This window comes from Thiomonas sp. (assembly GCF_034007205.1).
Taxonomy (GTDB): Bacteria; Pseudomonadota; Gammaproteobacteria; order Burkholderiales; family Burkholderiaceae_C; genus Thiomonas.
In genome coordinates, this window is the sequence record NZ_JAVERI010000008.1 from 115,344 (window position 1) to 164,824 (window position 49,481).

50 protein-coding genes, 1 tRNA gene and 3 pseudogenes (1 of these 54 only partly in view) are annotated in these 49,481 nt (G+C 64.2%); 29 read left to right on the plus strand and 25 right to left on the minus strand.

Annotation, left to right across the window (positions count from 1 at the left end; translation table 11 throughout):
• Window positions 1-351: the 3' end of a UDP-3-O-acyl-N-acetylglucosamine deacetylase gene (gene lpxC, locus RBR52_RS08465; RefSeq protein ID WP_320376765.1), read on the plus strand. 576 nt of this gene lie to the left of the window's left edge; 351 of the gene's 927 nt are visible here — the last part of the coding sequence; its start codon lies off the left edge, out of view; its stop codon occupies window positions 349-351.
• A gap of 6 nt (window positions 352-357) precedes the next feature.
• Here the strand turns inward: lpxC and RBR52_RS08470 are convergent, their stop codons facing one another.
• Window positions 358-789 carry a DciA family protein gene (locus RBR52_RS08470; RefSeq protein ID WP_320376766.1) on the minus strand — a complete coding sequence of 144 codons (432 nt, stop codon included), beginning with the start codon at window positions 787-789 and terminating at the stop codon, window positions 358-360.
• Window positions 790-963: 174 nt separating this feature from the next.
• Between RBR52_RS08470 and secA the strand changes: the two are divergent.
• The 5 genes and pseudogenes from secA to RBR52_RS08490 all read left to right on the plus strand — a co-directional run.
• A pseudogene (gene secA, locus RBR52_RS08475) lies at window positions 964-3,520 on the plus strand (preprotein translocase subunit SecA); the annotation flags it as partial.
• A 146-nt stretch (window positions 3,521-3,666) separates the two neighbouring features.
• Window positions 3,667-3,744, plus strand: a pseudogene (locus tag RBR52_RS15435) (SEC-C metal-binding domain-containing protein); the annotation flags it as partial.
• A 60-nt stretch (window positions 3,745-3,804) separates the two neighbouring features.
• Window positions 3,805-5,040 carry a bifunctional glutamate N-acetyltransferase/amino-acid acetyltransferase ArgJ gene (gene argJ, locus RBR52_RS08480; protein WP_320376768.1) on the plus strand — a complete coding sequence of 412 codons (1,236 nt, stop codon included), beginning with the start codon at window positions 3,805-3,807 and terminating at the stop codon, window positions 5,038-5,040.
• Between the two features lie 95 nt (window positions 5,041-5,135).
• Window positions 5,136-6,005, plus strand: a complete 870-nt coding sequence (locus tag RBR52_RS08485) for an ATP-binding protein (RefSeq protein ID WP_413818315.1) — start codon at window positions 5,136-5,138, stop codon at window positions 6,003-6,005.
• On the plus strand, window positions 6,002-6,418 hold the full coding sequence (locus tag RBR52_RS08490; protein ID WP_413818312.1) for an NUDIX domain-containing protein: 417 nt from the start codon (window positions 6,002-6,004) through the stop codon (window positions 6,416-6,418). The genes RBR52_RS08485 and RBR52_RS08490 overlap by 4 nt, the downstream gene beginning before the upstream one ends.
• Before the next feature lie 122 nt (window positions 6,419-6,540).
• Here the strand turns inward: RBR52_RS08490 and RBR52_RS08495 are convergent, their stop codons facing one another.
• The 8 genes from RBR52_RS08495 to RBR52_RS08530 all read right to left on the minus strand — a co-directional run bounded on the left by RBR52_RS08495 (window position 6,541) and on the right by RBR52_RS08530 (window position 13,709).
• The gene (locus tag RBR52_RS08495; protein WP_320376769.1) at window positions 6,541-6,783 is read right to left on the minus strand and encodes a DNA gyrase inhibitor YacG; all 243 of its coding nucleotides are present in this window, start codon (window positions 6,781-6,783) and stop codon (window positions 6,541-6,543) included.
• A gap of 20 nt (window positions 6,784-6,803) precedes the next feature.
• Entirely contained in the window at window positions 6,804-7,556 is a 753-nt protein-coding gene (gene zapD, locus RBR52_RS08500; RefSeq protein WP_320376770.1) for a cell division protein ZapD, read from the minus strand.
• 112 nt (window positions 7,557-7,668) lie between these two features.
• Window positions 7,669-8,271, minus strand: coding sequence for a dephospho-CoA kinase (coaE, locus tag RBR52_RS08505; RefSeq protein ID WP_320376820.1), 603 nt, complete (start codon window positions 8,269-8,271; stop codon window positions 7,669-7,671).
• Between the two features lie 253 nt (window positions 8,272-8,524).
• Window positions 8,525-9,394, minus strand: a complete 870-nt coding sequence (locus tag RBR52_RS08510; protein WP_320376771.1) for an A24 family peptidase — start codon at window positions 9,392-9,394, stop codon at window positions 8,525-8,527.
• Entirely contained in the window at window positions 9,394-10,614 is a 1,221-nt protein-coding gene (locus tag RBR52_RS08515) for a type II secretion system F family protein (RefSeq protein WP_320376772.1), read from the minus strand. The genes RBR52_RS08510 and RBR52_RS08515 overlap by 1 nt, the downstream gene beginning before the upstream one ends.
• Before the next feature lie 15 nt (window positions 10,615-10,629).
• The gene (gene pilB / locus RBR52_RS08520; RefSeq protein ID WP_320376773.1) at window positions 10,630-12,369 is read right to left on the minus strand and encodes a type IV-A pilus assembly ATPase PilB; all 1,740 of its coding nucleotides are present in this window, start codon (window positions 12,367-12,369) and stop codon (window positions 10,630-10,632) included.
• A gap of 215 nt (window positions 12,370-12,584) precedes the next feature.
• Window positions 12,585-12,661, minus strand: a tRNA-Pro gene (locus RBR52_RS08525).
• 67 nt (window positions 12,662-12,728) lie between these two features.
• A complete protein-coding gene (locus RBR52_RS08530; protein WP_413818313.1) occupies window positions 12,729-13,709 on the minus strand; it encodes a polyprenyl synthetase family protein in 981 nt (326 codons plus the stop codon).
• Window positions 13,710-14,115: 406 nt separating this feature from the next.
• Here RBR52_RS08530 and rplU point away from each other — a divergent pair, with 406 nt between their 5' ends.
• The 4 genes from rplU to proB all read left to right on the plus strand — a co-directional run bounded on the left by rplU (window position 14,116) and on the right by proB (window position 17,052).
• Window positions 14,116-14,427: a 50S ribosomal protein L21 gene (rplU, locus tag RBR52_RS08535; protein WP_320376821.1), complete on the plus strand. Its 312-nt coding sequence runs from the start codon at window positions 14,116-14,118 to the stop codon at window positions 14,425-14,427.
• 23 nt (window positions 14,428-14,450) lie between these two features.
• A complete protein-coding gene (gene rpmA, locus RBR52_RS08540; protein WP_320376775.1) occupies window positions 14,451-14,708 on the plus strand; it encodes a 50S ribosomal protein L27 in 258 nt (85 codons plus the stop codon).
• 138 nt (window positions 14,709-14,846) lie between these two features.
• Window positions 14,847-15,923 carry an Obg family GTPase CgtA gene (gene cgtA / locus RBR52_RS08545; RefSeq protein WP_320376776.1) on the plus strand — a complete coding sequence of 359 codons (1,077 nt, stop codon included), beginning with the start codon at window positions 14,847-14,849 and terminating at the stop codon, window positions 15,921-15,923.
• Window positions 15,910-17,052 carry a glutamate 5-kinase gene (proB, locus tag RBR52_RS08550; protein WP_320376777.1) on the plus strand — a complete coding sequence of 381 codons (1,143 nt, stop codon included), beginning with the start codon at window positions 15,910-15,912 and terminating at the stop codon, window positions 17,050-17,052. Before cgtA ends, proB begins: the two co-directional genes overlap by 14 nt.
• Before the next feature lie 31 nt (window positions 17,053-17,083).
• On the opposite strand, the gene RBR52_RS08555 is transcribed toward proB, so the two are convergent.
• Both RBR52_RS08555 and RBR52_RS08560 read right to left on the minus strand, forming a co-directional pair.
• Window positions 17,084-17,626: a CNP1-like family protein gene (locus RBR52_RS08555; RefSeq protein WP_320376778.1), complete on the minus strand. Its 543-nt coding sequence runs from the start codon at window positions 17,624-17,626 to the stop codon at window positions 17,084-17,086.
• A complete protein-coding gene (locus tag RBR52_RS08560; RefSeq protein WP_320376779.1) occupies window positions 17,623-18,219 on the minus strand; it encodes an RNA pyrophosphohydrolase in 597 nt (198 codons plus the stop codon). Before RBR52_RS08560 ends, RBR52_RS08555 begins: the two co-directional genes overlap by 4 nt.
• Window positions 18,220-18,392: 173 nt before the next feature.
• Here RBR52_RS08560 and RBR52_RS08565 point away from each other — a divergent pair, with 173 nt between their 5' ends.
• Together RBR52_RS08565 and RBR52_RS08570 are read left to right on the plus strand one after the other, a co-directional pair.
• Window positions 18,393-20,123, plus strand: a complete 1,731-nt coding sequence (locus RBR52_RS08565) for a proline--tRNA ligase (RefSeq protein ID WP_320376780.1) — start codon at window positions 18,393-18,395, stop codon at window positions 20,121-20,123.
• A gap of 31 nt (window positions 20,124-20,154) precedes the next feature.
• Window positions 20,155-20,802 (plus strand): lytic transglycosylase domain-containing protein, encoded by a 648-nt coding sequence (locus RBR52_RS08570; RefSeq protein WP_320376781.1) that lies wholly within the window; start codon window positions 20,155-20,157, stop codon window positions 20,800-20,802.
• Window positions 20,803-20,825: 23 nt separating this feature from the next.
• On the opposite strand, the gene ffh is transcribed toward RBR52_RS08570, so the two are convergent.
• Window positions 20,826-22,175: a signal recognition particle protein gene (ffh, locus tag RBR52_RS08575; RefSeq protein ID WP_320376782.1), complete on the minus strand. Its 1,350-nt coding sequence runs from the start codon at window positions 22,173-22,175 to the stop codon at window positions 20,826-20,828.
• Window positions 22,176-22,293: 118 nt separating this feature from the next.
• Between ffh and RBR52_RS08580 the strand changes: the two genes are divergently transcribed.
• From RBR52_RS08580 to dcd, 11 genes and pseudogenes are all read left to right on the plus strand, one after another.
• A complete protein-coding gene (locus RBR52_RS08580; RefSeq protein ID WP_320376783.1) occupies window positions 22,294-23,163 on the plus strand; it encodes an inner membrane protein YpjD in 870 nt (289 codons plus the stop codon).
• Entirely contained in the window at window positions 23,160-23,387 is a 228-nt protein-coding gene (locus RBR52_RS08585) for a PP0621 family protein (RefSeq protein ID WP_320376784.1), read from the plus strand. Before RBR52_RS08580 ends, RBR52_RS08585 begins: the two co-directional genes overlap by 4 nt.
• Window positions 23,368-25,101 carry a sensor histidine kinase gene (locus RBR52_RS08590; protein ID WP_320376785.1) on the plus strand — a complete coding sequence of 578 codons (1,734 nt, stop codon included), beginning with the start codon at window positions 23,368-23,370 and terminating at the stop codon, window positions 25,099-25,101. Before RBR52_RS08585 ends, RBR52_RS08590 begins: the two co-directional genes overlap by 20 nt.
• Entirely contained in the window at window positions 25,098-26,636 is a 1,539-nt protein-coding gene (locus RBR52_RS08595; RefSeq protein WP_320376786.1) for a sigma-54 dependent transcriptional regulator, read from the plus strand. The genes RBR52_RS08590 and RBR52_RS08595 overlap by 4 nt, the downstream gene beginning before the upstream one ends.
• A gap of 2 nt (window positions 26,637-26,638) precedes the next feature.
• On the plus strand, window positions 26,639-27,229 hold the full coding sequence (gene ampD, locus RBR52_RS08600) for a 1,6-anhydro-N-acetylmuramyl-L-alanine amidase AmpD (RefSeq protein WP_320376787.1): 591 nt from the start codon (window positions 26,639-26,641) through the stop codon (window positions 27,227-27,229).
• 290 nt (window positions 27,230-27,519) lie between these two features.
• On the plus strand, window positions 27,520-30,444 hold the full coding sequence (locus tag RBR52_RS08605) for a ribonucleoside-diphosphate reductase subunit alpha (protein ID WP_320376788.1): 2,925 nt from the start codon (window positions 27,520-27,522) through the stop codon (window positions 30,442-30,444).
• Between the two features lie 130 nt (window positions 30,445-30,574).
• On the plus strand, window positions 30,575-31,876 hold the full coding sequence (locus RBR52_RS08610; protein WP_320376822.1) for a ribonucleotide-diphosphate reductase subunit beta: 1,302 nt from the start codon (window positions 30,575-30,577) through the stop codon (window positions 31,874-31,876).
• A gap of 478 nt (window positions 31,877-32,354) precedes the next feature.
• Window positions 32,355-32,741 (plus strand): annotated as a pseudogene (locus RBR52_RS08615) (histone); the annotation flags it as partial.
• A 6-nt stretch (window positions 32,742-32,747) separates the two neighbouring features.
• Window positions 32,748-32,903, plus strand: coding sequence for a hypothetical protein (locus tag RBR52_RS08620; protein ID WP_320376789.1), 156 nt, complete (start codon window positions 32,748-32,750; stop codon window positions 32,901-32,903).
• A gap of 54 nt (window positions 32,904-32,957) precedes the next feature.
• Window positions 32,958-33,281, plus strand: a complete 324-nt coding sequence (locus RBR52_RS08625) for a DUF167 domain-containing protein (protein ID WP_320376790.1) — start codon at window positions 32,958-32,960, stop codon at window positions 33,279-33,281.
• A 19-nt stretch (window positions 33,282-33,300) separates the two neighbouring features.
• Entirely contained in the window at window positions 33,301-33,867 is a 567-nt protein-coding gene (gene dcd, locus RBR52_RS08630) for a dCTP deaminase (protein ID WP_320376791.1), read from the plus strand.
• Between the two features lie 14 nt (window positions 33,868-33,881).
• On the opposite strand, the gene argH is transcribed toward dcd, so the two are convergent.
• Window positions 33,882-35,282, minus strand: a complete 1,401-nt coding sequence (argH, locus tag RBR52_RS08635) for an argininosuccinate lyase (protein ID WP_320376792.1) — start codon at window positions 35,280-35,282, stop codon at window positions 33,882-33,884.
• A gap of 80 nt (window positions 35,283-35,362) precedes the next feature.
• On the opposite strand from argH, the gene RBR52_RS08640 reads away from it, so the two are divergent.
• Together RBR52_RS08640 and RBR52_RS08645 are read left to right on the plus strand one after the other, a co-directional pair.
• The gene (locus RBR52_RS08640) at window positions 35,363-36,397 is read left to right on the plus strand and encodes a sensor histidine kinase (RefSeq protein ID WP_320376793.1); all 1,035 of its coding nucleotides are present in this window, start codon (window positions 35,363-35,365) and stop codon (window positions 36,395-36,397) included.
• Window positions 36,398-36,572: 175 nt separating this feature from the next.
• Window positions 36,573-37,382 (plus strand): LytTR family DNA-binding domain-containing protein, encoded by an 810-nt coding sequence (locus tag RBR52_RS08645; protein ID WP_320376794.1) that lies wholly within the window; start codon window positions 36,573-36,575, stop codon window positions 37,380-37,382.
• Here RBR52_RS08645 and RBR52_RS08650 read toward each other — a convergent pair.
• A complete protein-coding gene (locus tag RBR52_RS08650; RefSeq protein ID WP_320376795.1) occupies window positions 37,368-38,189 on the minus strand; it encodes an undecaprenyl-diphosphate phosphatase in 822 nt (273 codons plus the stop codon). The two genes, RBR52_RS08645 and RBR52_RS08650, sit on opposite strands and share 15 nt — an antisense overlap.
• Window positions 38,190-38,354: 165 nt before the next feature.
• On the opposite strand from RBR52_RS08650, the gene RBR52_RS08655 reads away from it, so the two are divergent.
• The 3 genes from RBR52_RS08655 to RBR52_RS08665 all read left to right on the plus strand — a co-directional run bounded on the left by RBR52_RS08655 (window position 38,355) and on the right by RBR52_RS08665 (window position 39,809).
• Complete coding sequence (locus RBR52_RS08655; protein ID WP_320376796.1) at window positions 38,355-38,960, plus strand: hypothetical protein; 606 nt, start codon at window positions 38,355-38,357, stop codon at window positions 38,958-38,960.
• Window positions 38,961-39,071: 111 nt separating this feature from the next.
• The gene (locus tag RBR52_RS08660; protein ID WP_320376797.1) at window positions 39,072-39,434 is read left to right on the plus strand and encodes a c-type cytochrome; all 363 of its coding nucleotides are present in this window, start codon (window positions 39,072-39,074) and stop codon (window positions 39,432-39,434) included.
• 18 nt (window positions 39,435-39,452) lie between these two features.
• Entirely contained in the window at window positions 39,453-39,809 is a 357-nt protein-coding gene (locus tag RBR52_RS08665; RefSeq protein WP_320376798.1) for a c-type cytochrome, read from the plus strand.
• A 61-nt stretch (window positions 39,810-39,870) separates the two neighbouring features.
• On the opposite strand, the gene RBR52_RS08670 is transcribed toward RBR52_RS08665, so the two are convergent.
• The 4 genes from RBR52_RS08670 to tsaB all read right to left on the minus strand — a co-directional run bounded on the left by RBR52_RS08670 (window position 39,871) and on the right by tsaB (window position 42,606).
• On the minus strand, window positions 39,871-40,170 hold the full coding sequence (locus RBR52_RS08670) for a hypothetical protein (RefSeq protein ID WP_320376799.1): 300 nt from the start codon (window positions 40,168-40,170) through the stop codon (window positions 39,871-39,873).
• Between the two features lie 187 nt (window positions 40,171-40,357).
• Window positions 40,358-41,227 (minus strand): uracil-DNA glycosylase, encoded by an 870-nt coding sequence (locus RBR52_RS08675; RefSeq protein ID WP_320376800.1) that lies wholly within the window; start codon window positions 41,225-41,227, stop codon window positions 40,358-40,360.
• A gap of 15 nt (window positions 41,228-41,242) precedes the next feature.
• Window positions 41,243-41,788, minus strand: coding sequence for a ribosomal protein S18-alanine N-acetyltransferase (rimI, locus tag RBR52_RS08680; RefSeq protein WP_320376801.1), 546 nt, complete (start codon window positions 41,786-41,788; stop codon window positions 41,243-41,245).
• A complete protein-coding gene (tsaB, locus tag RBR52_RS08685; protein ID WP_320376802.1) occupies window positions 41,785-42,606 on the minus strand; it encodes a tRNA (adenosine(37)-N6)-threonylcarbamoyltransferase complex dimerization subunit type 1 TsaB in 822 nt (273 codons plus the stop codon). The genes rimI and tsaB overlap by 4 nt, the downstream gene beginning before the upstream one ends.
• A gap of 54 nt (window positions 42,607-42,660) precedes the next feature.
• On the opposite strand from tsaB, the gene proC reads away from it, so the two are divergent.
• Window positions 42,661-43,494 (plus strand): pyrroline-5-carboxylate reductase, encoded by an 834-nt coding sequence (gene proC, locus RBR52_RS08690; RefSeq protein ID WP_320376803.1) that lies wholly within the window; start codon window positions 42,661-42,663, stop codon window positions 43,492-43,494.
• A 3-nt stretch (window positions 43,495-43,497) separates the two neighbouring features.
• Here proC and RBR52_RS08695 read toward each other — a convergent pair whose 3' ends face one another.
• The 7 genes from RBR52_RS08695 to RBR52_RS08725 all read right to left on the minus strand — a co-directional run bounded on the left by RBR52_RS08695 (window position 43,498) and on the right by RBR52_RS08725 (window position 49,342).
• Window positions 43,498-44,217, minus strand: coding sequence for a pyrimidine 5'-nucleotidase (locus RBR52_RS08695; protein ID WP_320376804.1), 720 nt, complete (start codon window positions 44,215-44,217; stop codon window positions 43,498-43,500).
• An 80-nt stretch (window positions 44,218-44,297) separates the two neighbouring features.
• Window positions 44,298-45,158, minus strand: coding sequence for a glycine betaine ABC transporter substrate-binding protein (locus RBR52_RS08700; protein WP_320376805.1), 861 nt, complete (start codon window positions 45,156-45,158; stop codon window positions 44,298-44,300).
• Window positions 45,158-46,018, minus strand: a complete 861-nt coding sequence (locus tag RBR52_RS08705) for a proline/glycine betaine ABC transporter permease (RefSeq protein ID WP_320376806.1) — start codon at window positions 46,016-46,018, stop codon at window positions 45,158-45,160. Before RBR52_RS08705 ends, RBR52_RS08700 begins: the two co-directional genes overlap by 1 nt.
• Before the next feature lie 111 nt (window positions 46,019-46,129).
• Window positions 46,130-46,624 (minus strand): glycine betaine ABC transporter substrate-binding protein, encoded by a 495-nt coding sequence (locus tag RBR52_RS08710; RefSeq protein WP_320376807.1) that lies wholly within the window; start codon window positions 46,622-46,624, stop codon window positions 46,130-46,132.
• A gap of 2 nt (window positions 46,625-46,626) precedes the next feature.
• Entirely contained in the window at window positions 46,627-47,016 is a 390-nt protein-coding gene (locus tag RBR52_RS08715; protein WP_320376808.1) for a glycine betaine ABC transporter substrate-binding protein, read from the minus strand.
• On the minus strand, window positions 47,000-48,001 hold the full coding sequence (locus tag RBR52_RS08720; RefSeq protein WP_320376823.1) for an ATP-binding cassette domain-containing protein: 1,002 nt from the start codon (window positions 47,999-48,001) through the stop codon (window positions 47,000-47,002). Before RBR52_RS08720 ends, RBR52_RS08715 begins: the two co-directional genes overlap by 17 nt.
• Before the next feature lie 45 nt (window positions 48,002-48,046).
• A complete protein-coding gene (locus RBR52_RS08725; RefSeq protein WP_320376809.1) occupies window positions 48,047-49,342 on the minus strand; it encodes an ISL3 family transposase in 1,296 nt (431 codons plus the stop codon).
• Between the last annotated feature and the right edge of the window lie 139 nt (window positions 49,343-49,481).

A 49,481-nucleotide genomic window follows, 5' to 3' on the forward strand; every position in this document is an offset into this window, starting at 1 on the left:
CGCACCTTCGGCTTCATGCGCGATGTCGAAACGCTGCGCAGCAACGGTCTGGCGCTGGGCGGCAGCATGGAAAACGCCATCGTCATGGACGAGTACCGCGTGCTCAATCAGGAAGGCCTGCGCTTCGACGATGAGTTCGTCAAGCACAAGACGCTGGACGCCATCGGCGATCTGTATGTGGCGGGCAAGGCGCTGATCGGCGCGTACAGCGCATTTCGCAGCGGTCACGCGGTCAACAATCTGCTGCTGCGCGAACTCTTTGCCGACGAATCCCGTTACGAGATCGTGAGTTTCGACGATGCCGAGCGCGCCCCGGCGGGGTTTCGCGCCGTTCCCACCTTCGCCTTCTGATGGCGTTCAAACGGCGTGCTTCTGCAGTTGACGCAGTCTGGCCTTGACCGCGTCGGGGCATGAGGGCGGCTGGGTTGGCAGCGGCGCCGCCTGCACCTGACGTTCTCCGCGCGGCTGCACCCGGATGCGAATGTCGCGCAGCGCGAAGCCGCTTTCTTGCAGATGGCGCAGCAGCGTGGGCTTGAACTGACTGAGCTTGGCGGCCACCGCGCTCGAACTGGCCGTCAGGCTCCAGATGCCCTCATGCCAGCGCCCCGGCTGCACACCGCCGGCCAGTGCCGCTGGGAGTGTCTGCTGCGCCGCGTCCCACATGCGCTGCGACTGCAGCGCGGCATCGCGCAGCACTGCAATCGGCGGCGTGAGCTGCGCCCAGGCCGATAACGATCGGGCTCCTTGTTGCAGGAGCGCAGCGGAGGATGGAGAACGGCGGCGGGACATGAACGAGAGGGAAACGGGTGGGAAGGAGCATGGCCAGCCTCATTGTGCCAGCACAGATGCCGTAAAAACCCACGCATACAATGAAAAATTCCGGGCAAGCCGCGCAGACATCTGTGCTGCGGCGGCGTTCCCATCAGACACACCCAAGACAGCGGGCCTGGAGTCCGCCCTCCCATGCCAGTCAAATTCCTCACCAGTCTGTTCGGCAGCCGCAATGAACGTCTGTTGCGCCAGTACCGGCGCGTGGTCGAGCGCATCAACGCCCTGGAGGCGCAATTCGAAAAACTCGGCGACGACGAACTCAGGGCCAAGACCGCCGAGTTTCGTCAGCAGGTGGCGAATGGCCGCAGTCTCGACGATCTGCTGCCCGAAGCCTTCGCCGTGGTGCGCGAAGGGGGCAAGCGGGCGCTGAAAATGCGTCACTTCGATGTGCAGATGATCGGCGGCATCGCGCTGCACCAGGGCAAGATCGCGGAAATGCGCACCGGCGAGGGCAAGACCCTGGTGGGCACGTTGCCGGTTTACCTCAACGCGCTATCGGGCAAGGGCGTGCATGTGGTCACGGTGAACGACTACCTGGCCCGGCGCGACGCCGAGTGGATGAGCCGCCTGTACAACTTCCTGGGGCTGACCGTGGGCATCAACCTGCCCAATATGACCAAGCCGGAGAAGCAGGCCGCCTACGCCGCCGACGTGACCTACGGCACCAACAACGAGTATGGTTTCGACTACCTGCGCGACAACATGGTGTACGAGCCGAACGAGCGGGTGCAGCGCGGCTTGAACTATGCGCTGATCGACGAGGTCGATTCCATCCTGATCGACGAGGCGCGTACACCGCTGATCATCTCGGGCCAGGCCGACGACAATACCGAGCTGTACAAGAAGATCAACGTCATCGTGCCGCGGCTTCAGCGCCAGATCGGCGAAGAAGACCCGATCACCGGCAAGGGTGTGGAAAAACCCGGCGATTTCACCGTCGATGAGAAGGCGCATCAGGTCTTCCTCACCGAGTCGGGCCACGAGAAGGCCGAGGCCATCCTCACCGAAATGGGACTGATTCCTCCGGGCACCACGCTGTACGACGCGGCCAATATTGCGCTGATGCACCATGTGTACGCGGCGCTGCGCGCGCATCATCTCTACCACCGCGACCAGCACTATGTGGTGCAGAACGGCGAGGTCATCATCGTCGACGAATTCACCGGCCGCATCATGGCGGGCCGCCGCTGGTCCGACGGGCTGCATCAGGCGGTGGAAGCCAAGGAAGGCGTGGACATCCAGAGCGAGAACCAGACGCTGGCCTCGATCACCTTCCAGAACTACTTCCGCATGTACGCCAAGCTCGGCGGCATGACCGGCACGGCCGACACCGAGGCCTTCGAGTTTCAGGAAATCTACAAGCTCGAGACCGTGGTCATCCCGACCAACAAGCCGATCCGCCGCAAGGATTTGCAGGACAAGGTCTACAAGACCGCGCACGAGCGCGATCTCGCCGTGGTGGAAGACATCCGCGATTGCTTCGAGCGGGGTCAGCCCGTGCTGGTGGGCACGACCTCGATCGAAAGCAGCGAAAAGCTCTCGATGCTGCTGCAGCAGAAAAAGCTGCCGCACCAGGTGCTCAACGCCAAGCAGCATGCGCGCGAGGCGGAAATCGTCGCGCAGGCCGGTCGGCCGGGCATGATCACCATCGCCACCAATATGGCGGGTCGGGGCACCGACATCGTCCTTGGCGGCAATGTGGAAAAGCAGTGCGAGATCATCGAGGCCGACCCCAATCTTTCGGACGAGGAAAAGGCCGCCAGGGTTCACACTCTCAAGAGTGAGTGGCAGTCGCTGCACGACCAGGTGATCGCCGCGGGCGGCCTGCACATCATCGGTACCGAGCGCCATGAAAGCCGCCGCATCGACAACCAGTTGCGCGGGCGCAGCGGCCGCCAGGGCGATCCGGGTTCGACGCGGTTCTATCTCTCGCTCGACGACGCGCTGATGCGCATTTTCGCCGGCGACCGCGTCAAGGCCATCATGGAGCGCCTGAAAATGCCCGAGGGCGAGGCCATCGAGGCGGGCATGGTCACGCGCTCGATCGAGAGCGCGCAGCGCAAGGTCGAAGCGCGCAACTTCGACATTCGCAAGCAGTTGCTCGAATACGACGACGTGGCCAACGAGCAGCGCAAGATCATCTACGCCCAGCGCAACGAGTTGCTCGATTCCAAAGAGGTCGGCGAGCAGATCATGGCTTTGCGGCAAGGCGCGTTCACCGATCTGGTGCGTACCTATGTGCCCGAGCAGAGCATGGAAGAGCAGTGGGACATTCCCGGGCTGGAGCAGGTGCTGCGCGATGAATGGCAGATCGACCTGCCGCTCAAGGACTGGCTGGAGTCCGACGAGAACATGACCGACGAGGACGTGCTCAAGCGCGTGCTCGAAGCCGCCGACGCCGCCTACGCCGCCAAGGTCGAACTGGTCGGACGCGACAACTTCGCCCAGTTCGAGCGCGTGGTGCTGCTGCAGACGCTGGACCAGCAGTGGCGCGAGCACCTGTCGGCGCTCGATCATCTGCGCCAGGGCATCCACCTGCGCGGCTACGCGCAAAAGCAACCCAAGCAGGAGTACAAGCGCGAGGCGTTCGAGCTGTTCGGCATGATGCTCGATGCGGTGAAGACCGAGGTCACCCGCGTGCTGATGACCGTGCAGGTGCAGAGCCCCGAGCAGGCCGAGCAGGCTGCGGACAACATGGAGCAGCGGGCGCAGCGCATCCAGGTCAATTTCCAGCACGCCGATGCGGGACCGGGCATTTCGGTGCTCGACAGCACCGAGGCGGCGCTTGCCGGCATGGCCGTGGCGAGCGCGGCCAAGCCCCCGGAGAACCCCTATCCCAAGGTCGGCCGCAACGACCCCTGCCCCTGCGGCAGCGGCAAGAAGTACAAGCATTGCCACGGCAAGCTGAGCTGAGTGTCTGGTGCGGGGCGGTTGGCCCTGCCGCGGATGGCGTCACATTTTGGAGAGTCTGATATGGCGGTAAATCTTCAAGTCCCCGATCCAGGCAGTCTGCACGCCGTGGAAGGCGTTCTGCTGGGCGTCGCCGAGGCGCAGATCCGCAAGCCCGGGCACAAGGATCTCACCGTGATCCAGATCGCCCCCGGCGCCAGCGTGGCCGGGGTGTTCACGCAAAACCGCTTCTGCGCCGCGCCGGTGCAGGTTTGCCGCGAGCACCTGCAAAGTACCCAAGGGTTGGACGTGCGCGCGCTGGTCATCAACACCGGCTGCGCCAACGCCGGAACCGGCGCGCAGGGACTGGCCGACGCGCGCCAGACCTGCGTCGAACTCGCCGGCTTGCTGGGCGTGCAGCCCGGGCAGGTGCTGCCGTTTTCCACCGGCGTGATCCTCGAACCCCTGCCGATGGAGCGGCTGCTGGCCGGCCTGCCTGCGGCGATTGCAGCAGCGCGCAGCAAAGGCTGGTTCGATGCGGCGCAGGCCATCATGACCACCGACACCCTGCCCAAGGCCGCGAGCGCCCAGGTGGTGATCGATGGCGTGACCGTGACGCTGAGCGGCATCAGCAAGGGCGCGGGCATGATCCGCCCGAATATGGCGACGATGCTCGGCTTCATCGCCACAGATTGCGCAGTCAGCCCCGAGGTGCTGCAGCAGCTCACCCGCGCCGCCGCGGACGAATCGTTCAACAGCATCACCATCGACGGCGACACCTCGACCAACGATTCCTTCATCGTCATCGCCACGGGCAAGACCCGGCTGGCGCCGATCACCCGCACCGACAGCGAGCAGGCCAAGGCGCTGCAGGCCGCGCTCACCGCGCTGGCGCAGCAACTCGCCCAGGCCATCGTGCGCGACGGCGAAGGCGCCACCAAGTTCATCAGCGTGCGGGTCGAAGGCGCGCGCAGCCGGGATGAAGCGCGTCAGGTCGCCTATGCCGTGGCGCATTCGCCTTTGGTGAAAACCGCGTTCTTCGCCAGCGACCCCAATCTGGGCCGCATTCTGGCGGCAGTGGGCTATGCCGGGGTGAACGATCTCGATGTCAACCGCGTCGATCTCTACCTTGACGATGTGCACGTGGCCACACGCGGCGGACGCCACCCCGCTTACCGCGAGGAAGAGGGCCAGCGCGTGATGAAACAGGCCGAGATCGCCGTGCGCATCGCGCTGGGCCGTGGGGCGGCCGCGGCGACGGTCTGGACCTGCGACCTGTCGCACGACTATGTATCGATCAACGCCGATTACCGCTCCTGAAACCCATGCCGAATCCATCTGGAACCCGCAGTAAGGCGGCCTCTGCCCAAGCCCGCGTTGGAGAGGGTGCTGTGCATGCGGCCATTTCCGTCGATCTGAACGCCCAGCTTGCCGCGCTGTTTCAACGCGCCCACGGCCTGATCGACCGCCTGGAGACGCTGCTGCCCGACCCCCTGGCCGAACCGGACTGGCAGGCATCGGTCGCGTTCCGCTGGGTCGGCAGGGGCGGGCGCAAGCAACTGGCGCCGGTGCACAAACTCTCGCCCATCACTTACGACGACCTGATCGGCATCGACGAGCAACGCCGCAAGGTCGAGCGCAACACCCGCCAGTTCGTGCAGGGCAAGCCGGCCAACAATGTGCTCATCACCGGCTCGCGCGGCACGGGCAAGTCGTCGCTGGTGAAGGCCAGCCTGAACCAGTTCGCCCGTCAGGGGCTGCGCCTGGTCGAGGTCGACAAGGCCGATCTGGTCGATCTGCCGGAACTCACCGATCTGCTCGCAGCCAGGCCCGAGCGCTTCATCGTGTTCAGCGACGACCTGTCGTTCGAGGAAGGCGAGCCGGGCTACAAGGCGCTCAAATCGGTGCTCGACGGCTCGATCAGCGCCACCTCCGACAACGTGCTGATCTACGCCACTTCAAACCGCCGCCATCTGATGCCCGAATACCTGCAGGAAAACCTGAGCTACAAGCATCTGGAAAATGGCGAGATCCATCCGGGGGAGGTGGTCGAAGAAAAAATTTCGCTGTCCGAGCGTTTCGGGCTGTGGGTGAGCTTCTATCCCTACAGCCAGGACGAGTATCTGCGCATCGCCGCGCATTGGCTGCGCACCTTCGGCGTGAGCAGCAAACAAATGGATAAGGCGCTGCAGGAGTCGCTGGTCTGGGCGCTGGAACGCGGCTCGCGCTCGGGCCGTGTGGCCTGGCAGTTCGCCCGCGACTGGGCGGGGCGCTGCGGCAAGTGACCGACAGTCAGAAGGCGCAGCGAGAACCCATCGCCGTGGCAGTCGGGCTGCTGTTGCGCGCCGACGGCGCCTTCCTCATGGCTTCGCGCCCGCAAGGCAAGCCCTATGCCGGTTACTGGGAGTTTCCAGGGGGCAAGCTGGAAGTCGGCGAATCGCTGCTGGACGCGCTGGCTCGGGAGTTTGAAGAAGAACTCGGGGTGCGTGTGCGTGAGGCCCGGTTCTGGCGCAGTCTGCGCATGGACTATCCCCATGCCCTGGTCGATTTGCAGTTTTGCTGTATCACCGCCTGGGAAGGCGAACCGCAGGGCCGCGAGGGCCAGCAACTGTCGTGGCAGACGCTGCCGGTCACGCTCAGCCCGGTGCTGCCCGGCGCTTTGCCGGTGCTGCAGTGGCTGGCGCAGGAACAGGGCTGAGCGCGGGACAGGGCTGGGAGTCTGTCGGGCTTGAGGATCGCGGGCTGCAAATTCGCCGCCACAGTGCAACCACATCGCCCTTTTTCGCTTTCCGCGCCCCAAGCCCGACAGGCTAGGGACGCTCAGTGTGGCTGGCTGCGGTTCTGCCGGTTGCGTTCGAGCTCTTGTTCCAGCGCGTCAATATCCGCGGCATCGGGTTTGGCCTGCACGCGATAGTTCTCGCTGGCCCAGGCGCCGAAGTCGATGGACTTGCAGCGCTCGCTGCAAAAAGGCCGCCAGGGATTGCTCGGGCCGTAAACCGTGAGCGTGCCGCATTGCGGACACCTTACCTTGGGCCTTGAGCGGGAGGGGGGTTGCGGGTGCATGACGGTTTCAAGAATGATTTTCAAGGGCAAAGGGTCATGTCGAAGGGCACTTCATCCGTGCTGGGCGTCATATGCCACTCGGCGTCGGGCCGCATGAAACGTACCGACACCATGAGGCGGTGTCCCGTGATTTCGGGCACCAGGCCCAGAGCGCCGTCGATGCGAAGGCGCAGCAGTTGATAGGTCTTGCCGACGAGTTGCTGCTGGTAGGCGCCGCCCACGGCCTGGAGCTTGCGCGTACTGCCGGCGTCGCGCAGCAGGCGCAGCAGAAGTTCCACACTGCTGGCCAACGGCCCAAACTCCTGCAGCCAGCGCGCCAGGTCGGTTTGGCGCTGTTGCTGCGGCAGGTGCTGCCAGGCGTAATACGCAGGCAGGTCGAACTCGCAGGTGCCGCCGGGAATGCCGGCGCGGCTGCGGATCGCCATCAGCCATTCATTGTCCTGCAGGCTCTGGGCGACGCGGCCCTGCTGCTGGCTGAGCGACTGGTAGGCCTGATCGAGTTCACCGAGCACGGCATCGAGCACCGATTCGGCCACTGCGGGGTTGCCCCGGTACGCGATGAAGGTCTGCCGCTGGCGTTCGAGTTCCTTGAGGATTTCCGACTTGAGATCCTGCCGGGTGGCAACGTCCATGAGCTCGAACAGGGTGATCAAGGCGAAATGGTGATGCTCCGGCAGGGCGCTCTGCTGCATCACATCGGCCCGGCGGAACAGGTGTTCCAGCCTGAGCAGGGTGCGCACACGTTCGTGCAGGGGGTATTCGTACAGAATCACGGGCCGATCCAGTCGGGAGTCGGCATGGTTCAACCATGCGCGGCACAGAGGGGTTTGTCGTTGGCGGGGGAAGCAGCGGCTGTCCGCATTGTCCTGCAAGTGACTCTCGAACTCAATTTTTGTTCGCAAGCCGCAGATACTTCGCGTGCAGCGCGTCGACCTGTCGCGTCAAATCCTGCAGGTCGCCGCTGTTGTCGATCACATCGTCGGCCACCGCCAGACGCTGCGCGCGCGTGGCCTGGGCCGCAAGGATCGCATGGATCGTCGGCACATCCAGGCCGGAGCGCGCCTGCACCCGCGCGACCTGCACGTCGACGGGGCAATCGACCACGCAGAGGCGGTCGATCTGCGGCCGCCAGCGCGACAGATGCTCGACCAGCAGCGGCACGACGAAGACGAGGTAAGCGCCTTCCTGCTCGCAGGCGGCTTCGCGCATGACCGCGCCGATGCGCGGATGCAGGATGGATTCGAGCCGGGCGCGTGCCTGCGGGTCGCCGAATACACGCTGGCGCATGGCGGCGCGATCAAGTGCGCCATTGGCGTCGCAGATCTGATGGCCAAAGGCCTCGATGAGCGCAGGCATGGCCGAGCCCCCGGCGGCGGTGATCTGGTGGGCGATCACATCGGCATCGATGATGGCCGCGCCCAGCACCGCAAACCGATGGGCTGCCGCCGACTTGCCCGAGCCGATGCCACCTGTCAGGCCAATGCGCAGGCGGGTCGCCGGGCTCTCAAGAAAACGCCGGGCCGCCCCAAGTTTTCTTGACCCCCTCGGGGGGCCTGACGCGAATGCGGCAGGTCTGGGGGCGCTCTCAAGAAAACGCCGGGCCGCCCCAAGTTTCCTTGACCCCCACGGGGGGCGGGCTGGGCGCAGCCCGGACCTGGGGGCGCTCACTGGACTACCCTCCTCGCTACGCTCGACTCCCCAAGGGAGTTGAGCGCTCCTTCGGAGCGGCCGTGCGGAGCGCTCATGCCCCGGAGGCGGGCAGCACCAGCGCCACCAGGGTGTCCGGCCCGATCAGCAGCAACAAAATACCGGCGGCGGCAAGAAACGGCCCGAAGGGAATCGGGTGGCCGCGTTCCGTCAGCTTGAGCCACTGCAAGGCGATACCGATGACCGCGCCGCAAACGCTCGACAGCAGAATGATGGGCAGCAGCGCGGCGACGCCAAACCAGGCACCGAGGGCAGCCAGCAGCTTGAAGTCGCCAAAGCCCATGCCTTCCTTGCCGGTCAACAGCTTGAAGCCTTGATAGACCGTCCAAAGCGCGCAATAGCCGACAACCGCTCCCCACACCGCGCCGGAAAGCTGCTGCGGGTGCAGCGCAGCATGCCAGAGCAGCCCGAGCCAGAGCAGGGGCAGGGTGATGCTGTCGGGCAGCAGGGTGGTGTCGAAATCGATCAAGGCCAGGGTGATGAGCGCCCAGAGCAGGACGATATAGGCCAGGCTGTCCCAGCTCGCCCCCCAGCGCGCGACCACCGCAGCGCTCAGCAGGGCCGTGCTCAGTTCGACCAGCGGGTAGCGCGGCGAAATCAATGAGTGGCAGGCCGAGCAACGTCCGCGCAGCAACAGATAGCTGAGCAACGGAATGTTCTCCCACCACCGGATTTGATGGCCGCAGGCCGGGCAGCGCGAGCGCGGCGCGATCAGATCGAAGCGCTCGGCAGGCGCGGATGGCGCCTCGGGATGGAGCGTGGCGTGGGCGTCGGCCTGCCACTGCCGCTCCATCATCACCGGCAGTCGGTAGATGACCACGTTGAGAAAGCTGCCCACCGCCAGGCCGAACAGCCCGGCGGCAAGCACCCAGAAGCTCAACGGCAGCGCGCCGAAATCGGGCATCAGCCCACCACCTTGCCGAGGTTGAAAATCGGCAGGTACATCGCCACCACGAGGCCACCGATGATCACGCCGAGGAAGACGATGATCATCGGCTCCAGCAGGGCAGAGAGGTTTTTCACCAGTTCGTCCACCTCGGCCTCGTAAATGTCGGCCGCCTTGCTCAACATCGAATCGAGCGAACCCGACTCTTCACCGATGGAGGTGAGTTGGATGACCAGCGGCGGAAACACGCCCTGCGTCTGCATGGAGGTGGTCAGGCTGGTGCCGGTGGACACATCCTGCTGAATCTTCTCGGTGGCGCGCAGGTAGACGATATTGCCGGACGCGCCGCCGACGGCGTCGAGCGCCTCGACCAGTGGCACCCCAGCGCCGAACATGGTGGAGAGTGTGCGGGTCCAGCGGGCCAGCGCGCCCAGGCGCACCAGTTTGCCGAACACCGGCACGCGCAGCAATAGCCGGTCCATGGCTTCCTGCATCCTGACCGATTTTTTCCACGACTGCAGGAAGAAATAGCCGCCGAGGAAAATGGTGCCGAACAGGATGTACCAGTAATGCACGAAAAAATTGGAAATCGCCACCACCATCAGTGTGGGGGCGGGCAGGCTGGCGCCGAACTGAGAGAACACCTCGGTGAACACCGGCACGACGAACAGCATGATGATCGACACCACCACGAAGGCCACGACCATCACCGCGATCGGGTAGGTGAGCGCGCTCTTGATCTTGCTGCGAATGGCCAGCGACTTTTCCTGATAGGTGGCCAGGCGGTCGAGCACCAGTTCGAGCATACCGGCCGTCTCGCCCGCCTCGACCAGATTGCAATACAGCGCGTCGAAGTATTTGGGATGTTTGCGAAAGGCGTTGGACAGGCTGGTGCCGGTTTCCACATCGCCGCGGATGTCCATGATGAGGCGGGCCATATTGGCGTTGGGGTGGCCGCGCGCCACGATGTCGAACGACTGCAGCAGCGGCACGCCGGCCTTGATCATGGTCGACATCTGCCGTGTGAAGGTGGAGATGTCCTTGGCCTTGATCGCCTTGCCGCCGGTCAGTCGGCGCTTTTTCACCTTGGTGACCAGAATGCCCTGGCGCCGCAGCGATGCGGAGACGATGGCTTCGCTGCCCGCACGCAGTTCACCGCGCTGGAGTTTGCCCTGCCGGTCCTTGCCTTCCCATTCGAATAGCGCTTCCTTCGCCGTTCGTGCTGCTGCTGTTGCCATGGTGCTTCCCCCGTTTTACTCGTTGGTCACGGCGATGATTTCTTCCAGGGAGGTGACTCCCTGCTTCACCTTGATCAGACCGGACTCCCGCAGCGTGCGCACGCCTTCCTTGCGCGCCTGTTCCGCGATGTCCATGGCTGTGCCGTGGTTAAGGATGATGCGTTGTATTTCCTCGGAAATCGGCATGACCTGATAAATGCCGACGCGGCCCTTGTAGCCGGTGCCGCCGCAGGCGTTGCATTTTCCGGCCTTGTAGGGTTTCCAACTGCCGTCGAGGTCTTCTTCCTTGAAGCCGGCTTCGAGCAGCGTTTCCGCCGGCAGATCGACGGGTGTCTTGCATTGCGTGCAGAGCTTGCGCGCCAGACGCTGCGCGGTGATGAGGATGACGCTGGAAGCGATGTTGAAAGCGGGTACGCCCATGTTCATCAATCGCGTCAGCGTGGTGGGCGCATCGTTGGTATGCACCGTGGAGAGCACCAGGTGGCCGGTTTGCGCCGCCTTGATCGCAATGTCGGCGGTTTCGAGATCGCGGACCTCGCCGACCATGATGATGTCCGGGTCTTGCCGCAGAAAGGCGCGCAGCGCGTTGGCGAAGGTCAGCCCGGCCTTTTCGTTGACATTGACCTGATTGACTCCCGGCAGGTTGATTTCCGCCGGGTCTTCGGCGGTGGAAATGTTGACGCCGGGCTGATTGAGCAGATTCAGGCAGGTGTAGAGCGACACGGTCTTGCCGCTGCCCGTAGGTCCGGTCACCAGAATCATGCCGTAGGGTCGATGAATGGCGCGGATGAGCTTTTCCCGCTCTTCGGGCTCGTAGCCCAGCGCGTCGATGCCGAGTTTGGCGGCGGAGGAATCGAGAATGCGCATCACGATCTTCTCGCCGTACAGCGTCGGCAAGGTGCTGACGCGAAAGTCGATGGACTTTTCCGGGCTGATCCGCAGTTTCATGCGCCCGTCTTGCGGCACTCGGCGTTCGGCGATGTCGAGCTTGGAAATCACCTTGATGCGGGAGGCGAGTTTTTCCTTGATCGAAGCCGGAGGCTGGGCGATTTCGCGCAACTCGCCATCCACGCGGAAGCGGATGCGGTAAAAATGCTCGAATGGCTCGAAATGCAGGTCCGAAGCGCGCATATTGATCGCATCGACCAGCATTTTTTGCAAAAAACGCACCACCGGCGCGTCGTCGACCTCGGCGTTGGATTCTTTCGATTCCGCGGCTTCGCTGTCATCGCCGAGGTCGCCCAGATCGAAATCCTCGCCGACCAGCGCAGAAATCTGGCTGTTGGCCGACTGTCCTGCCTGGTCGATGAGGCGCGTGAGCTTGTCGTATTCGACGACGACCAGCTCGACCTGCGCCTGCGACTGAAACTTGATCTTGTCTTCGGCCTCGTGATCGGCGGGGTCGGCCGTGGCGACCACCAGACGGTTGCCGCGCCTGAGCAGCGGCAGAACCTTGTAGCTCTGAATGATCTTCGAATCGATGGCCCCCGCTGCCAGGCGGGTCGGGTCGTAGGCATCCAGGTCGAGCAGCGGCAGCGAGAACGACTTGCTGACCCAGTGCGCCAGATCGGACGCGTTCATCGACCCGCTGCCGATCAGCGTGGCAATGAAACTGGCGCGTGATTCCTGGCTGCGCTGGTGGATCTGTTCAACCAGGGTGCGCGGCAGCAGTTCGGCTTGAACCAAGGCATGCGCCAGACCAGGCAAGGTCTTGGATGGCGGCGAAGCGGACGCGGCGATCAACGTGGCGGACATGGTGCTGCAAGGATTAGGCCTTCCATGATGCGTTCCGCCAGCATGTTTTGTAAATGCTGTGCACGACTTGGCGCATCGAAGTGGCGTGAAAAATCCACAGTTTAAGGAACGACACGACAACAAAGATCTTGAAGCATGCGGGACGCATGAAAAAACGGCCGCCAACGTGAAATGATGGCGGCCGTGTTGGCTTGAAAATTCCGACCAGAAAATTCTGGTCGGGGTGAGAGGATTCGAACCTCCGGCCTCTACGTCCCGAACGTAGCGCTCTACCAGGCTAAGCTACACCCCGATTCTTCAGCGTTGCACGCAATTTGTCTCCTCTCGTTGCTCAAATCCTGCCGTGCGAGCGAGTCGAGTCAGACCGTGCGTCCCAAAGAGTAAGTGCATAAGTCTAGCAGAGCCTGCCGCGCGGGGCTGGGCGCCAGCGGGGAAAGCGCGCGTTCGGCAATGCGGATCTCGTCCTGAGCGGCCTTGCGCACGGCCTGCATGGCGCCGCTGGCATGCACGATCTCCATCACATCGTCGAGTGCGGAGGCATCGCCCTGACGGATGGCGTTTTCGACCAGAGTGCGCTGCGTCGCCGTGCCCTGGCGCATGGCGATGATGAGCGGCAAGGTGGGTTTGCCTTCGCGCAGGTCATCGCCGATGTTCTTGCCGAGTTCTGCGGAGTTGCCGCTGTAATCGAGCAGATCGTCAATCAACTGGAAAGCGGTACCGAAGCTGCGTCCAGCCAGAGCCATCTCTTCCTGCATGTTTGCATCGGCTTGGGCGAGCACGGCGCCGAGACGGGCGGCGGCCTCGAACAGCTTCGCGGTTTTGAAGCGTATGACCTGCAGGTAACGCTGCTCATCGACGTCCGGGTCGTGCATATTGAGCAATTGCAACACTTCACCTTCGGCGATGATATTGGTGGCATCGGCCAGGATGTCGAGGATGGGCAGGCTCCCCACGGACACCATCATCTGAAACGCGCGCGAATACAGAAAATCCCCGACCAGCACGCTGGCCGAGTTGCCGAAGAGGGCGTTGGAGGTCTCGCGCCCGCGCCGCATGGACGATTCATCCACCACGTCGTCGTGAAGCAGCGTGGCGGTGTGGATCAGTTCCACCACAGCGGCCAGGATGTGCTGTTGCGGGCCGCGAAAACCCAGCGCCTGCGCCACGAGCAGCAGCAAGGCGGGACGCAGCCGCTTGCCGCCGCCGGCGACGATATAGCCGCCGATGGTGTTGATCAGCGCGACCTCGGAGGCCAGATGGGTGTGAATGGCCTGATCGACGCATTCCATGTCCTTGATGATCGGCGCAAAGACGGCATGAATCGTCGGTGCTGTCGCCATGCCTGGCGTCTGTGTGGATGAAGGCGACATGGAAGGGTCGGTTGCGGATCGGGTATGGGTTGACAATTTTTTGATTTTTGGCGAGGGGAACTCAAGGAAACGCCGGGCCGCCCCAAGTTTTCTTGATTCCCGCGGGGGCGACAGGGTGAAGCACAGTCCTGGGGGCGCGCAGCCATCATTCTAAGAAGGTGCAATGGCAGGTCCTGACACCGAGCTTGCAGGCAGGGTGCATGGATCACGATACTCGCTGGGGGGGGCTGGTGAACAAGGTTCGCCATGCTAGAATTGCAAGCTTTTTCCAGACGAGGCGTCAAGCTCTGATTTCTGATGGGCTGGGTGAGGAGTCGGGTTGTGCGTGCAGCGGCTGCAAAAGTGGCTGTTTGCGCGATTTCCAAGAGGTGAACTTATGTATGCGGTCATAAAAACCGGCGGCAAGCAGTACCGAGTTGCGGCTGGCGAAAAAATCAAGGTAGAACAGATGCCGGCAGACGTAGGTCAGGATATTGTGCTGGAAGAGGTGCTTGCCGTGGTCGACGGTGAAGACGCCCGGTTCGGCACTCCCCTGGTCAACGGTGCGAAGGTGACGGCCAAGGTGCTGTCGCACGGTCGGCACGACAAGGTGCGCATTTTCAAGATGCGTCGCCGCAAGCACTATCAGAAGCATCAGGGGCATCGGCAGAACTACACCGAGCTTCAGATCGAAACGATCTCGGCGTAATGCGGCTTTAAGGAGTTTCAGACATGGCACAGAAAAAGGGCGGCGGCTCAACCCGCAACGGGCGCGATTCGGAAGCCAAACGGCTTGGCGTGAAGGTTTATGGCGGCCAGGGCATTTCGGCCGGCGGCATCATCGTGCGCCAGCGTGGCACCCAGTTCCACGCCGGTCACAATGTCGGCATGGGCAAAGACCATACTCTGTTCGCGCTGGTCGATGGCCGCGTTGAATTTGAAGTGAAGAGCGCGTTCAATCGGCGGACGGTGACGGTCGTCGCAAGCTGACGCTTGATCTCCGGCCCACAAGGGCCGGGCTGGCCCTTGGGGGCCCAGCAAGCCCCGGCATGGTGATGCAAGGCACACAGCGCGTGGGCTCGTTTCGCCAGCCGGGGTTTTCTGTTTTTTCTGCGAAACGAGCCTACCGTGAAATTTGTCGATGAAGTCGTGATCGAGGCGTACGCCGGAAACGGCGGCAACGGCTGCGTGTCGTTTCGCCGCGAAAAATTCATTCCCTTTGGCGGACCCAACGGCGGTGACGGCGGGCGCGGCGGACACGTCATTGCGCGCGCCGACGCCAATCTGAACACGCTGGTGGATTTCCGCTTCTCCAAACTGCATCGCGCACGCAATGGCGAGCATGGACGCGGAGCGGATCAGTACGGCGCGGGCGGGGAAGACAAGGTGCTGCGCATGCCGGTCGGCACGCTGATCTACGACGCGCAAACGAACGAGCTGATCGCCGATCTGGTGCAGGACGGCCAGGAAATCATCATCGCCCGGGGTGGCCAGGGCGGCCTGGGCAATCTGCACTTCAAGTCCAGCGTGAATCGCGCCCCGCGTCAATCGACCAAGGGACAGGAGGGCGAGCACCGCACGCTGCGCCTGGAACTCAAGGTGCTGGCCGATGTGGGTTTGCTGGGCATGCCCAACGCCGGCAAGAGCACCTTGATCGCTGCCGTGTCGAATGCCCGGCCCAAGATTGCCGACTATCCCTTCACCACGCTGTATCCCAACCTCGGCGTGGTGCGCCTGGGGCCGGGCCGCAGCTTTGTGATCGCGGACATTCCCGGCCTGATCGAGGGTGCGGCAGAGGGCCAGGGGCTCGGCCACCAGTTTCTGCGGCATCTGCAGCGCACCAAGCTGCTGCTGCACATCGTGGACATGGCGCCGGTGCAAGAGGGCGCGGATCCGGTCAAGGACGTGCGTGCCATCGTGGCGGAACTGAAAAAATATGACCCGGCGCTGGCCGCAAAGCCCCGCTGGCTGGTGCTCAACAAACTCGATCTGTTGCCCGAGGACCGGCGCGATGCGGCGGTGAAGAACCTGGTGCGCCGTCTGCGCTACAAAGGCCCGGTCTTTCCGATTTCGGCGCTGGCGCGCGAGGGCCTTGATCCTCTGCTGCATGCGATTGCCGAACACATCGGACAAAACCAGGCGGTGGAAACCGTCGACCCCGATCCCCGCTTCCGTGACGATACCCGTGACGATGCCAGAAATTGAAATTCCGCTGACTCACTCGGTCGTGCAGCCGGCGCGGCGCCTCGTCATCAAGGCCGGCTCCAGTCTGGTGACCGATGGGGGACGCGGCGTCGATTTCGAGGCCGTGTCGCGCTGGGCCGCGCAGATCGCCGGGCTGCGCGAGGCCGGAAAGGACGTCATCCTGGTCTCCAGCGGCGCGATCGCCGAGGGCATGCGCCGCCTGGGGTGGTCGCAACGCCCGCGCGAAATGCATCAGTTGCAGGCAGCGGCCGCCGTGGGCCAGATGGGCCTGGCGCAGGCCTACGAAACGGCCTTCCGGGAGCGCGGCATGGTGGCCGCGCAGGTTTTGCTGACCCACGCCGATCTCGCCGACCGCCAGCGCTATCTCAACGCGCGCACCACCTTGCTGACCCTGTTGGAGCAGGGGGTCGTGCCGGTCATCAACGAAAACGATACGGTGGTCACCGACGAGATCAAGTTTGGCGACAACGACACGCTGGGCGCGCTGGTCACCAATCTGGTGGAAGGCGATGTGCTCATCATCCTCACCGACCAGTCGGGCCTGTACAGCGCAGACCCGCGCAAGCACGCCGATGCCACGCTGATCGCGCAGGCCGGAGCCGAAGACGCCGCGTTGCAGGCGATGGCAGGCGGCGCGGGCACCGGCATCGGCACCGGCGGCATGGCGACCAAGGTCACGGCGGCGCGGCGTGCGGCGCGCAGCGGCGCGCATACCGTGATTGCCAGCGGACGCGAGCCCGATGTGCTGCTTCGGCTCGCCCGGGGCGAGATCGTCGGTACTCAGCTACTGGCCGGGCGCGCCAAGCTCGCCGCGCGCAAACAGTGGATGGCCGACCACCTGCAATTGCGCGGGTCGGTGACGGTGGACGAAGGCGCAGCGCGTCGGCTGCGCACGCAGGGTGCGAGCCTGCTGCCGGTGGGCGTGGTCGAGGTTCAAGGTGACTTCGGGCGGGGCGATGTCATCGCCGTGCGCGATGCCAGCGGCGCGGAGGTCGCCCGGGGGCTGAGCAATTACGCGGCTTCGCAGGCGCGACGCATCATGCGTCGCCCTTCTTCCGACATCGAGGCCATCCTCGGATTCAGCGAGGAGCCCGAACTGATCCACCGCGACAATATGGTGTTCTTGTAGGCAGCGTTTGCTGTAAGCGGTGAAGCCACTTTCAGTCCGAAGGGGCGTGCAGTCCCAGTTCGACGCGGCGCACCAAGTCGGCCGCGGTGCCTCTCACCGACTGATCCCGACAGAAATCATCGCGGTACAGGGTGGAGTGCACGCGCATTGCGCCGTTTTCGGGAATGCCTTGCCAGTCACTTCCCGTCGCGGCCACCCATTTCTGGCTGGCGTCGTTCCAAAGACCATAGAGCTTCCACTGCCGCGTGGCGCAATTGATGCCCTCATAGGTGATGTTGGGCGGCCCGTCCGGTGTTTTTCCAACCAGGGTGTAGCGCACCGTCTGGCCGGGCTCGACTGTGACCGAGCTCCGGTCGATGAAGAATTGCATGGCGCCGCTGGCGGTGATGTGCACATGCACGAGAGCCGTCGGGGCGGGGGGGAAAACGACGGGGGCTTCGGCAGCGCTCGATTTTGCGCCGAACAAGCCGTTCTCATCCGCAGTCCGGGCTTTGACGAGCTGGCCCGAGCCCAGGCCGAGCAACAAGCCCGCCAGCAACGCAGCCCGCGTGCGCGCTGAAGTGAGGAAGATCATGCCGGGTCTGGAGTGGTGAATGAGGAAGCCAGGGAGGCAGCCGCACCGGGTTCGGCTACGGCCACGGCTTCCTCGTGGCGGTGGCGCAGATTGGCGCGGAGAAAGCGCGTGCGCGGTTCAGCACGCGGCAGGAAATGCGCCAGCTCGGTCAGCGCCAGTTGATACACCTCGCGCTTGAACTCGATCACGCTCTCAAGCGGCACCCAATATTCGTTCCAGCGCCAGGCGTCGAATTCAGGGTGCTCGGTGGCGCGCAGGCAGACATCGCAATCGCGCCCGGTCAGGCGAAGCAAATACCAGATCTGCTTCTGGCCTTTGTAGATGCCGCGACTGTCGCGGCGCACGAAATGGCTGGGCACGTCATACCGCAGCCAGTGACGGGTGCGGGCGATGATGCGCACATGACAGGGATCGAGACCAACCTCTTCGTGCAGCTCGCGGTACATCGCCTGCTCGGGCGTTTCGCCCGGGTTGATGCCGCCCTGGGGAAACTGCCAGGAGTGCGCCCGCACGCGCTTGCCCCAGAACACCTGATTCTTGGCGTTGAGCAGAATGATGCCCACGTTGGGACGGTAGCCTTCGCGATCCAACATCGCCTGATCCTCGATCTTTTAGAATTCTGCGTTTCATTCATTATAGGCGGCGCTGCCGCAGGTGCAGGGGGCGCCTCGACAATGCAAAAAAGACCTTTGCCTGCCAAACCGCGGATGATGGCTCTCTCTTATTTGTTTATTTTTCCTCAAATGTCGGCTTTGCGCCGCTCCGCATGAAAATTTCCCGTTTTTTCATTTCCACCCAGAAGGACGATCCGGCCGATGCCGAGATTCGCAGCCAGGCGCTGATGTTGCGCGCGGGCATGATCAAGAAGCACGCCGCCGGGTTGTACAGCTATCTGCCGCTGGGCCTGCGCAGCATTCGCAAGGTCGAGGCCATCGTGCGTGAGGAAATGAATCGCGCGGGCGCCATCGAATTGCTCATGCCGGTGGTGCAGCCGGCCGAACTGTGGCAGGAGACGGGGCGGCTGGACCAGTTCGGCCCCGAGCTGTTGCGCATCAAGGACAGGCACGACCGCGATTTTGTGATCCAGCCGACCTCCGAGGAAGTCGTGACCGATCTGGTGCGCAGCGAGGTGCGGAGCTGGCGTCAGTTGCCGCTCAATTTCTATCACATCCAGACCAAGTTCCGTGATGAGCGCCGCCCGCGATTCGGCGTGATGCGGGCACGGGAATTTCTCATGAAGGATGCGTATTCCTTCGATCGCGATTTCGAGTCGGCGCAGGCGAGCTATCGAGCGATGTTCGATGCGTATGTACGCATTTTCCAGCGCTTCGGCTTCGAGTTCCGCTCCGTTGCGGCGGATTCGGGCGCCATCGGCGGTTCGCTCAGTCATGAGTTCCATGTCATTGCCGATACCGGAGAAGATGCCATCGCCTACTGCGAGGGTTCCGACTTTGCCGCCAACATCGAGAAGGCCGAGGCGCTGCCGCTGATCGCCGAGCGCGCCGAGCCCACACAAACCCTGCAGAAGACCCCGACGCCAGGCGCGGCCAAATGCGAGGATGTCGCAGCGCTGCTGGGCATTTCCTTGCAGCAAACGATCAAGTCGGTCGTGCTTGCGGTCGACGCCGAGAACGCGGGGCGGCCGGCCTCATTGGCGCTGCTGCTGGTGCGCGGCGATCATGCGGTCAACGAAGTCAAGGTGAGCAAACTCGCCGGGCTGACCCATGCGCGCATGGCGACCGAGGCCGAGATCGTGGCCGCGTTCGGCACGCCGCCGGGCTACCTCGGGCCGATCGGCACGGTCAAGCCGGTGCGGGTGATCGCCGACCGCACGGTGGCGAATATGAGCGACTTCGTCGTCGGCGCCAACGCCGAGGGTTTTCACTACACCGGTGTCAATTGGGGACGCGATCTGCCCGAGCCCGAAGTGGCCGACATCCGCAATGTGCAGGCGGGCGATCCCAGCCCGGACGGCAAGGGTCTGCTTTCCATCTGTCGCGGCATCGAGGTCGGTCACGTGTTCTATCTGGGCACCAAGTATTCGGCGGCGATGGGCGCGACCTTTCTCGACGACAAGGGCAAATCGCAAACGCTGGAAATGGGCTGCTACGGCATCGGCATCACCCGCATCCTCGGCGCCTGCATCGAGCAGAACCATGATGCCAAGGGCATGATCTGGCCGGATGCGATCGCGCCCTTCACTGCCGTGATCTGCCCCATCGGCTACGACCGCAGCGAAGCCGTGCGTCAGACGGCGGATGCGCTCTACGCCGAGCTCATGGCTGCCGGGGTGGATGTGGCGCTGGACGACCGCGGCGAGCGCCCGGGCGTGATGCTGGGCGACTGGGAGCTGATCGGCGTGCCGCACCGACTGGTGGTTTCCGACCGCGGCATCGCCGCCGGTACGGTGGAATATCAGCATCGGCGCGATAGCGCACCCACCGTGCTGCCGCTGGCCGAAGCGTCTGCGCAGTTGCAGGCGCGGCTCAAGTGCTGACTGAGCGCACGTCGTCTCGGGCTGATCGTCGATGAATCGCCTGTCGCGCCGTCGATGCTTGCTGCAGATCGCAGGCGCGGGCGCGACGCTCGCTGCTGGCTGGAGCCTGCCTGCGGCCTCTGCCTGGGCAGGGGCGCAACAGGAAGAGCAGCTCAGCGACGCGGTGCGCACCGCGCTGTCCGCGCAGATCGCCGAGGCGCCGCCGCCTCAGCCGCATTTCCGCGACGACGCGCACCGCGCCCAATACCGGGTCTGGCTGCTGCTTGAATCGAACTGGCTGCTGCGGCGCATGCCCGACCAGATCGTGCGCGAGCTGTTCTTGCGGACTCTGTGGTACGAATCCCGCCGCGCCGGCCTGGAACCGGCGTTGATCCTGGGCCTGATCCAGGTGGAAAGCGGCTTCAACAAATACGCCATCTCGCCTGCCGGGGCGATGGGCTATATGCAGGTCATGCCGTTCTGGACGCGGCAGATCGGCAATGGCGACATCATGAGCCTGTTTCACATGCAGGTGAATCTGCGCTATGGCTGCGTGATCCTGCGCCACTACCTGAATATCGAAAACGGCAATCTGTTCTATGCCCTGGGGCGCTACAACGGTTCGCGCGGGCGCGCCGCCTATCCCGACGCGGTGCTCGCCGCGCGCAAGCGCTGGAGGGTGGCGGACGGTTCGGGCTGAACGCCCGGCGCCGCACCGAAAGTTCAGCGCGGCATCATGCCGCCCATGCGCTGCATCATCTTGAACATCTTGCCGCCCTTCATTTTTTTCATCATGTCGCGCATCTGCTCGTATTGTTTGAGCAGGCGATTGACTTCCTGAACCTGCACGCCGGCGCCCGCGGCGATGCGGCGCTTGCGCGTGGCCTTGATGACATCGGGCTTGCGGCGTTCCTGCGGGGTCATGCTGTGGATGATGCCCTGCATGCGGCGCATGTCGCGTTCGGCGCGGTTCATGTCGGCCTGACCGGCCCTGGCCTGCATTTCGGCCGGCAGCTTGTCGAGCATGCCTTGCAGTCCGCCCATCTTGTTCATCTGCTGCAGTTGCATCAGGAAGTCGTTGAGATCGAACTGCGCGCCCGACTTCACCTTGGCGGCGAGCTGCTGCGCGGCGTCGATGTCGACCTGGCGCTGCGCCTGTTCGACCAGCGCGAGGATGTCGCCCATGCCGAGGATGCGGTCGGCCATGCGGCGCGGATCGAAAGGCTCCAGGCCGTCGATCTTTTCCGAAACCCCGGCGAACTTGATCGGCGCACCCGTGACCTGGCGCACCGACAGCGCCGCGCCGCCGCGGGCGTCGCCATCGAGCTTGGTCAGCACGATGCCGGTCAGCGGCAGGGTGTCGTGGAAGGCGCGCGCGGTGTTCACCGCATCCTGGCCCTGCATGGCGTCGACCACGAACAGGGTTTCGATGGGTTTGAGTGCGGCGTGCAGCTCCTTGATCTCGCGCATCATCGCCTCGTCCACCGACAGGCGGCCGGCGGTGTCGACGAGCAGCACGTCGAAGTGGTGGCTGCGGGCGAAATCGACGGCGCGGCGGGCGATGTCCAGCGGTTTGTCTTGCGGCGCGGACGGGAAAAATTCCGCCCCGGCCTGCGCCGTCACCGTCTGCAATTGCGCAATGGCCGCAGGGCGGTAAACGTCGCATGAGACGGTCAGCACTTTTTTCTTCTGTCTCTCGGTCAGCAGCCGCGCCAGCTTGGCGGTGGTGGTGGTCTTGCCCGCGCCCTGCAGACCGGCCATCAGGACGATGGCCGGTGGCTGGGTGGCGAGGTTGAGCGGCACGGCATCGCCGCCCATCAGATCGGCGAGTTCGCGCTGCACCACGCCCACCAGCGCCTGGCCGGGGGTGAGCGAGCCGACGACTTCCTGCCCCAGGGCCTTTTCCCTGACCCGGGCGGTGAATTCGCGCACGACGGGCAAAGCCACGTCGGCTTCGAGCAAGGCAAGGCGCACCTCGCGCAGCATGTCCTGGATATTCGATTCGGTGATGCGTGCTTCGCCCTTGAGGGTCTTGACCACGCGGGACAGGCGTTGGGTGAGGTTGTTGAGCATGGGGCGGGGAGGGCTCGTGGGGTGTTGCGCGAACCGTTGGGTGCAGAGCCTGCGGCCTGTCCGGTTTTCGCCGTGCGCGGCACGGTCGCGCCGCAGGGGGGTCGGTTAAACTTGAAACATGTCGATTTTAGTGAATAGCCTGGCCTTTGCCTTCTATATGCTGGCTGCGGCGTTGTCGCGTCCGAAGTCCGCAAAGTCCGCAAAGTCCATTTTGGCGCTGGGCCATGCGCAAGGGACGGCCAATGGGTCGACGCCAGGGTCGACACTGCGCTCCGAGCGCTGGTCGACCTGGGTGATGGCGCTGGCCTGGATCGCGCAGACCGTCACCCTCGCCATGGTGTTGCACGGCGAGTTGCAGCCGCATTTCGGCTTTGCCCAGGCGCTTTCGGTGACGTTCTGGCTGGTGGCGGCGGTGTATTGGGTGGAGAGCCTGTATTACCCCCTGCAGATGCTGAGAAGCTGGATCTGTTTGCTGGCGGCCATTTCCATTTTGCTGAGCTGGGTTTTCCCTGGAACCTTTACGCCCCCCTATGGCGCCGGGCCGACTTTCGCCTTGCACTGGGCAATGGGGATCGCCGCCTACGGACTGTTTGGCGCGGCCGTGCTGCATGGCATTTTGCTGTGGATGGCGGAGCGCTCGCTGCACAGGCGCAAGGGCGCGGTGTCGGGCGTGTCGCGCAGCCTGCCCCTGCTCACGCTGGAAAAACTGACCTACCGGCTGGCCGGGGTGGGCTTTGTCCTGCTGACGGCCTCGCTCATTTTCGCGGCGACGTTCAGCGAGGAGCTGTTTGGCAAGCCGTTCGAGTTCAATCATCAGACGGTGTTCGGCATCGCCGCGTGGGTGATTTTTGCCATGCTGATGATCGGTCGGGTTTTTCTGGGCTGGCGGGGTACGCGGGCGCTGGGCTGGCTGTTCGGCGGCACGGTGCTGTTGATGCTCACTTACGTCGGTTCGCGTTTTGTGCTGCAGGTGATCTTGCACCGATGAAATACCTCGTTGTGTTCGTCGTGGTGATCGTCGGGCTGATGCTCATCAAAAAATCACAGCAGCCCCGCAATGTACGGCAGCCGCCTTCGCGCTCCAAGCCGCCGCAGGTTCCCGAGGCGATGCTGCCGTGCACGCATTGCGGCGTGCACTCTCCCGCCAGCCGCTGCGTCTGGCGCGATGGCAAGCCGTATTGCAGCGAAGAGCATGCCCGTCTGGGGTCGTAAACCTGGGGCGGCGACCGCTGCCGACAGCGCGTTTGCGCGATCCCTGTTTGCGCCGTCGACGACGCCGCCGGGCTCGGCTTTTGTCCCATCCTCGCGTCTGGGCCGAGAACGCCTGAGAACCTACCGGGTACTCGCTGCGGCGCGCGTGGTGATGTCGCTGATGTTGCTGGGCTGGCTGGTCCTGCTGCCGATGACGCAGGCGGGACCCCACGTCGAAAGGCCCGTGATCGCCACGCTGGGCCATGGCGTGGCTCTGCTGTATCTGGGGCTGACGGCAGCGAGCCTGTGGTGGAGTTTCATCCATACGCAGGGTCTGGCCTGGCAGGTGCTGATGGCGATTGCGGTCGATCTGCTGGCCTTCACCACGCTGCAGTTCACCGCGGGTTATCCGGCGCGCGAATTTGCCCTGATCTACGCCTTGCCTGTGCTGGCCGCGGGCATCTACGGCACGCTGTCGCTCACCTTGTTCGTGGCCGCCTTGGTGACCTTGATTCTCCTGGGCAGCGCCGGATTCGCCCTGCTGGGCGGGGCGGAACAGGCCGAGCAGCGCATGCTCAACGCGGCCTTTGTCGGCATCGCCTATTTTGCCGTGGCGGTGCTGACGTGGCAGTTGTCGCAACGGCTGGCGCGCCAGGAGGCGCGCGCCGCGGCCAGCGAATCCATCGCGCGCAGGCAAATGGCATTGAACCAGCGGGTGATCGAGGCGCAGCGTGATGGCGTCATGGTGGTCGATCGGCACATGGTGCTCGAAGCGCTCAATCCGGCGGCGCAACATCTGCTCGATCTGCCCTGGAGCGATGCGGTCACGGCGCGCTGGCTGGGCGGACGCAAGGCCTTGCGCGACCTGCCGGTGGCCGAGGTGGTGCGCAAAGAGGTGGAGCGCATGGCCATCGATGGCGAGGATGAGAAGGAGGTCAAGGTGCGTACCCCGGCGGGGCGCAAGCTGCGGCTGCGCCTGTCCAGGCTGGACAATCTGCCGGGTGGCGTGGGCTACCTCATCGTGCTGCAGGATCTGCGGGAGATCGAAGCGCGCATCCAGCAGGAAAAGCTGGCGGCGATGGGGCGGCTGGTGGCCAGCGTGGCGCACGAGATCCGCAATCCGCTGGGGGCGATCAGCCAGGCCAACCAACTGGCGCGCGAATATGGAGCCGATCCGGTGCAGGTCGACCGCCTGCATCATCTCATCGCCCAGAATGTCGAGCGCATCAACCGCACCGTCGAGGACGTGCTGGAGCTGGGCCGTTCCGCCCCGCGCGACATCGGGCTGATGCCCTGCGCACCGCTGATGCGCGAGCTGCACGCCGAATTCGACCAGCCCGACGAAGGGCGGATCGGCCTGTTCATTCAGGACGATACCGCGCAGATCCGCTTCGACGCGCTGCATCTGCGCCGGGTGCTGGTCAACCTGCTGAGCAACGCGCGGCGCTATGCGAGCAAGCAGCCGCGGGCGATCGAAATGCGGCAGCTCGGCGTCGGGCAGGTGCGTGAAATCCAGGTCTCCAACGACGGCCCGCTGATCGACGCCGAACTGCGCGCGCAGTTGTTCGAGCCGTTTCGCACCACCAGCAGCCGGGGCGTCGGGCTGGGCCTGTATATTTCTCACGAACTGTGCCAGCGCAATGGCGCGCGCCTGCTTTACCGCATCGAGCGGGAGGGCACGCCGCAGCAGCGCGGTTCCTTTGTCATTCAGCTCGCGCCGGGCCCCGAAGTATGAATCCAGCGGATGTGCGCATTCTCATCGTCGATGACGAACCCGACTTGCGCGAGCTCTACACCCTGAGTCTGGTGCATGAGGGCTGGCAGATCGATGTGGCCGACAGCGTGGCGCAGGCGCGCGAGCATCTGTCCCGACGGCGCTACGCCCTCATGCTCACCGATATGCGCCTTCCCGATGGCGAGGGGCTGGAACTGCTGCGCTGGCTGGAGGGTCAGCCCGATCGTCACGAAAAATCCATCGTCATCACCGCCTACGGCAGCGCCGGAAACGCCGTGGCCGCGCTCAAGGCGGGGGCGTTCGACTACCTGAGCAAGCCGGTGGACCTGGCTGCGCTGCGCCGCACGGTGCATGCCGCCATCGCCGCCGCCCATGCCGAAGTGCGGATGCCGACCAGCAGCGCGCTGCAGCGCATGGTGGGTGAGTCTGATGTGATGCGTGCGCTCAAGCAGACGCTGCAGCGCGTGGCGCGCAGCATGGCGCCGGTGTTGATTCACGGCGAGTCGGGCACCGGCAAGGAGCTGGCAGCCAAGGCCGTGCATGAATGCAGCGCCCGCGCGAATGGGCCGTTCGTTCCGGTGAACTGCAGCGCCATTCCCGAGCAACTGCTTGAGGCCGAGTTCTTCGGCTACCGCAAGGGCGCGTTCACCGGGGCGATGTCCGACCATGCGGGTTTCTTTGTCGCCGCGCAAGGCGGCACGCTGTTTCTCGACGAGATCGGCGAGCTGCCGCTGGCCATGCAGGCCAAGCTGCTGCGTGCCGTGCAGGAGCGGCGCGTGCGCCCGGTGGGCGAGACGGCGGAAATCGCGGTGGATGTGCGCCTGGTCAGCGCCACCCATCGTCATCTGGAACGCATGGTGGAGCAGGGCCAGTTTCGGCAGGATTTGTTCTACCGCCTCAACGTCATCGCGGTCGCTCTGCCGCCCCTGCGCGACCGGCTGGACGATCTGCCGCTGCTGGTCGAGGCCCTGCTGGGCGATATTCGCCGCGACAACGCGCGCCCTGGTCTGCGGCTGAGCCCGGCCGCACTGCAGCACCTGCGTCGGCATCGCTTCCCAGGCAATGTGCGTGAGCTGGAGAACCTGCTGCACCGCGCTGCGGCCCTGGCTGCACACGATCTGATCGGCCCAGACGACATCGATCTGCACAGCGGCGGCGCCAGCGCTGCCCAAGTGCAGGCCCCCATCGCCGCTTCGCAAGCCGAAGACCTACTCGATTTGACGGCGCCGCCGATGCCAGGGTCAGGGCTGGCGTACCTGCCGACCCCCTCCACCGTGGCGCAGCGTTCCCCGGAGTTTCAACCGCCTGAGCCGCCGATGACACAGTTTGGCGCGTCGTTCGCCTTGCCGCCCGACCTGGGGGTCTATCTCGATCAGGTCGAGCGCAGCATTCTCTGCGAAGCCCTGCGGCGCACCCGCTTCAATCGCACGGCAGCCGCGCAGTTGCTGGGGTTGAACCTGCGCCAGATTCGCTACCGGATGGAGCGTCTGGCGATCCGCGATCCGGCAGAGGCGCCGCCGGACGATCGTTCCTGATCATGGCGCCCCGTTTCAATGCGGCGAGTGGCGGCGAACAGGGCTGGATGCCGCATGCCCGCCATATGCCATCACCCAATGCGGATGACCGGCCAGCGGGCATGACGATCGATTTGCTGGTGATTCACTGCATCGCTCTGCCACCGCGTCAATATGGCGGTGACGCCATCGAGCAGTTGTTTTGCAATCGGCTCGACTATCAAGCGCATCCGGCCTTTTCCGCGCTCGAAGGTCTCAGGGTGTCGGCGCATTTCGTGGTGCGGCGTGATGGCGTGCTGACGCAATATGTGTCCTGCGACCGACGCGCCTGGCATGCTGGGGCGTCCCGTTTCGCCGGGCGCGAGCGCTGCAATGATTTCAGCATCGGCATCGAGCTAGAAGGCAGCGACGATGAGCCGTTCGAAGCCGAACAATACGAAACGCTGATCGCCCTGGGCGCCGAACTGTTTGCGCGTTATCCGCTGCGCGCCATAGCAGGTCACGGCGACATCGCGCCGGGGCGCAAGACCGACCCCGGCATCGGCTTCGACTGGCGGCGATTGAAAAACGGCCTGGCGCTGCCTGCGCGGGCCTTTCCCTTTCAGGCTTTTTGAAGTCGCTCAGGGACTTTGCGGAGCTTTTCCGTGGATGCGTCTGGGCATGGGTTGTGGGCTGACCATCTGTTCGTTCCACACTACAAATAGTGGTTGAATTTCAAATTAACACTAGATATAGTGTGTTCGCGGCTCAGGAGAGCGCGGCCGGGTAAAGTTTGCGCCTGCCATGCTGCGAGTCTTCACTGACCCAGTTCCATCATTCATCGGTGCCCTGTTCGTATGCCTTCGTGCGCCTTCGTGCGGCGCCGGGCTTGCGGCGCGGCGCCATCTGTCCCAAGGAGTACCTGATGTCCCAGACCAGCACCACGACCGAATCGAATCCTGCAGTCCAGCACTTTTCACCCCAGGATGGGGTCACGGCAAGCCAGGCCGCATTGGGCGATTTTTCGGACTACAAGATCATCCGCCGCAATGGCGCGGTCGTCGGCTTCGAGCCCGGCAAGATCGCCGTGGCGATGACCAAGGCCTTTCTGGCCGTGCAGGGCGGGCAGGGGGCGGCCTCGGCCAGCATGCGCGAAACGGTGAATGCACTGACCGAAAACGTGGTGCGCGCGCTGCTGCGCAGCCGACCCAGCGGCGGCACGTTCCATATCGAGGACATCCAGGATCAGGTCGAACTCTCCCTGATGCGCACCGGCCAGCATGAGGTGGCGCGCGCCTATGTGCTGTACCGCGAGCATCGCGCGCAGGAGCGTGCCAGGCAGAAGGCGGCGGCAGTCGAACAGGCTGCCGTTTCAGTGCTGCATGTGGTCGACGACGGCGTGCGCAAGCCGCTCGATCAAGCCGCGTTGGTCGGCCTGATCGAATCGGCCTGCGCCAACCTGAGTGCGGATGTGAAGGGGGACCCCATCGTGGCGGAAACCCTGCGCAATCTGTACGACGGCGTGCCCATGCTGGAGGTCTACAAGGCCTCCATCCTGGCCGCACGCACGCTGATCGAGCGCGACCCCGATTACTCCAAGGTCACCGCACGCCTGCTGCTGCACACCATGCGCCGCGAGACGCTGAATGAAGACATTCCGCAGGAGAGAATGACCCAGCGCTACGCCGAGTATTTCCCGCGCTGCATCAAGGAAGGGGTTGAGCTCGAACTCCTCGACGAGCGGCTCGCCCAGTTCGACCTGACGCGGCTGGGAGCCGCGCTCAAGGCCGAGCGCGATCTGCAGTTCGATTACCTCGGGCTGCAAACCCTGTACGACCGCTACTTCCTCGCCAACCGCGCCGACACCCGGGTGAATAAGGACGGGCGTCGCATCGAGTTGCCGCAGGCGTTTTTCATGCGCGTGGCCATGGGTCTGGCTTTGAACGAAATCGACCGCGAGGCGCGCGCCATCGAGTTCTACGAGCTGCTGTCGAGCTTCGACTTCATGAGCAGCACACCGACGCTGTTCAACTCGGGCACGCGGCGCTCGCAGCTTTCGAGCTGCTACCTCACCACGGTGGCCGATGATCTCGACGGCATCTACGAGGCCATCAAGGAAAACGCGCTGCTGTCCAAGTTCGCCGGCGGGCTGGGCAACGACTGGACCCGGGTGCGCGCGCTGGGCAGCCACATCAAGGGCACCAACGGCAAGAGCCAGGGCGTCGTGCCCTTCCTCAAGGTGGTCAACGACACCGCGGTCGCGGTGAATCAGGGCGGCAAGCGCAAGGGCGCGGTGTGCGCGTATCTGGAAACCTGGCATCTGGACATCGAGGAGTTTCTGGAACTGCGCAAGAACACCGGCGACGACCGCCGCCGCACCCACGACATGAACACGGCCAACTGGGTGCCCGACCTGTTCATGAAGCGGGTGATGGAAGGCGGCGACTGGACGCTGTTCAGCCCCTCCGACGTGCCGGAACTGCACGACAAGTTCGGCAAGGACTTCGAGCAGGCCTACACCCGTTACGAACAGAAGGCCGCGCTCGGCGAGATCAGGCTGTTCAAGAAGATTGCGGCGGTGCAGCTCTGGCGCAAGATGCTGTCGATGCTGTTCGAGACCGGCCATCCCTGGATCACCTTCAAGGATGCGTGCAATGTGCGCAGTCCGCAGCAACACGTCGGCGTGGTGCATTCGAGCAACCTCTGCACCGAAATCACGCTCAATACCAACGAGAACGAGATTGCGGTGTGCAATCTGGGCTCGGTCAACCTGGCCGCGCATCTGAAGGACGGCGCCGACGGCTCCAAGGTCATCGACCAGGCCAAGCTCAAGCGCACCGTGCGGATCGCGATGCGCATGCTCGACAACGTCATCGACATCAACTACTACGCCGTGGCCAAGGCGCGCAACGCCAATATGAAGCATCGCCCGGTGGGCCTGGGCATCATGGGTTTTCAGGATTGCCTGTACCAACAGCGCATTCCCTACGGGTCGCAACAGGCCGTGGAGTTTGCCGACCGCTCCATGGAGGCGGTTTGCTATGAGGCTTACTGGGCGTCGAGCGAACTGGCGCGGGAGCGGGGTCGTTACGCCAGCTTTGGCGGCTCATTGTGGGACAAGGGCATTCTGCCACTGGACAGTCTCAAGCTCTTGGCCGAGGAGCGCGGCGGCTACGTCGAGGCCGATACCTCCAGCACGCTCGACTGGGATGCGCTGCGTGCGCACATCCGGCAGCATGGCATGCGCAACTCCAACTGCGTGGCCATCGCGCCGACGGCAACGATCTCCAACATCGTCGGGGTGGACGCGTGCATCGAGCCGACCTTCCAGAACCTCTACGTCAAGTCCAACCTCTCGGGCGAGTTCACGGTCATCAACCAGTACCTGGTGCGCGACCTCAAGGCGCGCGGGCTGTGGGATGCGGTGATGGCGGCCGACCTCAAGTATTTCGACGGCAGCACGCAGCGCATCGACCGCATCCCGGCCGACCTCAAGGCGCTGTACGCCACTGCGTTCGAGATCGACAGCAAGTGGATCATCGAGGCCGCAGCACGCAGGCAGAAGTGGATCGACCAGGCGCAGTCGCTCAACATCTACATGGCCCATGCCTCGGGCAAGCTGCTCGACGAAACGTACAAGCTGGCCTGGCTGCGCGGCCTCAAGACCACGTACTACCTGCGCACCCTCGGTGCCACGCATGCCGAGAAGTCGACGGTCAAGGCCGGCCAGCTCAACGCGGTGCCGCAAAGCCCAAGCGAGGCGACATCGGCGGCGGCACAGGCCGTGGTGCAGTCCGGCGACATCCGCTTCTGCGCCATCGACAACCCCGAATGCGAGGCCTGCCAGTAAGAGAGGCCAAACCCTGCGTCATCGTCATCGATGCGCCATCACAACACGCACACGGCACACTCGGCATTACTACTTCATCCGTGTTGAGCGTTTGCGCCGAACACTTGATAATTCACGAAAGGTCATGAACATGCTTACTTGGGACGATCCTCAACCAAACGCTGCAAACCCTGCGCAAGGCGCGCTGTTGCGCAGTTCACTGCAATCGATGGGGGCCACGGCGGGTGCGCAGCAAATGTTGCAGCCCACGTCGCAGACTCCCCCCACGTCGCAGACTCCCTCCACGTCGCAGACTCCCTCCACGTCGCAGACTCCATTTTCCCCGCCTGCTCCGCCTGCGTCGGGCTTGTCGTTGGGCTTGTCTCCTGCGGCTGATGTCTACAGCCAGCGTGCCGCATCGAACGATCGCGTGCGCGCCGAAGACAAGCGCATCATCAACTGCCGCGTCGACGTCAACCAGCTCGTGCCGTTCAAGTACAAGTGGGCCTGGGATAAATACCTGGCCTCGTGCGCGAACCACTGGATGCCGCAGGAGATCAATATGTCGCGCGACATCGCGATGTGGAAGGACCCCAATGGCCTGACCGATGACGAGCGGCTCATCATCAAGCGTAACCTCGGTTTCTTCACCACCGCCGATTCGCTCGCAGCCAACAACATCGTGCTGGGTACCTATCGCCACATCACCAACCCCGAGTGCCGCCAGTACCTGCTGCGCCAAGCCTTCGAAGAGGCCATTCATACCCACGCCTATCAGTACATCGTGGAAAGCATCGGCCTCGATGAAAGCGAGATTTTTAATTCCTACCACGAGATCGCCTCGATCCGCAACAAGGACGAGTTCCTCATTCCCTTCATCGACACGCTGACCAACCCGGCGTTCCGCACCTCGGCGTTCGGCGGCAGCGAACGCAACGATCAGGAGCTGCTGCGCTCGATCATCGTGTTCGCCTGTCTGATGGAAGGGCTGTTCTTCTACGTCGGCTTCACCCAGATCCTGTCGATGGGGCGGCAGAACAAGATGACTGGTGCGGCCGAGCAGTACCAGTACATCCTGCGCGACGAGTCCATGCACGCCAATTTCGGCATCGATCTGGTCAACCAGATCAAGCTGGAGAATCCGCATTTGTGGACGCCCGAGTTCAAGCGCGAGCTCACCGGCTTGTTCCATCAGGCCATCGATCTGGAATACCGCTATGCCGAAGACACCATGCCCCGCGGCGTGCTGGGGCTGAACGCTTCCATGTTCAAGGGCTATCTGCGCTTCATCGCCAACCGGCGAGCGGTGCAGATCGGTCTCGATGCCATCTTCCCCAACGAAGAGAATCCTTTCCCCTGGATGAGCGAAATGATCGACTTGAAAAAAGAGCGCAACTTCTTCGAGACCCGGGTGATCGAGTATCAGTCCGGCGGCGCGCTGTCCTGGGAATGACGCCAGAGGATTGCGTTTGAGGATTCCGCATGAATAACCTGCGAGCACGCACAACAGAGTGATTGACCGACTCCATTCCACCCCGATACGTCCGGCAGCGCAGAGCCGGCGGGTGGAGTCTCCTCCTCTGTTTTTTGTTGCGCAACGCATGGGGGCGTCCATGGCGATGCCTGACTCCTTGTTCCATCGATTCTGGCGCGCTGGTCTGCGCCTCATGCTCTGGGTGACCCGAGGTGAGGACGTGGCGCGCCGCTCTGCATTCCCCTCCGCAATGGCTTTGATGCCGCGGGAGGTGAATCCCCTGCACGGCCCAGCACTGAACCCATTGCCGAGCCGATCGCAGGAGGCGCCGGCTGAACGCCGTGCCGATGTCCCGTACTGGAAACCGCCGGGAGGCGGGGCCGTGAGGCGCTCGGACGCGATTTGGCGACCGGCTCAATTTCAAAAGACTTGATCAAGGAGAATCACCATGGCAACTGCAAAAAAAGCGGCACCGGCGAAGAAGGCTGCGCCCGCGAAGAAGGCCGCACCGGCGAAGAAGGCCGCGCCCGCGAAGAAAGTCGCGCCCGCGAAGAAGGCCGCGCCAGCGAAGAAGGTCGCGCCCGCGAAGAAGGCCGCACCGGCGAAGAAGGCCGCACCGGCGAAGAAGGCCGCACCGGCGAAGAAGGCTGCGCCCGCGAAGAAGGCTGCGCCCGCGAAGAAAGTCGCGCCGGCGAAGAAAGTCGCACCGGCGAAGAAGGCCGCACCGGCGAAGAAGGCCGCACCGGCGAAAAAAGCTGCGCCGACTCCAGCCAAGAAGGCTGCGACTGCACAAACCAAGCTGAACCCGCAAGCGGCCTGGCCGTTCCCGACCAGCAAGCCCTGAGAGTGTGTGAACAAATCCGCCATGACCGCTCATCGCGCCCAAAGCGCCCCACTCGGCGTTGCCAATGCGCGCCGTGCCGAGGGGCACGGCTGTGCTTTGCGCCTTGATTGGGGCATTTTGGGCGAGCTGCTCGGCCACGCCGGATTCATTCACACCCTCTGAGCGTTCAAGCCCTTCGAGCCCGAGTTGCATTCCCGGGCTCTTTTCCGCAACAACATGTCCTGCGCAGATGGCTTTCCTGGTTGGCTTCACCCGGATGGTTCGGCCTGTCTGCTCGAGGTCAGTGTCGTTCCCAATGCGCGCCGTACCGCAGTGGATGGAGAGCATGGTGGGGCTTTGCGCGTTCGGCTGGGGGCGCCCGCCGTGGACGGCAAGGCCAATGCGGCGTTGACCGATTACCTGGCGCAATGCTGCGATGTGCCGCGTCGAGCCGTGAAAATCAAGACCGGCCTGACCGCGCGGCGCAAGCGGGTGCAGATCGATGCCCCGGCAGGTGCGGTATGGTTGCGGCTATCTGCCTTATTGCCGCAGTCCGTTTGACCCAGACTGCCTCGACATCATGAGCATCAAATCCGATCGATGGATTCGCCGCATGGCGCAAAACACGGCGATGATCGAACCTTTCGAACCTGCGCAGGTGCGCGAGGTCGATGGGCGCCGCATCATCAGCTATGGCACTTCGAGCTACGGTTACGACATCCGTTGCGCCAACGAGTTCAAGATTTTCACCAATATCAACAGCACCATCGTCGATCCGAAGAACTTCGACGAAAAGTCCTTCGTCGATTTTCGCGGCGACGTGTGCATCATCCCGCCCAACAGCTTTGCGCTGGCGCGCACGATGGAGTATTTCCGCATCCCGCGCAATGTGCTGACCATCTGTCTGGGCAAGAGCACTTATGCGCGCTGCGGCATCATCGTCAACGTCACGCCGTTCGAACCCGAGTGGGAAGGCTATGTGACGCTGGAGTTCTCCAACACCACTCCGCTGCCCGCCAAGATCTACGCGGGCGAGGGCTGCGCGCAGGTGCTGTTCTTCGAGAGCGACGAGGTCTGCGAAGTCAGCTACAAGGATCGCGGCGGCAAGTATCAGGGCCAGCACGGCGTGACGCTGCCGCGCGCCTGACCGCACACGGCGCCTTACGCGTCGCCGAGCGCGGCTTGCCAGCGCGCCACTTGGGCGCGCACCTGATTCGGCGCCGTACCGCCCAGATGATCGCGCGCGGCCAGTGAACCCTGCAGCTTGAGCGCCTCGGGCGCGTCTTCGCCGATGAGGGGCGAGAAACTGCGCAGATCGTTCAGGCTGATGTCTTCCAGGCCGATGCCGCGCTCCACGGCAAATCGCACGGCTTTGGCCACCGCCTCGTGCGCGTCGCGGAAAGGCAGGCCCTTCTTCACGAGATAGTCGGCCAGGTCGGTGGCGGTGGAGTAGCCCTGCAGCGCGGTGCGTTCCATCGCCTCGGCCTTGACGCGGATGCCGCCCACCATGTCGGTGAAGATGCGCAGGGTGTCGATCACGGTGTCGGCGGTGTCGAACAGCGGCTCCTTGTCTTCCTGGTTGTCCTTGTTGTAGGCCAGCGGCTGGCCCTTCATCAGCATCAGCAGGCTCATCAGATGGCCGGTGACGCGCCCGGTCTTGCCGCGGGCGAGTTCGGGCACATCCGGGTTTTTTTTCTGCGGCATGATGCTCGACCCGGTGCAGAAGCGGTCGGCCAAGTCGATGAAGCCGAAGGCCGGGCTCATCCACAGCACCAGCTCTTCGCTGAAGCGGCTGATGTGCACCATGATCAGCGCCGCGGCGGCGTTGTATTCGATGGCGAAGTCGCGGTCGCTCACGGCGTCGAGCGAGTTCTGACACACGCCGTCAAAGCCCAGCAGTTCGGCCACGCGCGCGCGATCGATGGGGAAGGTGGTGCCGGCCAGCGCGGCAGCGCCCAGCGGCAGGCGGTTGACGCGGGCACGGCAGTCGCGCAGGCGCTCGGCGTCGCGGCCGAACATTTCCACATACGCCAGCAGATGGTGGCCGAAACTCACCGGCTGCGCCACCTGTAGATGGGTGAAGCCGGGCATGATGGTGGCGGCATGCTGCGCGGCGAGTTGCACCAGCGCGCGCTGCAGCGCGCGCAACTGCGTGAGGGTCTGGTCGATGCTGTCGCGCAGCCACAGGCGGATGTCGGTGGCCACCTGATCGTTGCGGCTGCGACCCGTATGCAGACGCTTGCCGGCGTCGCCCACGATCTGGGTCAGACGGGCCTCGATGTTGAGGTGCACGTCTTCGAGTTCGAGCTTCCATTCGAACGCGCCGGATTCGATCTCGGCGCGGATTTGCGCCATGCCGCGCTCGATGGCGGCGAGGTCTTGCGCGCTGAGGATGCCCTGCTCGCACAGCATGGTGGCGTGCGCCAGCGATCCAGCGATGTCGAACAGCGCCAGTCGCTGGTCGAAACCCACCGAAGCGGTATAACGCTGTACCAGCGCGCTCACCGGCTCGGAAAAACGTGCGGACCAGGCTTGCTGCTTGTGTTCGAATTGATCGTGCATGGATTGGGCTCGCGGCGGCGCCAGGGTAGAAACGTTCAATTTTAGAGAAGCCTTCAGGATCAAGCTGCTTGATGCCCCAGATGACTGAAGAATCGATCACCCCCATTGAAACCGTCGTGCGCCTGGACATCTGCGGCCCCGGCAGTCTGGTGCGCGCGCTCGTGGCGCTCAATCTGCTGCTGGGCCTGCTCATGCTGCTGCAATGGCCGCAAGGGGATGGTCGGATCGGCGCCTTGTTGCTGCTCTCGTGGGTGGAGCCTGCCGCGCTGCTCTGGCTGGCGCTGATGTGCATGACGCAAAGGCTGTGGCGGTTGCGCGGCTCGGCACTCGTGCTGCTCGTGGCCTTGGTGCTGGGGGGGGCGTCCGCGCTGGGACTGAATCTGATGGTGCAGCCCTTGTTTGATGCGCTCGCGCCTCACGCTGCGCAGCAACCCTGGCAGGCTGCACTGGCGGGGGCAGCGTTGGCGCTGGTGTTCGTGCATTACCTGCAACTGCGTGCCCGCGCGTTCACGCCGATCGACATGCAGGCGCGGCTGAGCGAACTGCAGTCTCGCATTCGTCCGCACTTTCTGTTCAACACCCTCAACGCCGCCAGCGCGCTGGTGCGCGAGCAGCCCGAGCGCGCCGAGGCCGTGCTCGACGATCTGGCCGAACTGTTTCGCGCCAGCGTGGGCAAGCCGGGCACGCTGGTCACGCTGGAGCAGGAAATGGACCTGGCGCGGCGCTACCTCGACATCGAGTCGGTGCGCTTCGGCGCGCGCATGCGGGTGCAGTGGCATGTCGACGACACCCTGCTGCAGATCCGCATTCCCGCGCTGACCCTGCAGCCCCTGGTGGAAAACGCCGTGCGGCATGGCGTGGAGCGCAGCAGCCGCACGGTGCAGATCGACATCGACGTGGCGCGCAGGCTCGGGCAGATCGAAGTCACTGTGCGCAACGATTTGCCCGCACTGGACGACGCGCCCGCGCCGCGCCGTCATGGCACCGGCACGGCGCTGCGCAACATCCGCCAGCGTCTGCATTTGCTGTACGACATCGCCACCGAAGTGGACCAGGGCGAGGTGGTCGAAGAAGGGGCGGCCCGCTGGCGCGCGCGGTTACGCTTACCGCTATGATCCCAGATCATTCAGTAGGCGGCGCTTCGCGCCTACGCGGACGCTGGCGGTCAGCTTGGGGCGTCTTCGCCACCGCCCTTCGCGCCCATAGTCCGAACCATGGGCTTGTCACTCGGCGTCAAATCCTTCCCCAATCTGCCTCGCCATCATTCCACGTCCTACTGAATCATCTGGGATGAACGTGCTCATCGTTGACGACGAACCGCTGGCCCGCAGCCGCCTGCGCCGCCTGCTCACCGAACTGCCCGAAACCGCGCAGGCGGTGGTCGACGAAGCGGCCGACGCCGCCGAAGCCTGGACGCTGCTGCGCGCACAGCGCTTCGACGTGCTGCTGCTCGACATCCAGATGCCGGGGCAGACGGGCATGGAACTGGCGCGGCGTGTGGCCGACGATCCCGGCTTGCATCATCCCGCCATCGTCTTCGTCACCGCGCACGAGCAGCATGCACTCGACGCCTTCGGTGTTTCCGCCGTGGACTACCTGACCAAGCCGGTGCGGCGCGAGCGGCTGGTGCAGGCGATGGGCAAGGCCATGCTGTGGCTGCGTGCGCAAGGCGCAGAGCAGCAGGCGCCCGACGGGGTGGATACGGTCTATCTCACGGTGCAGCATCACGGCGCGCTCAAGCGCGTGCCGCTGGCCGACATTCTGTACTGCCGCGCCGAAGCCAAATACACCCTGCTTCGCACGCCGCAACAGCAATATCTGGTGGACCTCTCGCTGGTCGATCTCGAGCAGCGCTACGCCGATCACTTCGTGCGCATCCATCGCAGTGCGCTGGTCGCGGCGTCCGCCATTCGTAGCCTGGAGCGGCCGATCCCTGTCCCGGACGGCGCTGCGACCGAAACCGAGGTTGGGATGGCCGATGCCGACAATGGCGTCTGGACGCTGCACCTGCACGGCGTGCCCGACACACTGCCCGTCAGCCGTCGGCGCGTCGCCGCAGTGCAGGCCTTGATGCGGGCATCACCCTCAACCCAGAATTAACGCCACCGCGCCCAGCAGCAGGCAGTAGATGCCGAAGGGCCGCAGCGCCTTTATCTCGTGTTCGGTGAACCAGCGCATCAGAAACCAGGTGGACAGCCAGGCGAACACGCCAGCCAGCACCCCGGCCACGGCAATCGTGCCCAGCAACTCGTGCGGCACGTTTGCGTGCAGCAGCTTGGGCACCTCCAGCACGCCCGCCGCAGCGATGATGGGTGTGGCGAGCAAAAACGAAAACCGCGCCGAGTCGGCATAGTTCAATCCCAGACCGAGACCGGCGACCAGCGTGGCCCCGGAGCGCGAGAAACCCGGAATCAAGGCCAGCGCCTGCGCCAGGCCGACGAGCAAGGCGCGCAGCCAGCTCAATTGCGGCAGGGCGATCAGCCCGCGCCGGTGCTTGAGCGCATCGCCGCCGATCAGCAGCAGGCCGTTGAGCATCAGCGCCATTGCCGCGAAGGTGAAGCCGCCGAACAGCGCCTTGATCCTGTGCGCCAGCAGCAGCCCGAGCAGCCCGGCCGGAATGGTGCCGGCGACGATCAGCCAGAGCAGCCGGGCATCCGGGTTGGATGCCTTGCCGCCCGCGCGCAGCCAGCCGCCGACGAGCCGCGCCCAGTCGCGCCAGAAATAGATCAGCAGCGCCGTGGCCGTGCCCAGATGCAGCACCACGATGAAGGGCAGAAACCAGTCTGCGGTGCGGTCGATGGGCCAATGCAACAGGGCCGGAATCAGAATGCTGTGCCCCAGACTGGAGATGGGGAACAGCTCGGTCACGCCTTGAAGGGCGGCGATGGCCAGAAGGTAGAGGTGCATGGAGGGCGCAGTGGTTGGTGTTGGGTTTTGTGACGCGGATTCTGACAGAGACATCCTTAGTCTCGTCTTAGCTTGCTGGCTTTGTTGCCATTTTTTACCGTTTCGATGTCACAGCCGGGTCATATGCACCTTTTACATTGAACCCCTATTTTTGGGGGGTCGATCATGTTGACTATGACCGATGTGTTGCGCAAAACCTCGGCTGGCCGCCGCGAGCAGCAGCAACGCAGCCAGACTCTGAGCGCCAGGCAGCGCCATGTGCTCATTCTGTGCGATGGCCAGCGTGCATTGGGTGAACTTTGCGGCTTGATGGGTCAGGAAGTGATCGATTTGGCGCATGATCTGATGCAGGCCGGGTTTGTCGAGCGGGTGGTGCCGGAGAATGCGCCGCAGACCGCGGCACGGGGGAAGGTGGAATTGGCGCCCAGTCAAGTGTCTGCATCGCAGTTGGCGCAGGCCGTCGAGCAAGTCTCTGCTTCACAACTGGCGCAGGCTGTGGCACCTCCGCCGCGGCGTTCACTGGTGCTGGCGCGGATGTATATGTTCGACATGCTCGAACGATTATTGGGCGCGCAAAGCGGCCCGGCTCGGGCGCATCTGCGCGCGGCCGATCAGCCACAGGCGGTACTCTCGGTATTGCGGGAATGCCTGCGTCTCATCGAAGAGCTTTCAGGCATCGAGCAGGCTCACAAGGTACGTCGGCAGTTGTGCGCCATGCTGCCCGAGGATTGCCTGGAAGGATTTGTGCCAAGCGGTGAAGTTACAGCTTGAAGCAAAAAGCATAGAGTCTGCGTTTTGTCAATTCAGGAACGTGTTAAGTCTTGACTGCGGCAAAATGACGCGATGAGGCTCGCCGCCTCCCTATAATGGGGCGCTTGTTTGATGGCTCTCAAGACTCTCGCGCCTGCAATGAAAAAAGTCCTCTTTCTCGCTTCTCTGATGCTCGCGGCTTCCGCCCATGCACAGAATGTGGTTGGCAATGCCGCAGAAGGCGCCAAGCTCGTGGCCACCTGTCAGGGCTGTCACAACATGGGAGGCGGCTATCGCTCTTCCTTTCCTGAAATTTATGCCGTGCCGATGATCAATGGTCAGAGTGCACAGTACATCGTCGATGCGCTCAAGGAATACAAGAACGGCAACCGCCGTTTTCCCACCATGCGCGCCATCGCCGCCTCGCTGACCGACCAGCAAATGGCCGACATTGCCGCCTACTACGCCACGGCCAAAGGCCAGCCCATCCAATAACACGCGCGGAGATCTTCGATGAACAAACTCGTTCTGCTGGCAGCGGCCAGCCTGGCCCTGGCGCAAATGGCCCACGCGGCCGACATCAAGAAGGGTGAAGAACTGGTGAACAAGGGCGGCTGCATCGCCTGCCACGGTGCCGGTCTGGACAAGCCCATCGCCCCCAACTACCCCAAGCTGGCCGGCCAGTACCAGAGCTATCTGTTCCACGCCATGCAGCAATACCAGGCCAAGCACCAGACCCCGCTGTACGGCCGCAACAACGCCATCATGAGCGGCATGGTGGCGCAGTACGACACGCAGGATCTGCAGGACATCGCCGCCTACATCGCCAGTCTCAAGGGCGATCTGTACATCCGCAATGAAATGCATTGATCTTCATTGGCAACCACGAAAAAGCCCGGCATTGCCGGGCTTTTTCGTGGGCCGATGATCCTCAGGACGACAGTTCGGCGATGATGCGATAGAGCAGCCGCACGGTGAGGATCACGTACACCGCGCCGAACAGGAAAATCAGCGACACGATCATGCGGATGGAATCGGCTGGCAGGGTGCTGAAAAAGGGCGAGACCAGATAGCCTGCAGTGAACAGCGCGATCAGCGCGGTCAGCGCCTTCCAGGCCTTGCCGACCTGCCCACCGGGAATCTTGCTGCGCAATAGCAAGACATCGACCAGACCATAGATCATGATGGCAATGCCCAGGGCATTGATGAAAAACGCGGTATCGATCTGCATGTCTCTCTCCTGGTTTGCGGGCGGCGCGGGCCATACCCCTGTATGACCTTGCGTTGCATAAACGCCGCGCAGCACGCTTTGTTTGATTTTTGACATTGTTCCGGGCGGCACCGCTTGTGATGCTCAGGGTCAACCCCGATGCACGGTTTTTCTCTGCGGAAAGCGTGAAAAAATTCGCAGTTTCGGCTTATTCAGGCTGCACAGGCTTGGTATGGGCCAGGTCGCGGGCGAAGCACAGGTCGCGCCAGACGCGCGCCTTGTCCGCAGGGTTGCGCAGCAGATAGGCCGGGTGATAGCTGACGATCACGGGGATGCCCTCGAACGCATGCACTGTCCCGCGCAACTGGCCGATGGGTGCGTTGCTGCCCAGCAGGCTGTGCGCCGCGAACCGTCCCAGGGCGAGAATCAGATGCGGCTGGAGCAAGGCCACCTGGCGCTGCAGCCAGGGCGCGCATTGGGCCACTTCATCGGGCTCGGGGTTGCGGTTGCCCGGCGGACGGCACTTGAGCACATTGGTGATGTAAACGGCGTGCTCTGGGTCGTCGGATTGGCGGTCCAGGCCGATGGCCTGCAGCATGGCGTCGAGCAGCAGCCCCGCAGCGCCGACGAAGGGCTGTCCCTGGCGATCTTCTTCAGCGCCGGGCGCCTCGCCGACGATCATCCAGTGCGCTTGCCTGGAGCCGCTGCCGAACACCGCCTGGTGCCGGCTGCTGCCGAGCTTGCAGGCGCGACAGGCCTGCACGCCGGCTTCCAGCCCGGCCCAGTCCATGCGGGCGATGGCTTCGGCCCGCGCGGCATCCGTTGCCGGGATGGAAGCAGCAGGTGGTGCAGGGCTGGCCCGCCTGGACGGTGGCGAGAGGGGCTTTGCGACCTCGGGCTTGACAACTTCGGGCTTGAAAACTTCGGGCTTGAAAACTGCGGGCGTTGGAATGACCTCGGGTGCGGGCTGGGGTCGCTGTTCGCCGAGGACTTCCCGCCGTACAAAGAGCGGCCCCAGGCCGAGCGCCTGCGTCCACAGCAGGGTTTGCGGTGTGAGACGGGCGCGGGGCTTGGTCATGCGGTCAGGGGTCAGTCAGGCCGGACGCAGACCTCGGCGTAGCAGCAGATCGCCGACCTGCGCGGACATCACCAGGGCGTCCTCCCGGCTGGCGCGCCCGTGCGTATCGACCGATGGGTAATAGTCGCGCCGACGGGCGATGGGATAGAAGCCGTAGCGTTCGTAGATGCGCACGGCATGGGTATTGCTCGGGCGCACCTCCAGCCAGAGCAGGAGAGCGCCGTCCGCCCGGCTGAGCAAGACCAGCGCATCGAGCATCAGCAGGCTCAGTCCCTGACCCTGCACCTCGGGGGCGACCGAGATATTGAGCAGGTGCATTTCTTCCACGCCGGGCATGGCGACGAAATAGCCGCGCACGGTGTCGGCCGCGTCGGTGAGCACCTGCGCGTGATATTGCGCGGTGAGCGAGTCGGCGAAGTTGCCCCGGCTCCAGGGGAAGCCGTAGACCGAAGCTTCGATCTGCGCCACGGCGTCGAGGTCGGCCGGGGTCATCGGCCGCAGCGTGTAGACCGACTGCATCGCAGCGGCGATCGGCTCGTGTGGACGCAGGCGGGCGTTCATGCGCGGGCCAGCTCGCGCTCCGCCGTGGTCAAGGCCACTTTGTCGCGCACATAGACGGGTTGGGCCAGCGCTGCGGCAACGGTCAGCCCGGCGGCGTGCTGCTGCAGCGACAGCCGCGCCACGGAGGCGGCTGACGGCGTGCACGCCACGGCGCGCAACACAGCGCGGTTCAGGGCGGCCAGGCGCGGGTTGTCGCCGGTGTGAATGGCAAAAGCGGCGCATAGCTGATCCGCATGCTCGCTCCAGGCGTTGCCGCAGGCCAGCAGCCGCGGCAGCGCGCCCGATTCCAGATGCTCGGGCAGATCGGCCAGCACTTCGGCCCAGGCCAGCCCGGCAAGTTCCGGCCGCTGCACGGCCGGCGGGTGCAGGCTCTGCCAGCCCGATGGGGTGGCGCGAAACAGCTCCCAATACAGCTCACCCATGCGCGCATCGTTGGCGGCGAGCACCACCGCGCCGGGTTCGGCCTCCACCGGGTCGGGAAGCACCAAACCATCGCCCTGCAGCAACGCAAAGGCGGTTTCCGCTTGCGCCATGAGGGTGTCGATACGCGCCACAGGGCGGTGCAGGGCGTAGGCCAGCCCCTGCGCAGCGGAAGCGGCGGTGCGCAGCCCGGTGAATGCGCCCGGCCCCGCGCCCATGCCGATCAGGTCGAGATCGGCAAATTGCAGCCCGGCGGACTGCAGCAACTCGGCGCACAGCGGCAGCAGCCGCTGCGAGGCGCGCGCGCCGCCGGCTTCGTCAGCGGTGCGGCAGCGGCCATCCACGCTGAGCGCAACGCTCAGGGCTTCGGTGCTGGTGTCAAAGGCGAGGACGCGCATGGAGCGGGAATTATCGGTGAATTGCCGCGTGCTGTTTGCGGCAATAATGCGCGCATGAAAGCGAAACCCACTTTGCCCGTCACCGCCTTCATCGGCGGCGGCAATATGAGCAGCGCGCTGATCGGCGGCCTGCTGACTTCGGGCGCGGAGCCCGCGAACCTGCGCGTGGTCGAGCCCTTCGCCGAGCAGCGCGCGCGGCTGCAGCAGCGTTTTCCCGGCGTGCAGATTCTGGAGGCGCCGAGCGCCGCATTGCGCCAGGCGCAGGCCGTGGTCTGGGCGGTGAAGCCGCAGCAATTCGCTCAGGCGGCCAGCGAGTGCCGCCCTCATCTTGGCGATGCGCTGCAGGTCAGCATCATGGCCGGGGTGCGTTGCCGCGCCATCGAGCGGCAGACCGGGGCGCAGCGCATGGTGCGCACCATGCCCAACACCCCGGCGCTGATCGGCCAGGGCATCACCGGGCTGTTCGCCAGCCCGCAGGCCAGCGGGGCCGACCGCGCGCTCGCCGATGCTCTGCTGGCCCCGGCGGGGCGGCGGGTGTGGGTGGAGCGCGAGGAACTGCTCGACGCAGTGACGGCGGTCTCCGGCTCCGGCCCGGCCTATGCGTTTTATCTGGCCGAAGCCATGACGCGGGCCGGTGAAGAACTGGGCTTGAGCGGCGCGCAGGCGCGCGAACTGGCGCTGGCCACGCTGGCCGGGGCAGCGGCGTTGGCGCAGGGCAGCAGCGAGCCTTTGGCCACCTTGCGCGCCAATGTCACCAGCAAGGGCGGCACCACGGCGGCGGCGCTGGCGGTGTTCGATGAGGCGCAGATGCAGGCCACCATCGTTCGCGCCCTGCACGCCGCCGATCAGCGCGCCAAGGAGCTGGGCGACGCGCTGGATGCGGGTTGAGACTCACGCCAGGCGTCTGAGCTCGTTCAGACTGCGGATGCGCGCCGCGACGAAATCCGGCCGCCCATGCAGGCCGGTGCGTTCCATCGGCAGATCGCGCCTTCTGCGCACAGCGCGGCGGGCGTAGCGCACCATCCAGGCGCCGCGCAGCCCGATGCGGCGCGCGGCCTGCAAATGCCCTGGCGTGTCTTCGACCAGCACACACTGCGCGGGCCGCAGACGATTACGGGCGAGCACATGGCGCAGCATGCGCGCATCCGGCTTGGGACGCAGCCTGTGAAACATCGCCATGTCTTCGACCGCGATCAGGCCATCGACCAACCGCCAGAGCCTGAGGTGCTTGAGCACGCGCCGGGCATAGTCGCGCGGGGCGTTGGTGAGCACCAGCTTGCGGCCCGGCAGCCGCGCCAGCGCCGCGCGCTCGCTGCCGTCGCAGCGCAGCATGCGCGGCAGGTGCGGGAAATCGTGTGTCTCGCGCAAGAACTGCGCCGCATCCACGCCGTGTTCGTGCATCAACCCCAGCAGCGTCGCGCCGTAGCGTTGCCAGAAATGGGCGCGGATACGGTTGGCCTCTTCCCGCTGCACGCCCAGATGCCGTTCGATGAAGGCCGTCATCTCGGCGTTCATCAACGGAAACACCCGCCAGGAGGCGTCATGCAGGGTGTTGTCGAGATCGAGCAGCCAAACAGTCTGCGGGCGGGTCTGCAAGGATGAAAACGGCATGAAGGTATCGGCCATAAAAAACCGCCGCAGTCGCGCGGCGGTATGCATTGGAACCGATCCAAAGGGACCGTTGGCTCCGGTCAGGCCTTGGTCCAGCCATCGACCTGCGTCTGATGCGCACTGATCCACTGCGCGGTGACTTCAGGCATGCTCTTGCCGCCGTTGAGTTCGACCATCATGGCCTGAATGTCATCCAGCGGCAGCTTGAAATCGCGCAGAAATTGCACCACGCGCGGCGCGCTCTTTTCCAGCTTGGGATTGATGATGGCATCGATATGGCCGCTCACGCCGTAGATGTGCTTGGGATCTTCGAGCGTCTTGAGCGGGAACTGCGCCCAGATGCCCAGCGGCTTCCAGGCGGTGACCACGATCCAGTTCCTGCGCTCCACCGCACGCTTGAGCTGGGCCTGCATGGCAGCGGTCGAGCTGGTCAGCAGCTCCATGTCCTTGAGGCCATAGGCCTTGATCGCCTTTTGGGTATTGATCATGATGCCAGCGCCCGCTTCGATGCCGGTGATGCGGTTCTTGAACCTGGCGTGATGGGCTTCGAGTTCGGCGATGGTGTTGATGGGCACGTACTTCGGCACCGCCAGGCCCAGCCAGGTGCCTTCGGTGATGGCGCCCAGATCGACCACGTCTTTTTTGTATTTGTCCCAATACACCTGATGGGTGGTTGGCAGCCAGGCGGTGAGCATGGCGTCGGCGCGGCCCGAAGCCACTGCAGCCCACATCGGCCCGGCGTCGGTCGAAGTCAGATGCGTGGGATAGCCCAGCTTCTCCTGAATGATGCGCGCGGCGATATGCGTGGTGATGTTGCTGCTCGGCCAAGAGGCGACATAGGTCATGCTGACCGGGGCCTTGTCAGCCGCTGAAGCGGGCATGCCCGTGACAGCCGTGGCGGCGGCAACCGCGCCGAGCGAGAGGAATTGACGTCGTTGCATCAGTGTTTCTCCTTGTTGAGACGACCCAGCGACTGGGTCAGGCGATCGAGGATGATCGCCAGAATCACCACACACAGGCCGCCGACGAAACCCTTGCCGACGTCGAGTTGCGTGATGCCTTCGAGCACCACATTGCCCAGGCCGCCGGCGCCGATCATCGCGGAGATGACCACCATCGAAAGGCCGAGCATGATGCTTTGGTTGACCCCAGCCATGATGGACGGCAGGGCTGAGGGAATCTGAACTTTGGTGAGCAGTTGCCACCAGGTCGCGCCAAAAGACTGGGTGGCTTCGACCAGTTCGTGCGGCACTTGGCGGATGCCCAGCGTGGTCAGGCGAATGAGCGGCGGCAGCGCGAAGATGGTGGTCGAAATCACCCCGGGCACCAGTCCCAGGCCGAAAAAGATGACCGCGGGCACCAGATAGACGAAGGCCGGCATGGTCTGCATGATGTCCAGCAGGGGCCGCAGCGCTTTTTCGAGCAGACGGCTCTTGGCGCTGAGAATGCCGGTGGGCACGCCGATGAGGATGACCAGCACCTCGGCGGCCAGTACCAGCGCCAGGGTCTTGATCAGATCGTCCCAGTAACCGAGGTTCCACACCAGACCCAGCCCCAGAATGCTGAAAATCGCCAGAGACCAGCCGCCGGGGCGCTTCCAGCCCATCGCGATCAGGGCCAATACGGCGACCAGTGCGATGAAGACGGGCTCGGGTAGCCAGCCCAGTCCGGTTTGCAATCCGGCGATGAGAAAGTGAACGCCGTTGGTGATGGAGTCGAATGCCGCTGCGTAATGATCGGTCAGGGCGTTGACGCCGTTGCTGACCCAGTCGCCAATGGGAATCGGTTGTCCAAGTGTCATAGAAGATTCTCCTTATCGGTGTGCCCAGGGCAAAGCTGCACCTGTCTGCAGGCCAGCGGTGTGCCGTTGCAGCGCCAGGAAAGAGGGCTCGAAGGCCCAGGGCGATGCGGATCAGGCCGCTGCGTTTTCAGGCTGGTGCGCCAGCCATTGCTCGGCGATCTGCTCCACCGATTGACCGCTGGAGAGTTGCAGCAGCATGCTGGCCAACTCGGCCTGCGAGAGATGAAAAGTGCGTAGCCAGTCGACGACCTGCGGCGCTCGGCGCTGCAGTTGCGGGTTGATCACCGTGTCCATGTGGCCGATACCGCCGAACACGCCCTGCGGATCGTCGAGGAAATGCAGCTTGAAGTCGGCCCAGATCCACAGCGGCTGCCAGCCGGTGACCACGATCCAGTCCTTGCGAGCGATGGCGCGCTTGAGCTGGATGGTCATCGCCGCGGTCGAACTGGTGACGAGTTCCATCGGCGCGAGGTGGTAAGTCTTGATGGCCTTGCTGGCCATCATGTTGACGACCGAACCGGATTCGACGCCGTAGATCTTGTCGTGAAACTGCGCGTGATGCGCCTGCAACTGCGCAATGGTCTTGACCGGCACGTAGTCGGGCACGGTCAGGCCAAGGCGGGTGCCTTGCCTTGGTAGTAGGCGCCCAGATGCTCCAGCTTGTCGCGCAGCTTGTGGTAATAGACCTCGCTGGTGCCGGGCAGCCAGACGGTGAGGATGAGGTCGGTACGCCCGCTGGCCACCGCCTCCCACATCGGCCCCGGTTCGCTGGAAACCAGTTCGACCGGAATGCCAAAGCGCTTGCGCACATAAGCGGCGACCAGATTGGAGGGGATATTGCTGCTCGGCCACGCCTTCACATAGCCCAGGCGGATGGGGGTGGGCGCGGCCTGCGCCACGGCCCAGGGCAGCAGCAGGCTGCCCGCGGCCAGCTGGGTGGCGCGGCGACGAGACAGGTTGGGCAGCGGCGTGGCCGCAGTGTCAGGTTTGCGGGGCATGGTCGATCTCCTGGGTGTCGAAAGCGGGCGCAGCGGACTCGTTGGCGGGTTGCGCTGTTGGCGCTGCGGTGTCTGCCGCAGGGACGGCGGCGTTTTCCGTGTTCAGATCACCTTGGGCCAAGGCCGCGATCAGGCTGCTCTTGTCCACCACGCCGATCACGCGGTTGCGCGCATCAACGATGCACAGCGGAGAGCCTTCGGTGTTGACGCGCTGGATCAGGTCGGCCAGCTTGGCGTCGGGCGTCGCGGTGGGCAGCGGGCGCACCCGCGCCAGGCTGATGCGTTCGGCGTCGCGTTGGGCGGTGACATGAGCCAGTTCGATGAAGCCCTTGAGGTTGCGCGCGCTATCGATCACGATGAGACCGCTGAATCCGCTGCGCTCCATCTTGCGCAGCACGGTGCGGGCTGAATCGCGGATGTTCGCTGCCACGCGCAACGGCTGCATGATCTGCTCGGCGGTGAGCACCTTGGTGCGGTCGGCCCCTTCGACGAAGGCCGAAACATAGTCGTCAGCCGGCGCAGACAGGATTTGCTGCGGCGTACCGATCTGGATCAGGCGACCGTCCCGAAGGATGGCAATGCGCGTGCCAATCTTGATGGCTTCGTCCAGATCGTGCGACACGAACACAATCGTCTTGCCCAGCCGCTCCTGAATTTCGAGCAAATCATCCTGGAGCTGACTGCGAATCAGCGGATCGAGCGCGCTGAAGGCCTCGTCCATCAGCAAAATCTCCGGGTCGGCCGCCAGCGCGCGCGCCAGACCGACGCGCTGCTGCATGCCGCCCGATAACTCCGAGGCGTAACGGTTTTCGTAGTTTTTCAGGCCGACGGTCTCGATGACCTGCATAGCGCGATCCTGTCGCTGCGCCTTGGGCATGCCCTGAATCTCGAGACCGAATTCCACATTGCCCAGCACCGTGCGGTGCGGCAGCAAGGCGAAGCTCTGAAACACCATGCCAAACTTCTGGCGCCGAAGTGCGCGCAGGGCCTTGAGGCGGCTCTATGCCGTTTCGTGTGGAACGCAACGATCTCATTTCTTCATGGCCGGAGCGAACGGATGATCTGGCAGATGCTTGAGCTTGGACATGCGCAGGTAGGCGATGGCGATGAAGTGGGTTGCTGTGCGGAAGCCCCGAGCGGCCCGCTTGGCCTGTTGCAGCAAGCCGTTCATGGCCTCGACGAAGGCATTGGATCGGTTGTCGATCATTCCCCGCACGACGGCGTCGGCGCGCTCGGTGATCGTCTTGGCCAGCTTCTTGAACGGCTCGAGTCGACAGCGTCTGGCCCAACTCAGCCAGGCGTTCAAGTCCGCGCGGGCCAGCTGCGCATCGTTGCTGGCCGCAGCCCGAGCAAAGACCTCGCGCAGCGCCATTTTCAACCGCCACGCCCGGGCACTCTTCAGGCCCGAATGCTGCAGCCAGTGCATCGCCTGCGTTTGCTGGATCGACCAGCCGTCGGGGTTCTTGCGCATCCCCCACATCAGGCCCTTGAGGGTCTTGCGGTCCGTCGTCCCCAGGGCTTGGGCCACCGCCTTTGGATCGTCACGCATCTCGGCTTGGCGAACCTTGTCCATCGCATCCACAGCCATCGCCACGACATGGAATCGGTCGTAGCTGATCGTCGCATTGGGCAACGCCACGCTCACGCCCTTGGCGTAGGCCGCGCTCATGTCCTGGCACACCTGTCGCACCTGCTCGGGATCCCCGCCGTGGGCCTTCAGATCCACCGCGAAGTCCACCACCGTCTGGTGGTCACGCCCCTCGGTGGCGAACAGCAGCCGCTTCGTGTCGAGGTCATGCACCACGGTGATGTAGCTCTGCCCTTTGTGCAGGCTGGTGTCGTCGATCCCCACGATCTGCACGGCGCTCATGTCATCCAGGGCGCGGGCCTCGCTGACATAGTGCTCGATGCGCCGCCACAGTTGCTTGTCGGCACAGCGCAACAGGGCGGCGGCTTGGCGCACCGGAAGCTCCCGACACAGGGCCAGCGCGAGCGCCTCGAACAGCGCAGTGAAACCCGAGCCCTCGCGCGCCCAGGGCACGCCCACCTGCGCCGTCTTGCCGCACGCCGTGCAGGCCACGCGCGGCACATCGGCATGCAGCCAAGCCTCGTACTGGAAAAAGTCCAGATGTCGCCACGCGCGGCGCAATCGGTCATGGATGCGCTGCTCTGCAGCGCCACAGTGCGGGCAGGTCAGGGTCTTGGCCGTGCAACGCACCTCGAAATCAATGCGGCGGCGCGTCGTGTCGAGTTCGACCTTCTCCACCTCCCACGGAGGAACAAGGCCCAATGCACTCGTGAACAACCCCTCGATGCCAACGCTCATGTCACCCTCGATTTCATCCATTCAATGCCGCCCGGTGGACATGTGGACAAGCCGCTTCGCGCCTTGCCCACATGTCCACCGGCCCCGACCACCATCAACCATTGTGATTGTTGCATTCCACACTAAACGACGAAGGGCC

Excerpts from the sequence above, each read along its gene's own strand:
- RBR52_RS08470 (WP_320376766.1), bottom strand. The coding sequence starts at position 789 with ATGTCCCGCCGCCGTTCTCCATCCTCCGCTGCGCTCCTGCAACAAGGA.
- argJ (WP_320376768.1), top strand. The coding sequence starts at position 3,805 with ATGGCGGTAAATCTTCAAGTCCCCGATCCAGGCAGTCTGCACGCCGTG.
- RBR52_RS08495 (WP_320376769.1), bottom strand. The coding sequence starts at position 6,783 with ATGCACCCGCAACCCCCCTCCCGCTCAAGGCCCAAGGTAAGGTGTCCG.
- RBR52_RS08510 (WP_320376771.1), bottom strand. The coding sequence starts at position 9,394 with ATGCCCGATTTCGGCGCGCTGCCGTTGAGCTTCTGGGTGCTTGCCGCC.
- RBR52_RS08515 (WP_320376772.1), bottom strand. The coding sequence starts at position 10,614 with ATGGCAACAGCAGCAGCACGAACGGCGAAGGAAGCGCTATTCGAATGG.
- pilB (WP_320376773.1), bottom strand. The coding sequence starts at position 12,369 with ATGTCCGCCACGTTGATCGCCGCGTCCGCTTCGCCGCCATCCAAGACC.
- RBR52_RS08530 (WP_413818313.1), bottom strand. The coding sequence starts at position 13,709 with ATGGCGACAGCACCGACGATTCATGCCGTCTTTGCGCCGATCATCAAG.
- rplU (WP_320376821.1), top strand. The coding sequence starts at position 14,116 with ATGTATGCGGTCATAAAAACCGGCGGCAAGCAGTACCGAGTTGCGGCT.
- rpmA (WP_320376775.1), top strand. The coding sequence starts at position 14,451 with ATGGCACAGAAAAAGGGCGGCGGCTCAACCCGCAACGGGCGCGATTCG.
- proB (WP_320376777.1), top strand. The coding sequence starts at position 15,910 with ATGCCAGAAATTGAAATTCCGCTGACTCACTCGGTCGTGCAGCCGGCG.
- RBR52_RS08555 (WP_320376778.1), bottom strand. The coding sequence starts at position 17,626 with ATGATCTTCCTCACTTCAGCGCGCACGCGGGCTGCGTTGCTGGCGGGC.
- RBR52_RS08560 (WP_320376779.1), bottom strand. The coding sequence starts at position 18,219 with ATGTTGGATCGCGAAGGCTACCGTCCCAACGTGGGCATCATTCTGCTC.
- RBR52_RS08565 (WP_320376780.1), top strand. The coding sequence starts at position 18,393 with ATGAAAATTTCCCGTTTTTTCATTTCCACCCAGAAGGACGATCCGGCC.
- RBR52_RS08570 (WP_320376781.1), top strand. The coding sequence starts at position 20,155 with ATGAATCGCCTGTCGCGCCGTCGATGCTTGCTGCAGATCGCAGGCGCG.
- ffh (WP_320376782.1), bottom strand. The coding sequence starts at position 22,175 with ATGCTCAACAACCTCACCCAACGCCTGTCCCGCGTGGTCAAGACCCTC.
- RBR52_RS08580 (WP_320376783.1), top strand. The coding sequence starts at position 22,294 with ATGTCGATTTTAGTGAATAGCCTGGCCTTTGCCTTCTATATGCTGGCT.
- RBR52_RS08585 (WP_320376784.1), top strand. The coding sequence starts at position 23,160 with ATGAAATACCTCGTTGTGTTCGTCGTGGTGATCGTCGGGCTGATGCTC.
- RBR52_RS08590 (WP_320376785.1), top strand. The coding sequence starts at position 23,368 with ATGCCCGTCTGGGGTCGTAAACCTGGGGCGGCGACCGCTGCCGACAGC.
- RBR52_RS08595 (WP_320376786.1), top strand. The coding sequence starts at position 25,098 with ATGAATCCAGCGGATGTGCGCATTCTCATCGTCGATGACGAACCCGAC.
- ampD (WP_320376787.1), top strand. The coding sequence starts at position 26,639 with ATGGCGCCCCGTTTCAATGCGGCGAGTGGCGGCGAACAGGGCTGGATG.
- RBR52_RS08605 (WP_320376788.1), top strand. The coding sequence starts at position 27,520 with ATGTCCCAGACCAGCACCACGACCGAATCGAATCCTGCAGTCCAGCAC.
- RBR52_RS08610 (WP_320376822.1), top strand. The coding sequence starts at position 30,575 with ATGCTTACTTGGGACGATCCTCAACCAAACGCTGCAAACCCTGCGCAA.
- RBR52_RS08625 (WP_320376790.1), top strand. The coding sequence starts at position 32,958 with ATGTCCTGCGCAGATGGCTTTCCTGGTTGGCTTCACCCGGATGGTTCG.
- dcd (WP_320376791.1), top strand. The coding sequence starts at position 33,301 with ATGAGCATCAAATCCGATCGATGGATTCGCCGCATGGCGCAAAACACG.
- argH (WP_320376792.1), bottom strand. The coding sequence starts at position 35,282 with ATGCACGATCAATTCGAACACAAGCAGCAAGCCTGGTCCGCACGTTTT.
- RBR52_RS08640 (WP_320376793.1), top strand. The coding sequence starts at position 35,363 with ATGACTGAAGAATCGATCACCCCCATTGAAACCGTCGTGCGCCTGGAC.
- RBR52_RS08645 (WP_320376794.1), top strand. The coding sequence starts at position 36,573 with ATGAACGTGCTCATCGTTGACGACGAACCGCTGGCCCGCAGCCGCCTG.
- RBR52_RS08650 (WP_320376795.1), bottom strand. The coding sequence starts at position 38,189 with ATGCACCTCTACCTTCTGGCCATCGCCGCCCTTCAAGGCGTGACCGAG.
- RBR52_RS08655 (WP_320376796.1), top strand. The coding sequence starts at position 38,355 with ATGTTGACTATGACCGATGTGTTGCGCAAAACCTCGGCTGGCCGCCGC.
- RBR52_RS08660 (WP_320376797.1), top strand. The coding sequence starts at position 39,072 with ATGGCTCTCAAGACTCTCGCGCCTGCAATGAAAAAAGTCCTCTTTCTC.
- RBR52_RS08665 (WP_320376798.1), top strand. The coding sequence starts at position 39,453 with ATGAACAAACTCGTTCTGCTGGCAGCGGCCAGCCTGGCCCTGGCGCAA.
- RBR52_RS08670 (WP_320376799.1), bottom strand. The coding sequence starts at position 40,170 with ATGCAGATCGATACCGCGTTTTTCATCAATGCCCTGGGCATTGCCATC.
- RBR52_RS08675 (WP_320376800.1), bottom strand. The coding sequence starts at position 41,227 with ATGACCAAGCCCCGCGCCCGTCTCACACCGCAAACCCTGCTGTGGACG.
- rimI (WP_320376801.1), bottom strand. The coding sequence starts at position 41,788 with ATGAACGCCCGCCTGCGTCCACACGAGCCGATCGCCGCTGCGATGCAG.
- tsaB (WP_320376802.1), bottom strand. The coding sequence starts at position 42,606 with ATGCGCGTCCTCGCCTTTGACACCAGCACCGAAGCCCTGAGCGTTGCG.
- proC (WP_320376803.1), top strand. The coding sequence starts at position 42,661 with ATGAAAGCGAAACCCACTTTGCCCGTCACCGCCTTCATCGGCGGCGGC.
- RBR52_RS08695 (WP_320376804.1), bottom strand. The coding sequence starts at position 44,217 with ATGCCGTTTTCATCCTTGCAGACCCGCCCGCAGACTGTTTGGCTGCTC.
- RBR52_RS08700 (WP_320376805.1), bottom strand. The coding sequence starts at position 45,158 with ATGCAACGACGTCAATTCCTCTCGCTCGGCGCGGTTGCCGCCGCCACG.
- RBR52_RS08705 (WP_320376806.1), bottom strand. The coding sequence starts at position 46,018 with ATGACACTTGGACAACCGATTCCCATTGGCGACTGGGTCAGCAACGGC.
- RBR52_RS08715 (WP_320376808.1), bottom strand. The coding sequence starts at position 47,016 with ATGCCCCGCAAACCTGACACTGCGGCCACGCCGCTGCCCAACCTGTCT.
- RBR52_RS08725 (WP_320376809.1), bottom strand. The coding sequence starts at position 49,342 with ATGAGCGTTGGCATCGAGGGGTTGTTCACGAGTGCATTGGGCCTTGTT.